Source organism: Pseudomonas sp. NPDC087817, assembly GCF_044742875.1.
GTDB lineage: Bacteria > Pseudomonadota > Gammaproteobacteria > Pseudomonadales > Pseudomonadaceae > Aquipseudomonas.
On sequence record NZ_JBIUVJ010000001.1, the window covers coordinates 335,155 to 392,825 of the forward strand.

Here is a 57,671-nt window from a genome sequence, read left to right on the forward strand (position 1 = left end):
ATCATTTCGTTATTTCGCGTAATTAGAAAACATAAGGAATCCCCGCCATGAGCAGCAAAACGATCTTCGTCCAACCCGGTGGTGGCTATGAAAACGTTGTGGTTGGCAGCAGCGAAGTCCGAGCCGCAGCGCGTGGCGAAATCACCGTACGCCTCCACGCCAACTCGCTCAACTACCACGACTTCGCGGTGGTCAGCGGTATGTGGGGCCCTAGCGAAAAACGCATCCCCATGGCCGATGGTGCCGGTGAAATCATTGCTATCGGCCCAGATGTCACTGAATTCAAGGTGGGCGACTCGGTCGTCAGCACCTTCTTCCCGGAGTGGATCGACGGTGTGCCATTGGTTGAAGGCTTTGTTAGCGTGCCAGGTGATGGCATTGACGGCTACGCTCGTGAGCAAGTGACAGCCAAAGCCACATCGTTCACTCTCGCGCCTACTGGCTACAGCCATGCTGAAGCGTCGACACTGACCACCGCCGGCCTTACAGCATGGCGCGCCCTGATGGCCGATGACTCACTCAAGCCGGGCGACACCGTGCTCGTCCAAGGCACTGGTGGCGTTTCAATTTTCGCCCTGCAGTTCGCTAAAATGGCCGGCGCTAACGTCATTGCTACCTCTTCAAGCGACGAAAAGCTTGAACGTCTGAAAGCTCTAGGCGCTGATCATGTAATCAATTACCGCAAAGACCTTAACTGGGGCGAAACTGCACGCGCTCTAACGGGTGGCCGTGGTGTTGACCACATCATCGAAGTCGGCGGCCCTGCGACGCTTGAGCAATCGATGATTGCAATTCGGGTTGCTGGTCACATCTCAGTCATCGGGATATTGAGTGGCGTAAGCGGTGCAATGAATTTTGTACCGGCACTGATCAAGCAAGTGCGTCTGCAGGGTGTATTGGTGGGAAGCCGCAGCCAGCAGCAAGACATGATCCGAGCCATCAATGCTAATGGCATGCGCCCGATTATTGATCGTCATTTCCCTTTGAGCGAGATTGTCGAAGCGTTCAAGTATCAGGAAACCAACCAACATTTCGGCAAAATTTGCCTGGATATCTAAGCCCACATGAATGGGCATGATCCATATGCCTATCTCAAAGATATGCTGACATGGCTGCCGACGCAGCGGACGAGATTGATTGGCCCATTGCTGCCTGTCGCACCGGCAGCGATGAGTCATTTTCCGCCGGTCATGGCCATGCAATGCCAAAGTAAAGGCGCAGCTTTCTCGTTCGCCCCCTATTCCTCGCCAACAATTAAGGGCCCTATCAGGCCCTTTTGTACTCAAACCAAACTCACTTGGTCAGCCAGGACTCTACGGCGTCGGAGCCGTGTTCTGCCATTCAACTCTTTCAGAGTTTTTTGATTGCCGCCTTTTGTTTCGACGACTTCGCCGGTAAGAGGATGTTTTTAAACCTTCAGATGGGGAGGCTTACGACTGCGGACTTTCGACTCGACGGCTGGAGCGCGACGCCCTGCTTGTGGATGCATCAGATTGATCGCGTCTATAAGGCTGTAGCCGTATTCTGAGAGCAAATCGCGCAGCTTGGTTTCCAATTCGATTTTTTCTTCAGGGCGGCGTCACCCTTCAAGGCTTCTAGAGCTTGAGCCTGCTCGGCGAGGTGTTTGTCGAGTCAACGGAATTCGGGAAGTTTAGACAGCAAATCCTCATTGATTTGATATGCACGACCTAAACTTGAATCCTTCAACTTCTAAAATACCTCGCAATCTTCTGTCCGTAGGAATTAAATTTTTGGGCTGCATCACCATAATGAAAGGTAAAAAAGCAGCACCTGGTGCGATATTTGAGAAATGTAGATTTTACCACCTTGTCTGATGTGAGAGAGGTTAAGCTGCGTACTCAAAGCAAAATTCAACCAAGGAGACACGAACAATGAGACCTAGATTTGTCCTTGTTCCAGCGGTTCAAGTCGAACGGAGATCCCATGGTTCAGGATTTCATGTTCAATCTAAGTCCCACCTAGGTCGTTTTGACATTTACGACAATCAGGAGAAAGTAAGGCTAGCGCATGGGTTTCAGGACAAGACTGTTGCACAGGCCGCGTGTACCAAAATGAACTTGGAGGCGAATGATACGAATTTTCGGCAGGGTGAAAAACCCATGAAAAACTAATCGAAAGGCACTAACGCCATTTGTGTATGGCGGTCAGCAGCGTACCTGCAATTTGCATTCACGTTACCAATCCTTGTCCGGAAGCTAATTAAATGTAAACCCCGAAAGCCCCACTGCATCCTACTGCATTAACAAGGCAGATGCCCCATACCACGCCTAAAGGCAATCGCCAGCATCTTGCGATTAATGACAAAGATTTGACCTTCAGCTTTACATGCCCTCCTAGCTATGCGGCCCTCTGCGTGGTTCTATCAAGCGCCAATGCGCTAAAGCTTCCTGCAGCGTCGTCACGCGCAAGCACAAGTCTTCCTGTCTTGGGAGTCAAATTTAACTATAGATCGGCAGAGCCGCGTTCAAGAAATACCAAGTTAAGAAAAGGGTTTGACGCTGGTTGTCAGACAGGAGTTTAGAGAATACCCTGTAAAAAACCTATACAGGTTACACTGCGATGTACAAGAATCAGAGTTGGCCTCTCACACTCTATTTTGATGTAGAGTGTCCACTATGTGCCCGTGAAATCAGGCTCCTTGGAGGCAAGGCAAGCTCTCAACGCCTTCTTTTTGTTGACATTAGCCACGAAGCTTTTGACCCCAAATCCGTCGGGTTCAGCCTCGAGGAAATGAAGTCATCGCTGCATGCCAGGTTCGACGATGGAACATGGGTAAAGGGCTTGGACGCTACCCTTTGGAGTTGGCGAGCAGCAGAACTCGAATTTTTCGTTGCACCGTTGTCTTGGCGTGCACTTAGGCCAATCCTCAACATTGCTTATCGCGTTTTTTGCCGCTGGCGGCCATATATGGCTTGGCTACCCCACCCCGATGGCAGTCGTCGCTGCTGTGACGACAGCTGTGCAATTACTAAAGACATTCCTTCCTCCAAGAACCGGATAGCCTCTAGTAGAAAGCAAACCTAGGACATCTACCAACATCACTGTAATTAGCAAGCACTTATGCGACTGGGTGAGTGGCAACTAAAACTTCGCTTGAGCATGAATCGAAGATCAATAAAGCAGTTGCGTACTACGCACTACTCAGAATCCGCATGAAAGGACTTAACCACGCCCAAGAGCGCTAAAACTGCTTATTGCTGGGACGCTGCGATTATTTAAGAAATGCCGGTGTGAGAGGCAAAATTTTGAATACTCGATTGATTCATACCGCCCATAAACCCCACCTTCCGATCAATTTAAGATTACAACTGGCAACGTCGCTGTATCAGGCCGAGCAAAATAATAGCCTTGCATCAACTCTACCCCCAAATCTATTAAAGTATCACGCTCATCGCAAGTCTCGATACCTTCTGCAACGATAGTTATACCCAGACGTTTGGCGACCAACACCACGCCCTCAATTATTGCAGCCCTGACTGGATCAGTATCTATATCTCTCGTTAGCGCCATATCAATTTTTAGAACATGGGGCTGGAACATTGCTAACAAATTTAGGCCAGAATAACCTGATCCGAAATCGTCGATAGATGTAGTGAAACCTTGACGAGCGTACTCTTCAAAAATCCTTTTCAGGTGCATTGGATCATCTACACGCTCCCCCTCCGTCACCTCGAACATTAGCCTTCCTGGCGGGAAGCCAAATACCGTAGCTGCTTTCAACGTAGCCCTAATACAAGTCTCGGCTTGATACACTGCATTCGGAAGAAAATTGATGCTGAGCTTGCAATCAGGAATGCTAAGTAGACCTAACTCAGTCGCTCTCTCAATAGCCTTGACACGACATGCCTGGTCGAAACTGTATCGATTATCATCATTAATTTGACTCAGAATGCTTGCAGCTGACTCGCCGTTCATCCCTCGTACAAGCGCTTCATAGGCAAAGGTCGTACGCGCTTTTACGTTAACGATAGGTTGAAAGGCCATGGTGAAATCGAAACCTAAGCCCTCGATACTTGGGCAATCTACGCAGCCAACCGAGACGAATTTGGAGGGAGCGATATTGTGGGGCATAGCTTTCCTGACGATATTTTTTTGGGTAATTTCTATGTCGGCACTGATGCGCTGTCCCTGAAGGGCAGCACAATCACAAAAGCTCTTTAAAATTTTCTCAGAGCATCAGAGATTAGTGACACGATCTGCGGACGTTTTAGCCGAGTCCTCAGGGCACCAGCGACTTCATCCTAAAAGATCTGAGAACCCGCGTCCTTGAGCCCTCGTTTGGGAGAATGGATCTAAAACAGCGCCATTCACAACTCAGGGTTGGTTTCACGCACCATAAAATGATGACTGGACGTTTCGAAAAAATTTAGCTTTGCTACCTTTTGATAGTATGGATTTAAACCCTCAAAGGATCTGAAGATGATCAATGCAGGCCTGCTACAACTGGTGCTTGATGCGTCGAATGATGGCATCGTGATTGCAGAGAAGGAAGGCGATGAGAACATCCTGATTTACGCTAACCCCGCCTTTCAGCGCCTCACAGGTTACAGCGATGACGAAATTCTCTACCAAGATTGCCGCTTCCTGCAAGGGGATGATAGAGATCAGGTCAGCCTTTCCGCTATCCGCGAAGCGATCATTAATAATAAGCCTTGTAGGCAAATAGTTCGAAACTACCGTAAAGACGGTACTGCGTTCTGGAATGAGCTGTCGATTACCCCTGTATTCAACGAAGCGGATCAACTCACCTATTACATCGGTATTCAGAAGGACGTTAGTGCGCAAGTTGAGGCTAGTGAACGCGTCCTCCAGCTAGAGGCTGAAATCGTGAAGCTGAAAACTAAGTTGCGTGAATCAAAAAACACATCCTCACAGCGCCAGGAACAAAAGCTTTAGCTGCCAGGATATATTCGTTTGCACCAGCTAATTAACTTTTAGAAGTTTGCCCCTAATGCCTACGATCAATACTCGGCCCCTAAAAATCATCACTTTTTTTTTTGCAAAGCGAAAACTTACTCTCCATGACGCAGCTAGCAGCGCTAGCGTCATGGAGAATTTTTCCCGGGTCGAACGTCCATACGCGCGCATGGCGAGGGGTTGGCAGGAGAACGTTTTTACAAAAGGCCCCAGATTTCCTGCAAGGGGCTTTCCATAACAAATCATTCGAATAGCGGCTTAAGGATCACTTTCGATTGCTAACTCAACGATTCCAATTCATCAATATTCTTCTAGCGCCTCTGTGAACTGTCGTACCGCCTCAACGACCTGTCGCGCACCAGACTGAATTTCTTCTATCACGTCACCTGCTTGGTTGACCAGATTGACGCCTTGATCGACCTTTAGGCGGCTAGATTGCATGCTTTCGACGGCATCCTGCGCTAGCTCATGGTTACGCTTTACTACTTCAACAATCTCCACCGTTGCCTGTGATGTGCGTGCTGCCAAGTTCCGCACTTCGTCGGCAACCACAGCAAAACCACGACCTTGCTCTCCGGCCCTGGCAGCCTCGATAGCGGCATTCAGAGCCAGCAAATTAGTTTGCTCAGCAATGCCCCGAATGGTTTTTACAATACTACTGATCATCTCCGACTGCTGATTTACCGCAGTTATACCTTCAGCGGATTTTGATAGTTCGTCAGCAATTCCTCTAACCACCTCAACTGTTTCGCTAATTACCTTAGCGCCGTGGCGGGCACTTTCATCTGTCTGCTGAGAGATGTCATAGGCAAGCTTTGCCGCATCAGACTCAGCATGTTGCTGCTGCACCTGGGAAGTAATATCACGTGCAAATTTTACTATCTTGTAAAGCTTGCCACTGGCATCAAATACTGGGTTATAGGTCGCACTCAGCCAGACTGTATTTCCATGTCGATTAAGACGTTGAAAGCGGCCAGAAAAGAACTCACCTCGGTTGAGTCGCTCCCAAAAATCGCGGTATTCCGGAGAGTCAACTTCGCTTCGAGTACAGAACATGCGGTGATGTTTCCCTCGAATTTCGTCAAGACGATAGCCCATGGCGTGTTCAAAGTTTTCATTCGCCTCAAGCACCTCCCCTTTCAAATTGAAGGTGATAGTTGCCATGGAGCGGCTGATAGCCTGCACCATGCTGTTCTGTTCTTGCTCTAGAGCCACCTGTTTGGTGATGTCGGTTGCAAGTTTGAGCACGCTCTCGATACGGCCATCAGCACCGCGAATAGGGTTGTAGCTTGCTTCCAGCCAAACTTCTTGTCCCTGCTTGTTACGCCTGAGGAATCGTTCGCGTATGTACTCACCACCACCTAGGCGCTGCCAAAATGTGCGGTAACCCGAATTGGCCTGGTATTCTGGGAAACAGAAGATGCGATGGTGTTGGCCGACGATCTCTTCCAGTCGATAGCCCATAGTGGACAGAAAGTTTTCGTTGGCGGTGATGATGGTGCCGTCCGGGCTGAACTCAATCATGGCTGTGGAGCGATCAACCGCCGCTTTTCTCGCAGCAGCAGACTGCAGTTTTTGTAAAGCATCACTAAGCTTCCGCTTGAGCGCCGTGTTAAACATGGTGGTTCCTGAGGTGAGAATATTTGCGGTTATCAATATGTCGGGGAAATGCGGCGAAACTTTACATCCAAATTAACAACTCACTAGGATTTTTACCCTATCACTGCAATAGACATCCTTTATTACTGAGGAGGCAAGCACCGATAGAGTTTATGACAGATACAAGCACGAACGCCATAAAAATGGCGACTAGAAAACCGCCTAGCGACATAACAAACTAACAACTCCTAGTTAAAATCAAGTCGCTTTTAAACAGTATTCATGCAGTGAATGGGTGATTATAACTATCAACAACATATATTAGATATATTGCTGGCATGTTCCGCAGCAAGCTCAGTCGCCAACTGAAAAACCTCCTGAACAATAAATTTTTCACTGCTACAGTTCTGAGCAATTTTTCGAGTTGAAACTATTTTGCCGATCCTTCATTTCACTGCTGAGCTCTGCTATCAAACTGGCAACGGCGCTGCTTGTAGTAAGGGACGCTGTCGACACACCGGTAACCAAAAGCTCAACACTCCCTGACGAAGGCTCCGTGATCTTGATAGTTAGGGAGCCATCGGGATTCTGAGTGCATAAGCAGGAGAGTGGCAGGAATCCACACTCAATCATCTTCCTGAGCCCTAGATTCCTCATCATTGCACTCATTCTGAATGACGGATAATTTCAATTATTGCCTATAGAAAAAAAATTCAAGGCCCCATCAAAATTTATTTTTATCAATTCTTAGTTCATAATTTCAAATCACAACCACCTGTTCATCATAAAAACTAAGCTTAAGGATAGAAAATTAAGCAGCCAACTTCACTGACTACGAGATCGGCATATACGATTCACACAAAAATAAAGACTATAATTGTATACAGTCTTTATTTCCTGCCCGCAGAGACATGACAGCGAGCTGTGTATAGTTGAATTTTCAATCTATAGAAGAGTCCTTGCATGGAACGCTTTTAAGAGCTGAGACAACACGCCCCCGCCCACTCTCCTTAGCTTCATAAAGTCGCTTGTCCGCTTCGTTTATTAGCTCGTTCAATTCAAGACCTCCCTTGGGCGTAACTGTTGCCACGCCTAGTGAAATAGTTACTACACAGTCTACATCTGAGGCGGCATGGTCGATGCGCAGGGCACGCACGCGCGCCTGCATCCTCTCTGCTATCTCAAATGCACCCAAATGATCGGTCTTTGGCAAAACACAGGCAAACTCTTCACCACCATATCGAGCGACCAGATCATAAGGACGCTTAACGCACTCAGATAAAGCCTGGGCAATTGATATAAGGCAACTATCGCCGGCTTGATGACCGTAATGATCGTTATAGCGTTTAAAAAAATCTACATCCACTAATATAAGCGACAGCGGTTTTTGCTCTCGAAAGCACTGCCGCCAATCTGCTGAAATATCTTGATCAAACTTACGCCGATTCGCGACGCCTGTTAGTCCATCCATGAGCGCCATTGACCTCAACAAATCGTTCTGAAGCTTCAACGTGAGATGTGTTCTGACACGCGCCTTAACAATCGTTGGATTAACTGGTTTGCTAATGAAATCTACAGCACCAAGCTCAAAACCCTGAATTTCGTCAGCCTCTTGCTGATTACCAGTGATAAAAATTATAGGAATATTCTGTGTTTCAGGATTAGCTTTTAGACGTCGACAGACTTCATGACCGTCTATGCCATCCATAACTACATCTAGCAAAATCAAATCTGGAGCTTGGTCTTGACACATCTCAATTGCTTGCTGGCCGCTAGTAGCCATAAAAACATCACAATTCTCACGAAACAACTCATGAAGTATCCGTATATTAGTCGCCTGATCGTCAACCAAAAGTAGCTTTGGTCGGGCGAATGAATGAGGCAGCCAGGTTTCCATTAACTCACCCATTTAAAAAGACTCCAACAAATCTTGGCCCATTGGTATTGCAGCACGAAAATCTAGAGATTCTACTTTTAGGCAGAAATCATTGAATCTTTCACGTAGTAAATCTGGAGTTTTTGGAGCTAAGTCGGCTACTAAGTCCAGAGCATCAAGATTCCCGGTTTGCAACAAGATCAAAATCTCTTCCAGACAACCTTTCCACTGCATCAATTCAATTTTCTCAATGTTGCTAGTGGTACTTGAAGGATAGGCAAAGCCAAAGTCCAGATTCATTTGTTGAATACTTTTGGTCAGCAGCACTTCAAGTTCTGAAATCCATGTTATATCCGAAAGCAAGCTTGCCTTGGCTATTTCGTCTCCATGTTTTATTTGTTGCTCTAGACTGCCTGCATACGCAGACAGTGATGTCGCCCCCATACTGCCGCTGCTTCCTTTGATGGTATGAAGTACGAGCGCCGCATTTAGAGTGTCATGGCGTAGAATATCATGCCGCAATCGCACAAGCTGCTTTTCCAATTCAGGGCCAAAACTACTCAGTACCTTTTGGATCAAATCAAGATTGCCTCCAAATCGATTTATAATTGTATTTTTGTTTTCAACAACGTCTCGAACTTCACCTATCTTATTAGGGCTCTGAAGAATTGGCTTGACTCTACCACTTACTTGAAACAGCAATGTAGCGACGAGATGTTCCAAATCGATAGGTTTGCCCACATGCTCATTCATGCCCGCTGCCATACATGCTTCTCGATCACTAACTGAGGCATTCGCGGTCATTGCTACAATCGGAAGTTCTAGAAACTCCTCATGAGATCGAATACGACGTGTTGCTTCCAGCCCATCAATATCAGGCATCTGAATATCCATTAATACTATATCGAACGAAACTCGCTCATCCACAACCTTTTTCACTCCCTCCAATCCACCCTCAGCAAGCGTCACGTGAGCTCCCTCACTTGTGAGTAACTCATCTGCGACCTGTCGATTGAACGCATTATCCTCGACTACCAAGAGCCTCAAGCCACTGAGACGTTTAGGCCTATCAAGATTAGTGGTTGTATAAGCGGTGGGAAAACTATTTCCCCCACTGAAGGCTTGATTTACAGCATCTGCCAATTGCTTAGGAGTAATGGGCTTCGTTAAAAAACCAACAAAAGGAGCATCCCCATCTTTATTTGCATCGGCTAATACTTCACGGCCATATGCAGTGATCATAATTATCATGGGCGGAGGCAGACCATTAGACGACTGCTGGATCATTTGTGCGGCACTCAACCCATCCATGACGGGCATACGCCAGTCCATCAATACCACGTTGTAAGGTTCGCCTAAAGCTTGGGCACCTAAAACACTTTCCACCGCTTGAGCGCCACTACTCACTTCATCTGCTTTCCAGCCCAACGCACGTACAGTTCTGACTAACAACTCGCTAGCCGTTGCATTATCGTCGACCACTAGCACCCGTATATGCTCATCGACTCTAGGACAAAAAGATCTCAGGAGAGACTTGTCGGCAATATCTAATGTGATATCAAACCAGAAGCGACTTCCAATACCCTCCTGGCTCTCGACTTGAAGGTCACCTCCCATAAGGCTGACCAACCGCTTACATATCACAAGCCCCAGGCCCGTACCACCAAAGCGCCGAGAAGTTGAAGCTTCTGCTTGTGTGAATCCCTCAAAAATCTTCAATAGCTGCTGCGAATTAATACCGATACCAGTATCAGATACTGCAACGCGGACAGTTACATTTGCGTCCGCATGTAGGATCTGGTGAATGCTAACTACAACCTGACCTTCCGAAGTAAATTTTAGTGCATTACCTGCTAAATTAATAAGCACTTGTTGTAGCCGTAGACTATCGCCGACCAGATCATTTGGGAGATTAGAGTCTATATCGAATATGACCTCAACCTCTTTCTGCCCTTGGTTACCGGCCAACACTACCGCAAGATCACACATTAAAGTTTCAAGCTGGAACGGATGCGGATCCAGTTGGAGTTTACCCACCTCAATCTTTGAGTAATCTAGAATATCATTAAGCAAGCTAAGAAGCGATTTTGCTGCGGTTTGGGCCTTAGTGACGTAATCAAGCTGGCGGCCATTCAGCTCCGTGTTCTGTACTAGCTGTAACATACCCAACACGGCGTTCATTGGTGTCCGTATTTCATGACTCATGTTGGCCAGGAATGCTGACTTAGCTGCACTCGCTAAATCTGCTTGCTCTTTTGCATAAAGTAAACGCGACTCCAGCTCTCGCTGTGAAGTTATGTCCTTATTGATGCCGGTAACACATAACGCTACACCTGAAGAATCGCGCTCAATCTGCGCGCCTGCATGAATGAAGCGGATCTGGCCATCAGGACGGACGACACGAAAAACTGTATCGTATATACCTGTCCCATCGACAGCAGCGTTAAGCCTTGCAGCAGCATCTACGACATCATCGGGATGAACGCGCGAATACCAGTGGGTGTAATTCAAACCGCTACTACGCAATGACATAGGTTGACCATAAAGCTCGAACATCCTGTCGTTCCACTGCAAAGCATTACCCGCTAATGTCCAAGACCAGATACCAAGCTCTGCTACGCCAGCGGCCAACACCAATTGCTCATGCATCCTCATTATTTCGCTTCGCTGCCTTTCGGTCGTTTCCAGGCTAGCAGCCAGCTCTTTTTCTGCAGCTTTACGCTCAGTGATATCCACCGCGATACCCAAGTAACCGCTTAGTTCACCATCGTCATCACGCATTGATGTTACGACCAGTGTGACGGGAAAACTCGAACCGTCTTTGCGAACATATGTCCACTCCCGCGTTTCTGCTCCTTCATTATTAGGCTTTTGAGTAAATACGTAGAACCCTTCCACGGTTTGAGAATACTCTTGACTCAGTTCAATGCCGCGCGCATCGACTTCATCCGTGTCGTGGAAAATTATAGGGGTGCATTTATCTATCAACTCGCCGGCTGTATAGCCAAGCATCTGCTCAGCACCATCATTGAATACGCGAATAACACCATCCATGTCTGTCGCAATAATTGAAACCTCAGTAGCAGAACGCAGAACGCTTCCGAGCAAAACATTGAGACTTCGTAATTCGTGAGTTCGCAGCGCCACTTGCTCTTCCAAGCTCGAGTTAAGCTCAAGGATACGTGCCTCTGCCTGCTTTTTCGCAGAAATATCCCTTACGGCCTTAGAGGCGCCAATGACGCGACCATCATCGCCATAAATAGGTGAAACACTTATGGAAACATCAACAAGGCGCCGATTTTTATCGAAACGTTTGGTATCAAAACTTTCTACTCGCTCACCGCGCCTTATACGGGAAAGTAGATCAATCTCCTCCGCCTTTAGCTCTGGCGGGACAATCATATTTGCCAATGATTGGCCTATGGCCTCTTCGGACGTATAAATAAATAAACGTTCTGCCGCCTTATTCCAAGTTGTCACCACACCTTCGAGCGTTTTTCCGATAATAGCCTCAGCCGAGCTTTCAAGAATCGTTGCCAGCCTCGCTTGCTCTGATATCACTTGCCTACGACGATCACGACTGACACTCATGACACCTATCAAAGTCGCCACAAGAAATGTAAGTAAAAAACCCAACAACAAAACAAAAGCCGGTGAAACTTGATTTAACCGATCTAGATACAAAGAGTTTACAGCTAGCTCGATTTTCCATTGCCTGCCGAACACCTCGCGGTCAACTTGATGGGACATAAGCGATGCGTCGCTAGCAGAGCTCGTGCTTTCATAGAAAAGTTGTTCTTGGCCTGGTACAGTCACATCTCGCAACCTTAGATGTACCCCACTATTTTCTATGCCAAGACTGTTAAGTACCTGTTCGGTCTGTAGCACAGCATAGCTCCATCCGAAAGCCGCTTTTTCTCTTTCGGCCTGAGTCACAGGAGTAATACCATCGCGATAAATCGGCATCATTAGCAAGAACGATTGCTGCGGTTTACCAATGGCCTGTACAAGCGTAATGGGCCCGGTGAGTCGCGCCATGCCGCTTTGCATAGATGATTCAGCAGCCTCCCTCCTTGCTGATTCAGACGCTATATCCAAGCCAATTGCCGCACGATTTTCTTCAAGCGGTTCAACATACTGTATTATGTAGCGCTCACCGGTATGAGCCGCGAGCTGTCGTATTGAAAAATCAGCAGCGCCATCGGCCCGAGCAGATTTTAGAAATTCACTTTCATCATGCTGTGGCACACGTCTAATGAAGCCCATGGCTCTCGCCCCGGGAAACTCCGAAGCGAGGTCGCGGGTATTTTGATACCTTTTAAAAAGCTCACGACTGATACCATGCTCGCCAGCAGTAATTACGGCGCCGCGAGCTCCTCTCAAACCATATTGGTAAAGTTTAAGTCGCTCTAAAACCAGACCTGCCACCTGTTCAGTTGTTGCTACAACCGAATCTTCAGCCTCTCGCTCATTGACGCTATAGACGATCAAGCTCGAAACAAAGCTCGCACCTACACCGAGAAACAGGGTGAGAACAACTCCCCAGCTCAATGTTGCTTTTTTTGTTTTAATCAATCGCGAGCCCTCAGCATTAAATTTATAATAGGCCAAACCACAATATGAAAATACCCATTTTAACTGACATATTTACTTGCACCCTCGCCATCAAAAACTATACCGCTGGCTAAATACTTTAACAATTTATCGTATGGTATAGGATGACAGTATAGATAGCCTTGCATGATCCGGCAGCCTTTTTGAAAAAGCGCTTCCTCCTGCGCTTGGGACTCTACTCCCTCAGCAACCAATTCGAGATTTAGTGCTATACCGAGTTGAATGATCGCTTCAATAATTGCCGAGTCGCTTTTATCCGCAAGCATGCACCTAACAAAGCTTTGATCAATCTTTAAAATATCAATTGGAAAGCGCTTTAGATAAGCAAGGCTTGAATAGCCAGTACCGAAGTCATCAATAGAAATACGCACCCCTAATGCTTTGATTTTAAAAAGTGTCTTTCTGATTCCATTAGCATCCTGCGCTAGCACACCTTCGGTTAATTCCAATTCCAAATACTTTCCTCCGAGTCCGGACTCAAGTAAAGCCAGTTCGACCATCGAAAAGAATGACTCTTCAAGAAATTGCACCAAAGAAATATTCACACTTACAGAAATATCATAACCTTGTGCACGCAGCCTCTCCACATCTTTGCAAGCCTGTAACAAAACATACTTCCCTATTGGGATTATCAGCCCTGTCTCCTCAGCCAAAGGAATGAACTCATTTGGCGAAATAAGCGCTCCATCACTATTGCGCCATCGTATTAGCGCTTCCAATCCGACTATTCGCTTTTCCTGTATATTTATTTTTGGTTGGTAATAAATTTCAAAAACTCGCTTCTCCAAAGCATCTCGAATATGACGCTCAAGTAAATGTTTGGCGCGGATATCGCTCTGACTACGCGATGAGTAATAACAATACCGATTACGACCTGCCAGTTTTGCTTGATATTTTGCTGAATCAGCGTGCTGATAAAGGGATTCAGCATCCGTGCTGTCATCAGGATAAATACTTATTCCTATGCTTACAGATAGATCATGGCGTAGGCCTTTTATTGAAAGAGGATTCGAAATATGTTGGATCAACTTTTCTGCGTACGAACCCACTTCTTCAACAGTCAATACTTCCGGTAGCAAAAGTACGAACTCGTCGCCTCCCACTCTGCTCAGGGTATCCTGCATCGGCATAGCTTGACTTAGGCGTGATGCGACAACTTGCAAAACCAAGTCACCAGCAGAGTACCCAAACGCGTCGTTTATAAATTTAAAATTATCAAGATTAAGTAGGAGCAATGCAACTCGCGAACACTTCAGATTCGCACTTTCCAAAGCCTGATCAATACGCCGCATCAAAAAATTTCTGTTGCCTAACCCTGTCAATGCGTCGTGACTAGATATTCTTTTAGCTTCATTACGCAATCCTATGTGCGCTTTAATACGCGCCCTAGCTATAGGAATATTTATCGGCTTCTCAATAAAGTCTACACCGCCGCACTCTAACGCAAGTAACTCTTCATCTTTTTGTGTGTGAGCGCTTACAAAGATAACGGCTATATCAGACAAATCTGGATCGGCCTTTAAAACTTTGCAGACATCAAAACCATTCATCCCTGGCATTTCTATGTCAAGCAACACTAAATCAGGCTTGCACTGCCGTGCAATTTCTAGAGCATCTTCTCCTCTTTGAGCGATATATATCTCAGCTAAACCTCCTACTGCTGCACTTAGCGTGCGCAGATCAAAGACCTGATCATCTACAATCAAAACTACTGATTTTGACATGGGCGTTAAACTCTGCATTCCGTCGCTCCGTATAAGCCCTGAATTACCTAAATTAAACCAGCCAATCTTTTAAGTCTTTGAATGCTCGCCTCGGATTCGCCATTGCCGATAGCGTCAGCTAGGCGCATGACCACCTGTTCGCGACGTACTTGCATGGCTGGCAAGGCATAGGTAGCACCAATCAACTCGCGCAAACTCTTTGGAATTCCCAGTCGAGCTTTCAAATAATTTGCAAACGGTGCAGAGAAATCACGTATCGCGTGAGACAGCGTTTCTTCACTTGTAGCGTTCCCCATGCTCTCCCACTTTTGTATTTGGTAAATCACACAGAGCTCTCCCATACGGTGCAAAAGAGCCGCAGTGCATAAAGGGGCTGGATCCAGGCCGCATTGCTCAGCAATCAGCAAGACTCTTTGCGCTAATTTTTCGGCAGCATCAAGATGGGCTTGTAATAACGATGTAAGCATTCCCTCAGGCTGAACCTCCTTCTGCTGTAAGGCTTGGCTAGACACCAAATTCAAGCTTGTAAGGGAGCCTAAGTGAGCTAACGATGAGTTCAGAGTGGTACATATCTGACCTTTTCCAAGATAAGCGGGGCTATTAGCCGCTGCTATCAAATAGGCCGTGATGGCAGGGTCATTCTGCCAATTTTCCACGAGCTCGCTTAGATTCGGTAGGCACTCATAGCTACCTAATTTAAGCGTCTCATCTACGGACGTGAACAAAGGTAAATCCAACTCAGCTGGCGACAACCGATTGAGATAGTGAATCAGATCTTCAGCAATGATAACGGGCTCTCGTACCCTCTCATCCGGCGGGAGAAGCGACTCCAAGCATTGCACAAGTCGAGGAATTTGAAATGGCTTGGTAAAAAATGCGCTGATTCCTAGCGGCTTTGCAACCAGTACGCTGTCCCTGTCTGCGCGTGCGGTGATAATTATCAGAGGCGTGTGTTGGTCTTTTTGACGAATAATCCTGAGCATTTCCACGCCGGGAGCATCGGGGAGGTTCCAGTCGGCCATAACTAAATGATAGTCATTCTGGTGCCAAGCAGCTAAAGCGCTAGAAACATCAGAAAAGCACTCGACCTGCGCAACGGGGCGAACACTTAGCACCACCTGTTTTAAAAGGTCAGCTATCCAAGGGTCATCATCCAAAATCATCACACGCATACGGTGTCCCTCACCGGACAGTCAGACAGACAGCTTAAAAACTAAGGGCAGATTATCAGTTACCGACTTAAATTGTAGTCGCCGATGCATAGCTTATTAATTTTAGAGTCAAATACCTTAAAACTATCAAACATAAAAACCCAATAATAAAAATCTATTTAAAGCGCAGCTCACTAATTTGCAATTACTTATTATTAAGAAATAGGTGCTTCCAGAGGATACGCTGGAGCAGCCAACCTAGTAGAATTCGTCGAGCTGATTACCGCCCCCTTTGAGATGCTATATGAACTCTGATTTAACTGAAGAAGAAATGCGTCGTGCTCTATTCGGTACGCCTCAGCCCGAAGAACAGGTGCCTGCTCCTCTAGTAAAGGAGCCTGTGGAAGAAGTTGTGCTCGCGAAATCGGTCGTCGCCCCAACAGCCAATAAGAAAGCGGCGAAAGCATTTACGCCCAGGCTGAGGGTCACGTTACGCGTTGGGAACGAATTTGAAGGAAAAATGATCGAGTTTGTTCACGAGGCCGATACGTTGAGCTCGTTGCTTGCTGAGCAGGAGGCTGTGAAGACTGCCAGGAAGAAGTACAAGTACGTGGACGTGGTATCGGTTAAATCGATGTAAACGACGCAACTGAGATCATCAGGGAAAAAGTCGTGCGCTTAGGAAGTTATCTTATCTCTCACGAGCAAGCTCCTATTCGCTCTGCTCTCTATCTGCATCAACTCGGTGGCGTTGTCGACGAACAGCCCGTCACTTGTGGGTAAGTCTGGCAAACCAGCATAATTTTTTTTTTGGGCTCAAAGCCATGATCAATCATGCAGCGTTGCACTTCCGCAGTGCGCCCGATGCTGGCGACGTCCAGATTCGACCCAAGTGGTTTCGCATAGCCGCACGCATACATCACTGGCAGAGCTTCACTATCATTGGCTACCTTGAATTCGAAATGGCGTGATGCTCCCGCTTTACGCCATGAGACCTGCATACGTTCATCCCGACCAGAATTAGGCTTGATTGGGTGAAATGCTTCATCTTCTACAAACGGCAACGCTTCGAGCTGCGACAAACTAAGCGGACGACCCTGCCTTTTTTCGACGCAGGCTGGCATATTCTCCATTATTTCACAGTATTCAAAGCCGTCCTTACGGGTAAAACCGAGGCGCTGCATACATTGAAAGTGAATTATCTGTTCGTTTATTGGGAAATGGTTTTGTGGCCCTGCCACAGGGTCGCCGCATTCCGCCATTGCAGCTCTTACACCATCTACAGAGGTCGAAGTACGCTCCCAACGGGTGAATTCCGGTGATGGGGGGCAGCCTGTGAGTAAAAGTACCGATGAGATCAAGACTGGGATGGTAATGATCTGAGATTTGCTGAGCATATTTTGTCCTTAATTTATGTCAGGCCACACTAATGGTGTCCAACTCTTTGGGGCGAATAATCCCACCACATGACCCATACAGTAATAGCCGTTACCAAGGCGGGCTCAGGTATATCGGGTGTCAAAACTGGTGTTGATCAAAGCGATGTCCGTTCTTAATGAAATCTGATATGCGCTACTCATGGAACGGCTGAGCAACGCTGCAGCTGCCCTCCATCAACGTTACGGTACGCACTCATTCATCGCCGTCTGACGCCCCTGCGAGCGCCTCGACCAATTCTGGGCCCTGATTACGAACACTACCCACAGCCTTGCTTACCTTGTACCAATGAAAATCGGTAGTAGGCCGGCAGTGTTCCATCGCAATTTCCCGCGCACGTTCAGGGGAAGTATCTGAGGCGATCCATTCGCGGGCGTGCTCAGGGGCCAAAACCTGCGGTTTCCGATCATGGATATCTACCATCCCTTGATCACTGGCGGCGGTGATGATGACGAAGCCGTCGCGAGGATCTGGCTCCAGGCCCTGGTGAACCTCAGCTAAACCAGCGAAGAACATCGGAGCCTGCTCTTTCAGGGTTATGAAGTAAGGCTGCTTCTTCTTTGGATCAGCCGGATCTTTGACCCACTCAAACCACCCGTTTGCCGGTGCAAGGGCGCGACCGTTTGGCCAGAGCTGACTGAAGAATTTCCCGCTCATGACTGTTTCAACCCTGGCGTTTATCGGATCAGGGCGCTTTCCTTTCGCCCAAAATGGCGACCATCCCCATTTCACCTTATCAATGCTCAGCTTTTCGTCTACGGGCCGAATAACTTCCACGCGGGTCGAGGGTGCGACGTTGTAACCGGCAGAACCTGCTATACGGCAGGTTCAAATGGGCCTCTTCGCACAACCGCCGCTCTGAGCGAATGCCGTAGCAATAGCCCACGATCAGCATGCGAATCATTAGTTCAGGATCAATCGACGGAAGCCCAATCGGCTATAAAAATCGGCGAGGTAATGGCGCAGGTCGCTCAGATCGAGACACCTATCTATGCTGCGCAGACGGTGATTGGCTGGAGTGTGATCTTCAAGGTTGAACGAGTAAAACAGCCGACCCTGCCCACTCGATATCTGTCCCATCATGCTGCGTGCTTCCCTACTGGCCAATGCAGATATTTTGCCGCAGGCCAGATAGGGGAGCTGCTTTTTCAACAGAACCAACCCGAAGCAGCCGGTCATGGCCGATAGAAACGTGCCAAGTTCAGCTACTCGGATGTGTCTACGAAACTAGGTGCGATTCAATATGCGGTCTTCTAGATACTCACTGGAGATAGGGAGTGATAGACACAGGTTATTCTTTGCGCAACAAACAAGATGTCAACCGCGCCTTTCAACAAAACGCGAAAATTTGACAGTTCCAAGCACAAGCCAATGCTGAAAACATGGTGTCCTGCGTACCTACACTGTTTCGGGCCTCCGCGTTTCCGATTGGCAAAGCGATGGCCCTATCTAGGCTGGTTGATGACTTGTCACACAGTGAATCCCGCCACCACCGGCGGCGATGGCGTCGATGTTTAGCTGTACCACTTCGCGATCCGGGTAGAGCTTTTGCAACAGGTCGAAGGCCTTCTTGTCGGCGTCCTGGTCGCCGAACTCCGGTGCGATCACAGCGCCGTTGATCACGAAGTAGTTGATATAGCCAGCCGCGAAGTCGTCGTTGTACTTGTTGAATTTGGTCTTGCGCGGTTTCAGCGGTGGCGACACGGTGTGGATCTGCAACGATCGACCGTCGGCGTCGGTGGCCTTTTTCAGGATTTCCAGGTGCGCCAGCGTGACCGCGTTGTCGTAGGAACCCAGGTCGGTGTCGAGGTTAGCGATGACCACACCGGGTTTGACGAAGCGTGCGTAGAAATCAACGTGGGCATCGGTGATGTCCTTGCCCTTGATGCCCGGCAACCAGATGATCTTGCGCAAGCCGAGGCGCTCCTTCAGTTCCGCTTCCACGTCGGCCTTGCTCCAGCCGGGGTTGCGGTTTTCGTTAACCCAGCAGCTTTCAGTCATGATCGCGGTGCCGTGACCGTCGACTTCGATGCCTCCGCCCTCGCCCACGAGCTCGCTGCGTTGATAAGTCGCCTGCGCATCGGCTGCCACGCGTTTGGCGATTTTCGCGTCTTTCGAGTGCTGTTGCTTGTTGCCCCAACCGCTGAAATTGAAATCCACGGCGCTCAGGCCGTTCTTGGCGTCAATGACGAAGTTGGCGCTGATGTCGCGCATCCAGATGTCGTCGAGGTTGGCGATCTGGTAGGTGACGTTGGATGTGCCGCAAATCTCTTCGGCCAGGCTGCGTTCGCCGCTGCGGCAGTAAATGGTCAGCGGTTCATAGCGAGCGATGGCACGGGCGATCCGGCCTAGGGCTTCCTGAACGTCTTCAGTGAAGTCTTCCCAAATTGCATCCTGCGCGCCGAAGGCCATGTAGGAGCGTTCGTGCTTGTCGCCCTCGTCGGGCATGAACCAACGACCTTCGCTGGCAAGTACCCGCGTCGGAGACAGGCCGAGCCCCATGACGGCAGCGCCTACGCTGGCGGCGACTGAAACCTGTTTGATGAATTCCCGACGAGTTGGCATGTGTACATTCCTGATGGTGTAGAGGGCTGCTAGAGCAGCCCGAAAAAATCACTTTGCAGTGGCAGTCTTGAACTTAGTCCAGGTGCGCATCCGGGCGCGCATGTCGGCCTGGGGGATATCCTTGCCCGGTATCAAACGAGCATAGGTCGCTTCGTCGAGATAGATATCCGGGTTGTTGCGCATGGCCTCGTCCACTGTTGGACGGGCTTTGGCGTTGGAGGTCGGGTAACCGGTGAAATTGCTGATCGCGGCCATGCTCTCCGGACGCATCACGAAATTGATGAAGGCGTAGGCGTACTCAGGATGTTTGGCATCGACCGGAATGGCCATGGTGTCCATCCACACCGTGGTGCCTTCGCGCGGCACGCGGTACTGGAAGCGGGTCTGTTTGCCGGCGCTGTCCGAGGTGCGCTGGGCCTGGGTCATATCGCCGCTGTAGCCGAGGGACAGGCACAGGTTGCCGTTAACTAGATCAGTCACCGGTTGCGACTGAAACTTGCGGATGTAAGCCTGCTGCGCCGAGCGCCAAACCTTAAACTCAATATCGTCTTCCATCTGCTCTCTCCAGTTGATCTGCGGACTGACTCGCACGAAGTTGTCCGACACGGGTATTTTTTAAAAAAATGACTCGTTGTTTGAAATCAAACTGGATAGCAGCGGCTTACGCCGCTAAGTGCCGACTTTGCTATGCCCACAGGGCAGTCACACATCAGCGTCAGCAGGATAAATGGCAAGAAAAGGCAAAAAGCAGAAGCACTGAATAAGCAAAAAAACCAGACCGTTTCCTCAGCAGGATCGCCGGTAGGAGGGGCGCTGAGATCGCTGCTTTTTTGTTGTCCTCAAATATAAAGATCCGTTGCTCGAAAAAATTTTCAAGGGGCCCTCTAAAAATATATTTTTCTTGACTCGACCTCACGCAGTCACGACGGCCTCCACACTCGTTTTGTTTGGAGATTGCGCAATGCGCGCGTTCAGATCAACACATCTAACAGCGTACAATTACTCCCCCTGTTGAAGCGTCGCAGGTCGTCCAGGAAGGATGTTGCAACAGTTGAAGTCAAACCTGCCGATGACGCTGTGCAGAACGTGGATGTATTAAGGAAAACTTGATGGCGATTGATTTGAAAAGTCTGTGGCAGCGAGAGCGTGCAAGGCGGGCCGCTTTGTGGGGGCTGGAGGACTTGCGACCAGGGGATGATCACGCAAAACCTCACCTAAGCATTCTCGATGAAATTGATCGACAAGACCTCGAACAACCTCATGGGGCTGCTGCGCTTATGACAATCGAGGAGTTGAGGGACTTTGTGCCGGAAACGCCGTACGAAAGCAGCGACGGGCACCACTTTGTAATCGTTTTAGACCAGCACATACCGGAAGTTTGGCGAACCAGATTCGAAGCAGCCAATGCAATTGCTGAGCGTTTTCCGGAAGGAAGCTATGCCCATGACTGGCGTCGTTTTCTGAGAACCTGGGTTCGAGACATGGAGCGTTTAGAGGCTCACCGGTTCCGCTAATTTCCGTTGGCTTTCTGGAGTGACCATCCACTCCTCTCCGCCAGCCTGTCGCACACAAAAAATGAGTCCTTGAGCCGACATGACTTGGCAGTGCAAGGCTGCTTTACCTGAGCCTCCAGATGCGAGCTGAAGTAAATGCCATGCATGAACAAATTTGGATCGAAGGTGCGGCTACGCGTCAGCAAGCGGCTCAGCTACAGATCTAAATCTCTGAACAATTGATCCTCCTTCATGTCGTCGGTGGCCATCTCATTGTCCACCAGATGCCGTTGCAAGTGCTGAGAAAGATGGTTCGTCAGGCGGGATCCGATCTCGATGTAGTTATCTGAGACGCTTGCATATAAATCTCGACCGCTCACAACGCTTTGCAATATCTGGGCGCATGGTAACCCGAGTTCGGATACGTCAACTCGGATCGGCCAATCATAGATGGGTACACGGCTGTAGGTGGCGACCGCCTCTTCAACCAAACGCACAAATTCATTGGCACCGCATGTCTCATACACTGAGCACCAAATGGCTAAATCACGTTCCCTATACATCACATTCCTTTCTTCATTGATACACAACATCTCGGCAAGAGATTGAAATGAGGGAGAAGGCATACTGCGCCGAACGATGCCGTGAAGTTCAATGCTTGGCGAAGGCGAATTCACAGTGCCCAAAGGTCTGTTTTCATGGATTCAACAAGGAGCTTTCCGAGAGTTCATGCGCAGTCGCTTGGCGGTAACCAATTGACGTGATCAAGGCACCGTACGCGGAGCCAGTCCTCCCCTCCTAACTTCCCAGTCCCGCCACAGACCTCGCAGATAGCCAACGACCTTTCTTCTGCACGAGCGATCAACTCACGGCACGTCGCATCACCACCCGAGTAATAAAACCGCAATCCCCCGAACTTCGCCTTCACCTGACGCGCCCGCACTTGAGGCACCTCGGGGTGAGCTTTCAGGTAGGTTGTCAGCGCGCCACACAGCTCATCTAGCAAATCCAGCCAGCCTGGCAGACATCCGATCTCGCGCAGGGGTACGTGGGAGAAAAACTCCGGATACCGATCGCGCAGGATCGGCAATAGATGTTCAAACATAGGTTTTCTCTGCTCGCATTATGTCAGCGGCCAATGCCTCGACAGTGGGCAAACTCACATGCTTGCGCGCGCCTCGGCCGGCCAAGATGAAGATCCTGTGTTTGCTTTCAAAAATGAAGCCATCAAATTCACATTGGAAATCACTGAGAATGCTGTCGCCAGGCAGGTAAGTGTTTTCGCTGTCGAACTCAGCTGATTGGGCGTACAAACGCGTTGCATCAAGCCCCTGAGTTTTGATTTGTCGCTCCTGAAATTCTGGGAGCATCACATCCAAAACCATCCATCGTCTGACGATGCAAAATGGCTTTCCTGTGAAGCTATCAGCGGCTAGTTCGATCAACTCATCGTTGCTCAGCTTTGATCCACTAAGAGGCTGCGCAGGCCCAAAAAGTAGATCGCCTAGCAGGTCTATATCCGTAACGCTTGTATTCATAATTTCGCTTTAACCTGCTCTTCCCATGAGTACCAGACAGGGATTTTTTTCCCTATTCCCGTTGCCATCTGGAGAGCCCGAGAGTCTTTTAGATCCGCGTATCCGTACCCGCAGTTCGCTCAGTGATAGATGCGATTCATATAGAGATTGCCGCCGCCAAACGCCCAACTGACGATCACGTATCTGCTACCTGCCACGGTTTGGAATAATGCATAACCGTCAATGAAGGTGACACCCGTTATGCGAGAAGTTCGCATACTCGCACCCTCTCGGAAACGGCCCGTGGTATCGCCATAAATCGTTCCCATGATGACGGGTGGACTGTCGACGGCTGCGAAGAGGAACGCCGTGATGCTCACACCAAAATCCTTTTCCATCGCCGCCGCGACCTCTGCCGGAAGAGACGATGCGAGCTGTTGCTTAGTCATCAAGTAGCTCACTTGAACTGCCAGCCAGGGATCGTGTTTTGTTCTCTACTCCACACATCTTTCAGTCCTCCTAAACGATCAACATAGCTGCGCCAGAAGCCATACCCCCCAGAGGGGTGAGCGCTTTCAGGGAAGATCAATCACAAAGCCGTGATTAAAGCCCGTCCGCTCACCTGGATAACCTCTAGGGTTCGAGACCAAACGACAGCTACCCATCGCTATATCGACTGCGCGGTGTGTATGCCCAAATATCCATAGATCCGCTTTATCCAGAAGTGCGTGCCAACGGTTTGAGTAGGCAGCACTCAAATGTCCTTCGTGTTTATCACCCATGACTTCGGGTATAGGTGCGTGATGCGTCACTACGACAGTGTTGCCATCGAATGGCTCATCGAGCTCCTTGGATAGCCAAGCGAAGGAATCGTGATTCCTGCTGATGAGGTCGGACGGGCGCAGCCGGCGATAGTTTTCTCCAGTGCGAATGACACGAAAATCATTCATCCAATCCCATGCTGTTTGGGTAGCCGCAGCTACGTTTTCAGTCGAGGAAAAATCAGTCCAGCCAGTGGCGCAAAGGAACCGTGTTTGATTCCAAATAAAGGTCGCGTTTTCCAGGACGTGAACGTGCGGTAAGGCGGCGTCCTTCATCTTGTGCAGGGTGTGATCGATGTGTCCTTTATAAAACTCATGATTGCCACACACGTAAATCACAGGGCGATCAAACGTCTCATTCGCCCACTCCACTCCCCGTCCTTTCAAGTCGATATCACCGGCCAAAATCACCAGGTCATAGCCATGGGATACGGGCTGATAGGACGAAAATTCGTTGTGCAAATCTGACAGCACGTGAAGTTTGATCAATGGCCTGATCTCGATTTACAGCTAAATTGATAAGGTCAGTATCAGCGTATGGACATGCGTGCCAGCGAAGTAGTCGCAGATGCTGTTGCTTTGTTTCTACAGCTTGGTAGACCTACCGGAAAATCCGGCAGGAGGACTATATACCGTCGCGCCGGACTGAGCAACATGGCTACATCCTCGTTTTTCGAGAGACTCTGATGTCCTTAAGCAAAGGGTTTGCGGCCGTACTACGGACTGCTCGGGCGTTACGAGGCTTATCTCAGCAGGATCTGGGAGATGTCAGTGATCGCAAACACTTCTGGCAAATCGAAAATGCAAGATCATCACCAACGCTGAACAAGTTCGAAAAGCTTTCGAAGGCGCTTCAATTTGATCCCGTTACGTTGCTTGCCCTGTGTGTAGCAACACGCGATAACGTCTCGCCATCCGACGTCCTTCAGCGGGTTCAGAAAGAACTCGCTGAATTCGAAAGTATGGGCGGCACGAAGAAATTGGCCGAGAGTATGGAAAGCGGCGTACTCAAATCACGCGCCAGTGAACAGCTACGCAAGATGGCCGCCGTCCAAGAGTGCAAGCGAGCAGGCCTCACGCAAAAAGCGACGATGGAGAAGCTGGGGCTTCCAAAATCCACGGTTCATGACCTTTGGAAAATGACGGATCAGGACGGGAAGTCTAAAATTTGAATGGAGCAGACATACGAGCCTCTTCATAGGGGCCCTGATCCTGAGCATACGCAAGGGACTCGATCTTTCAGCTCCATGTTGTAACTCACTCCCCCCAAGAATCAGGTGGACTCGTAAGCCGTTCAGTCTGGGAATGGCTGTGCGGTTCTTCAAGTCGACCACCTGAGTGGCGCTGCCGCGATTGGCCATGATCCCCTTTTGCATTGCGCTCGAAACGAAGTTCGATAATCCGGCTCAATGTTTGTTCCTTACCATGACTGGATTCGAGGGCGTGAAGAGAATGCATAAATAAGCATTTTCATGCCCTTCATCTTTCAGTTTTTATTCGCTCCTGCGTAACTCTGAAATCGCAACGCGACATCATTTTGGCCAGCTACACTCCAAAACCATGCGGAGCAGGCTGTGAACGCGCGTGGCGAAGCCCTCTTCCCGCACCCCGCTAGTCGCGCACATCGAAAAATAGGTGGCGCCTTCTAACTGGATGCACTGGCACGAGAAGGAGGCTCCATGACTGTTCTTCAGGAAGTATTGATGTGGTCAAAAGGCTTGCCTGCCTGGCAAGGGGATTGTGTGAGACGCTTGCTGGGACAGGAGACTGTAACGCAACAGGATTTTGAGGATGTACTCGCCCTTCTCAAGTCGGCTTATGGAATCACTGATCCGGAGGGACGTATAGCCTCGCCCCTGAGTGAGGATCAGATTCCTGCGGAGATAAAGCCCACTACTCACATCGAACTGCATGCCGTAAAAAACCTGGTGAACGTCAACGCAATCGCATCAGAACACAGCCTGACATTCGCGCCTCAGGGACTGACAGTGATCTACGGGGGGAATGGCTCAGGTAAGTCAGGGTACTCCCGCGTACTGAAACGAGCATGTCGAGCACGGGATCAGACAGAAACCATCTACCCGAACGCAAATAAACCACTTCCAGCGGATGCTAATGCTCGTGCCACCTTTAGCATTAGCATAAATGGTGTCAGTAGCGATGTGATGTGGATTGATAACCACCCTGCTCCGCCAGAACTATCCAGTCTTTCAATTTTTGACTCTCGCTGTGCAAACGCATACCTGGTTAACGAAGCTGACTACTCCTATGTCCCTCATGGCCTGGATGTTTTCGAACGTCTCGCCGCGCTGCAGCAACAGTTGAAAACTGCGATTGAGCAGGAGCAAAAACAGTACTCCGTTGACCTCTCCGCTTACTCACCGATGCAAGGCCAGACGGAAGTCGGAAGGATGATCGCTACCCTTTCTGCGAAGACCAATCCAAGCGCTGTTCAAACGCTCGGCACCGTTTCAGATGACGAGCTCACCCAGCACACAACCATTGGAAAAAGTCTTCAGGAAAATAATCCCAAAGAAAAAGCCAACCAGATCAGGCGACTGGCGCAACGTATATCTGGGGTTGCCGGCACTGCCTTGAACAAATCGCTACAGGTTGACCAGGATTTTGAACAAGGCCTCAAGCAATCGGTTGAGCGCTATCTCCTAGCTAAGTCGGCGGCCGAACTCGCCGCCAAAAAATTCAAAGAACAGCAAAACCTACTACCAGGCACTGGTGGTGATGCGTGGCGGGAGCTTTTCGACGCAGCTCGTAGGTTCGCTCTCGAATCCCACCCAGGACAGGACTTCGTATCGCTCGATCCGAACAGCCCATGTCCACTCTGCCAACAAACCCTCAATGATGGCGCCGCGCGACTGGCTCGCTTTGAGGAGTTCATCCAACAAGAGGCTGAAAAAACGTCGCGCGCCCGCCGTAAAGCAATGGTTGAGAAATACACACCGCTTACGACACTGGATGTAACGATTGGACTCGATGAGGCCACGCATGCGGAAATCCACTTACTGGCTCCAAAGGTCGCGGCGGACTGTCGGGAATATGAGCGTGCATTAGGGGAGCGTCGTGACCAATTGGTTGATGCTGTGAAATCCAACAACTGGGCAGGTATCACGCCTCCACCGTCAAATCCCTCACCTGGATTACAGGCACTGGTAAACCAACTCAATCAACAAGCTCTCAACCTTGAGCAGGCGTCCGACGAGGTGGCAAGAATTCAACTTCAGCAGACGTACGCAGAACTGGAAGCGCGCGTGCTGCTGAGCAAGCTGAAAGATACCGTCGTAAATTCCATCGCCCGGATGAGCCATGTGGCCATTTTGGCAAAGTGCATCACTGCGCTTAGGACAAATTCTATCTCGACCAAAGCCACCCAGATTGGTGAGACCGTAATATCCACGTCACTCCAGGACGCTCTCAATGCCGAGTTCAAAGAGCTAGGTGTGGGAGGTCTCCAGGTTGCCCTGCAAAGTCGATCAGGGCGTGGAAAAATGCTGCATAAGCTCAAGCTGGAACTGCCGCAGAGTCGGAATCCGAAAGACCTGCTAAGTGAAGGTGAACAGCGAGCCATTGCGTTAGCGTCGTTTTTAGCTGAGGTAGGTCTGAGTGAAAGCACAGGAGGCATCATCTTGGATGACCCAGTTTCCTCTCTGGATCACCAGCGTCGAGAGCGTGTTGCTGCTAGGTTAGTAAGAGAAGCAGCGCACAGACAGGTAGTGGTTTTCACGCACGACATCTACTTTCTTTGCATTCTGGCGGAACAAGCAGATTCGGCCGGCGTAACCGCGCTGACGCAAAGCATCGCTCAGCGTGCAGAAGGTTATGGTGTCGCAACTCCGGAGCTGCCCTTTGAGGGCAAAAATACGACTGGGCGCATCGGATCGCTCAAGGCTCGCCACCAACACATAGCGAAGCTGTTCAGACAGGGTGAAGAGGAGGAGCACCGCAAGCATACCGTCGAGGCATACGTCTTCCTTCGAATGGCATGGGAGCGTGCCGTCGAGGAAGTGCTTTTACGACGCGTTGTTCTACGATTCCGCAAAGGCATAGAAACCCAGCGTCTGTCTGAAGTCACCGTGGATGACAATGATTATGTGCAGGTATCTGCCGGGATGAGCAAGTGCTCCAACTATGCTCATGACAAGGCAATGGTTGGTGGCGTAGCGGTACCGGATCCAGATGAACTGTTGTCTGATATTCAGGCCTTGGACACATGGCGCACCCAAATCGAAACTCGCAGTACTGCGACGAGTCGCGCCAGGAAATGGGGTGCCCCCTCTTGCCCGTGAATCTCTACTTGGCGCTTCTGGTGCCGGACATCAGAGAGAAGCTCGCTGAGGGCATAGAATGGTATTGCTGATGCAATGAAGTAACCGCCTGGATTTTCAGCCAGCGGATGACTTTGCAATTGCTTCAGACGTAGATTGCGAGCCCCACCCTATTTTCAAGCAATTCATACAACCCGAGATCGAGCAGTTATGAACGAGCACGACATGGACGTTGTGATTGCGCCTACCTGGGGAACAGGGCTTACCAAGTGATTCCGAGGGTATTAAGTGGCATCGGGGCTGGCATCACAGACACGATGATTGTCGATTTATCTCTCGCGCAAACTCGCCACAGCTCCGTCCTTCGAAAAGTATTCACCAGAGCACCGCTTTCCCCGTAGCTGCAGATGTCCAGCAATCGCATATTCCCTGAGCCGCTGAAGGGCATCCCGAAATCCAGCAACGCGTGATTCATCCCTACGCATATCACTCTTGGCGTTGATCATCTGCTCGTTCGCTCCGTGATGGATTGGTTTCATGTTGAAGTTGCTTCAGCTCATGTCGCAACTGTTCGACCTCGCTCTGAGTCGTTTCCAGCAGCGCCTGCGTATTCTTAGCTCGTGCATCGGCCTGGCTGGCGGATTCGCGAAGAGAGGCGGATTCTTCGCGGGATTGGGCAAGCTGATCGATAAGCTGCTCTTTGGCCCCCTCTTCTCTAGCTGACGCGATGGCCAACGCATTGAGATCACTGGTCAGTCGCGCGATGGTGTTGTCTTGGGTGGCCATTACCTTGGCCTGTTGGCGGGAGTCGCTAAGCAGGCGCTCGTTGTCACGATTCAGGCGGCTGAGGTCGTCCTGTTTCACCGACAGAGTCTGTTGCAACTGACGATGCTCAACCTGGATTTGCTGGAGCTGGCCTTCATGCCGGCGCTGTTCTTGTTCGCGCTGATCCTTCACGGCTGTGCGGTAGTGCTCAAGTGCGTCACGGGCATGCAGGTGCTTTTCTTCCAGCGAGCGAATCTGCTCATCCTTCTCATGTACCCGTATTTCGAGATCAGCACAGCTCTGGCTCAGACGAGCGTTGCGCGTGAGCTCAGACTGCAAGCTGCTTTGGCTCGTGCTCAATTCACTTGCTTGGACGCCGAGGGTGGCCTGAAGGCTATCGTGCCGGCGCTGCAAATCCGCCATGGCAGCTTGTGCCTGCGCCAGCTGCTCATCGACTGATGCTCGGTGTTTATCGAGCTCAGCTCGCGCCTCGGCCACCTCTTCGGCACCCTCTTCCAGCAATCGATCCACCAATTGGCCGACTAGCCCGGTGAGCTCGTCGCTCAAGCGTTCGCGGCACTCCTTTGGGCGCGACTCCCATTTTCCGAGCTCACCTAGATACCGGGCAATAGTTGTCATCGAGCCAGTATTTCCAAGCTCGACGCGCACAGCGTTGATGCTGGGATTTACACCCCGCGCGATCAGCGCGTCTCGCGCTATCTGGACGACTGCCTTGTTAATACCGCCGCGTGCCATGCCGCCTCCTACGATATCGTAGTGTAAAACGTTTTATGTAATTACATATTACAACTATTAAAGAAACAGTCACAAAATTTCCATTTCTATGATCAAATAATGGAGGCTTATCACATCATAACGCCGTTTTTTGCCATTTCCGTCGCTGGAAAAAGTACGTTTTGCGTAGAAGGGTCGAGATGAACAAGGCAGATCGCTACCTGCAGGCCGGCACCCGGGAAAACACCCGGCGCAGCTACCGCGCAGCGATAGAACACTTCGAAGTGACCTGGGGCGGTTTTCTGCCGGCGACTGGCGACGGCATCGTGCGTTACCTCGCCGAATACGCGGACAAGCACACCATCAACACACTGAAGCAACGCCTGGCTGCACTGGCTCAGTGGCACATCACGCAGGGTTTCCCTGATCCCACGAAGACACCCACGGTTAAGCAGATGATCAAGGGCATTCGGACATTGCATCCTGCCCAAGAGAAACAGGCGGCCCCTCTCCTTCTACTTCACCTGGAGCAAGCGGTGAGCTGGCTTGAGCGCGAAGCGGGTCTTGCGGCTGAACGTGGCGACTATAAAAACGTGATGAGGCATCGACGCGACATCGCCCTAGTGCTGATTGGATTCTGGCGTGGCTTTCGGGGTGACGAGCTAGCGCGACTACAGGTGGAACACACCCAAGCAGAATCAGGGGTAGGCATCACCTTCTATCTGCCGCACACGAAAGGCGATCGCCAGCATCTGGGTGCTTCATTCCACACCCCTGCCCTCAAGAAGCTTTGCCCTGTGCAGGCTTATATCAACTGGATCACCGTAGCTGGTATTGCGCGCGGGCCGGTGTTTAGGAAAGTCGATCGCTGGGGAAACCTTGCTGAGGACGGCATCAACTCCGGTAGCCTGATCCCCCTGCTTCGCCGCATCTTCAAGCAAGCAGGTCTCTCGGCTGACCTCTATAGCAGCCACTCGATGCGTCGAGGCTTTGCGACCTGGGCTTCAGCGAATGGTTGGGACATCAAAGCGCTAATGACCTACGTCGGGTGGAAGGACATGAAGTCGGCGCTAGGGTACATGGACGCGAGTGTATCCTTTGCTGGGCTAGCGGTGGGAGCGCGGGGATCTGACACGCGAACCTGGATCGAGCACCAGTGTGTTAAATGAGAGAGTTGCATGAGATTTAACGCTTTGGTCGATTTGGACGAGGGGAGCGCAATATAGCTCCATCGAACCCTTCCAAAAAACTCGACATCGTGGTGGATGATACCGCCTCCAGCCTGGCCAGTTTCTCTTGAAGGAACAGCACTTCCCCTGCGCTTAGATCCAGAGTAACCATGCGTGCCAATTGCTGTGGTGAGGGAGGTACAGTTCTGCGGACGCAATGGTCATGGCGCCCCAAGTAGGCTATTTCAGCCGGTGACACCTTACCGCTCAACCATCCGATCAAAAGCAAAGCCCCCATGCGCTGGTATGGATCACTGTCATTCAGTCCGAACTCAATGCGCTCATGCAGATCCAAGTTGACTCTGCACAGAAACTGTTGAGTGCGAGAAAACCCTGCCGAGGCTATCCCACCGGGTGCAAATGCCGTCCGCTTCGCAAGCAGCAGTCCATACAGAGTTTCCACTCCTTCTGTGAGTCCCTGCCCTGGTACCAAAGATTCAAACCATTGCTGCACGCGTATTGTGATTCCCGCAATCCGGCGGTCAAGCAAGGAGTCCTTCACTGACCGCTCACCCGTTGAATGGAGGTAGGAATTCCAGATCCGCCTACCAGGGGTAAACGTCTCTCTAGGCCTCATCAGCGCGCGTCGGTGATCAACGCAAAATGCGCTGGTCGTGTAGCACCAAGATTGACGCCAGATGGGAAATCCAGTTCTCACCATACTTTCGAATAGACAGGAAGAGCAGTATGAGTGCCTGAAATGGATGTGAAGCAACCTAGACTGACGGGAGGCAAATTGCTTCTGTAGCAAAACCCTATCGGTACCATAGGTGGCACACATCACTTTAAAAAGCTCAGAATCACAATCAAATTCAATGTCCTCGAATGCGGGAAAAGGCCACGACTCCACGACGCCGGGAACCGCGCGTTTGGGGACAGAAAGGCCTCGGTCAATTGCCGCCCGAAATAGATGAGGGTTTTGGAGCTTATTGTGGGCGAGCCCTCGCATGACCCAGGAAAGTAATGTTTCTCCCAGAACGAAACGAGGCGCTGCCCCTGATGAGAACTCGTCAAACAAATTAGAATTTCCACAGGTTACGCAGACACTCAACAGGCAAAGAAGGACAATCCCTGTAGCTCGAATTTCGCGCTAGTGCCTGGAGAGATTTAATGATGGCTCCACTGGCACCATGAGATCTTTCCAGAAGACCTCTCATGAAATCATCATTAGTGAATTGAGAACGCTTGAAGCCACATACCTCTCCAACCTGGGTGATGAAGGTGCGGTACTGCTGGTCATACTGCCACACACCGATATCGACGTAGCGTGCCTTCTTAGCAACGACCTCTTTCAGTGCTCCATCTAAAATCTTGGGCTTGGACACAAGCAGTATTTTCAAGTTTGGAAATCGTCGGATCAGGGTTCGCACTAAATCAATAGTAGCGTTCCGCTGCTCCGCACCGCCTCCAAAGTGAACGCTTGCATCGTCAAAAATCAGCCGAAACTCTCGACCACCAATCATATCCTCAAGCGGGCGTTCGACATTTCGAAAGGACATGAAATCACTGGTCACGGGTAGCCCCAAGGCTGACGCGAATGCCAGGCCGACGTTGCCATATGCTTTAGTAAAGTTTCCAGGCACATAAGTAGTATACACGTGTGCCCGATCAGCATTTTTAAGTAGTCTCTTGGCAACTGTGGTTTTTCCCGTTTGAGCATCCCCGCCGAGAATCGTAAATTCGTTATCAGAAAAACTATCCACCACGCTCCGTTCAGCTTGATACTGTTTTGGACACAATAAGTACTTCACTCGACAACACCTGACCGCCGTACACGGGTATTCCATTTTGACTGAGTAGCGGCCTGCAGGCTCTCAAGAGTAATTTTTTCGTCTCCCCATGTGACCGCCAAACATCCAGCAGCTCGAAGTAGTGAGCAGATATTGCCAATTACACCGGACGTTTGATTATAGATATAGTCCGCAATTGACTTGGAGGAAAGATGAGATCTCTTGGCAAGAGGTACGATTTCCTCCCAAGTATCCAAAAAATTAAGATACTCCGCATCTGCCCTAGCCCAAGGTGCAAGTTCGTAAAGTTCGAACCGACGCACATACTGGGCATCGATCGCGAGAGCGTTGTAGGCCTCATCAATACCAAAAACAAAAAAGCTCAGGTAAGCGGGTGCTCCGCACAAACCTCGCAGCAAGGAGAGAAAAGTATCCTGCTCTCCCTTGGAAAGACCCTTAATAGAATCATGGAACTCATCCATAAACAAACCGCGAATATCGTTGGCAATACAGTATTCGGCTACCATACTAATGGGAATACCCGCTTTCCCAGGCTCCATGCCCAAAGCCGTCAAGAGCTTCACCATAGGCTTTGTCTTCTGAGTGTCTTTGGCGAAGGTCACATACCTGATTTTATGGCGCCAGGATTCATCCATACCCCTAACCGCATTGCAGATGGTTGTTTTCCCGTGATTAGAACCGGCGGACACTAGTAGACACGGAGCCTCCGTACTACCACGCCTGATGCTAAGCATGTTATGAACAATGTTCGAAACGGTGAGGAGATGCTCCGTATCGATCTTGATGTCTTGCCGGATAATCTGGCAACGCTCCTCATCAGACAAGGCCAATGCATAACGCCGACTCTCATGCAAATGTTCCCCATCCATCATCACTCTCCCCACTTCAGTTTTTTGCGTGTTTGATCAGTACTAGGTTCTTTGGTCGTCCCCTGAAGCAAATTCCCTTCCCCGCCGTAGGAAAGGAAAGACATGGTTTCAGCGGCCGCAACTTTTTTGGCGACATTCTGCCGGAGCCGCTTCGTCGCAGCCTTGGAACTTTCCACTAGTTCATAATTCTCCAAACGAATCTGGTGTAACTCTACGTCCACCAGTGTGCCTGGGCGACGCTCGCGCGGTCGCGCAAACGCCCAATACTCGCTGTAGGAGATAGGTGTTTTCGTAAGATCGGAATAGGGAACTTCATGATACCGCCCATCTTGGCGCAACCATATCTTTGATAGGTTCAATGGATTGTATTTAAACGACAATCTTTGACCAACAAACCTTCTCAATATTGCAGAAGAGTAGAAAGAACGACTAAATTCGACACCCTTTGGTTGAATTGTTCGAATCACGCTTGGGAAAAAGTCAAGAGCAAAGGTTTTGTAGTTCCCCGGCATAGGCTGAACATAATTCGGGCCCTTCTTGGCCATCTCTGCATCCCAAACCTCGAAAGGCGCAAGCCTGTTCAGCCCCTCATGAGCACGCCCATGATAAATAGCTACTTCATTCGCGAACCACTCACAAAATGCTGAAAAAGTCATGGCTGAATGTTTGGCGGAGTCGTAGTCCGCTTTTTTCAGCACATTTGAATAAGTAGTACCTGGCAGAAGATGCACCTTCCCCATCAGCGTGCCGATGATCCGCTCAACGTGCCCTCCATAATGCTTTTTACCAATAGGCCGTAGCATGGGGATGATTTTGTAATACTGTAGGGTGGCTTCAAGCTCCGGGCTAGTGAATTCGGCGGCGTTATCCATACCCACTGTGCCAGGTACGCCCCAGAACCTGTGGCGAGTATTCTGACCGCCACCAAGAGCGATCGGAAAGTCTTGCTTTGGAAAACAAGCTGAAAGCATCGCCATGGCAACGCTGACTGAACTAGGCGGATGCAGCGCAAGATAGTAACCAAGAATGACGCGACTTTTGAGATCGATAACTACCGTCAGCCAAGGTCGCATAAGGGGGCGACCATGTTCATCGCAGATAATGACATCTACCCGCGTATGGTCGATTTGCACCATGGTAAGTATGGTATCTACATCGATCATCCCAGGCTTCAGATCAAACTTTTGAAGCATCGCCTCCCTGCCGTTCTCAAGGGAGTAAATGGCTTTCTGCCCGAATGACTCAAGCCTTCGCTTCAGGGCATTCAGACTCGGGGTTTTAACCCCCATGGTATGGCTAAGAGAGTCGACATATTCCCAGAGAGAAGAAAACGCCTCTAACTTTTTCGTCTTATCCTTAAGGCGTTTTGAAATTGCTTTCTCCATAATCTTCTCTTGAATATCAGAAAGCAATCGAGAGTTTTTCTTTCGCCCTCTGATACTTCTAACAAGAGAAACTGCTCCAAGCTCCGGATCATATCTTTTCAATAGGCGTCGAGCCGTTGTTTCCGAGGAGTCAAGCTTTTTAAGAAGATCCGCCCTGGATATTTTACCTTCTAAGTAGTCATGAATATTTTTGGCTCGCTCCGAAGCAATAGCCAACTCTTTTGGATTAGCTTCCGTTTGTTCCATCCAAATCAATCGGCGATCGTTGTGTAGCTGATACTTTTCTTCATCTACTTCAGCCAGAGTCACCTGAGTGAAGAGCACATCAAAGGAGTGCTCACTTTCTTGGCTTTTCAGGGTGATAGTGCCATCAGCTCCACAAGCTATTACTCGATATGTCTTATCCTCAAAGCTAACTAAGCTTCCTTCAATTATGGGTTGCAGCATAAGGACTCAGCACCTAGTGATTGAAAAGCTAATTGCGAAAGCATAGCCCCACGACCACTAAGCTTGTCAACGGTCATATAATTGGCGCTATATTTAAACTAATATTGAATTAACTTAGATCAGCTCTAACGAATATCACACTAATTGATTATTTTAGTTGAAGCAACAAACGAGCCATGACCTCTAAACGCTGTATTCATGAGGCCTTGAATATTTTTTAATATTATTTTTCGATCACTGCATGGAAAATCAATTATCGGTCAAATACAATTAAATTCAAAATAGCTCATGTTCTGATTCGGGAATTTGAACTCCGCTCAAGTTGGCGGAAGAAGTTTTTCGCCAGCCCGCCGCATTTACTGCCTTGATCGGATTTCCTTGATTCGCCGATTGGAAATGACTGCCAAAAAAATGACACAGCTTCATCATCCGCTGTCTCAGGCCCCGCATCTGTCCCCTTGAAAGGCTATTGCTTGGGAGCAAACGCTACTTTTACTTATATATTGACGGTGAAAGAGATGAGCCTATCAGGCACCTGTAATCTCCGCTTCGTGAGCCGCATTCGACATCCAATGGCATAGCAAGGAGGACAGTTGCCCCCTCCCAGCGCTCATAGCCAGCCAGGGTTGAATTTCAATGACTGTGAGGTTCACTGACGGATTGCGGGGGGTCTCCACGCGCTGAGCAGCGTTCACAGGGTGGGTATCCAGCCTTGCGAGGTTGTGGCTGAGAATAGTGAATAGTCCCTACCTGATTTCGAGACCTCCTCCCGATCCTCCATGCTAGCAAACACCCTTTTGAGCAACGACCTGATAGGGGGATCAGGAAGCGATCTTTCTGGCTTTTAAAACTGGCCGAATCTTCTAGGCCTTGCGGGCTTCAACTTTTAAAAAAAGTCACTACAAATCAGCATGTTGGCAAGATCATCAATACCAGGATGCAAAGGGAACCTCAGCCACGCCCTGTGTTTACGGGCTAAGATTGCTCTCCTTTAGAAATGGCCAAATCCGCTAATACGCCCGAGCTTTCAACCATTTCTAAAAGTCAGAGTCGCTGGAAGCCACGGATTGCAAGGGCTTGAGCGTTTGACCACTTTTAAAGGAGGGCCACATATGCGCATCAGCTTTCATACCGGGATCGGAAATCCTTAAAGTTCTCAGAAGTAAATGTGTGAAAAAACGGGAAGTAATCGCGTGAATCCAGCCTTTCGCCTCACGTTCATGGTTTTACTCGCCATCAATGAGCATCCTAGCGCTACAGGCTCTGGCACGGCCTTTACCGACGCTGCAATGCCTGATTTTACGTCATGCACAGCGAATCCAAAAACATTACCACCCTTTGGCGTGATCGCACACCGCTTGCGAAATTGCCTATTCATTTGATTTAAGGAGTCTTTTTAGGCAGCGCTTGTGCGTTTACGGCATTACTGACACCAGGAATCCACCCGGGAACGCGTCGCTGTGTGAAATCTGCGGCGTTCAGCATGGAGTTGGTGCGCAGATTTCAAAGGTTGCCACACGTGGAAACCACAAACGCAGGTTGATTTACTTGCAGATGCTGCAGGCTTAGCGGTACATGCCTTGCGCTTGAAGCCTGTGGGGCTTTCCAGCCACTAAATACCTGGGTGGCTCGCCAAAATCTGTTTGGCCGAAAACTCAGTACAATGCTCGTCCGATATGGTTGTTAACCACAATTTTGACTTGTTAATGACCGTAGTTAACAAGTCAAATAACTAGTTTACAGAGTAATACTGAACCTGCGTGTTAGCCCTTGATTCTCCCAGTGAACCTAGGAATTTAAAGCTCCGCTGTGCTGTTCGAACTCCGGGATTTTTCAGTCGAAATCCATACCCCTATTATCAATTGCGCTTGACGGTCAACAGCGACAGTAATCATGGGGCTCGATAGGAGTTTTTCCGACTTATCTACCAATATAACGTCAAGCTCAAAGGGAAAAATTTCAACAGGCTTATCCATAGCTTGGCACCCTTTTAGGTGGGGTTGGGGCTCATCAGAACGTCATGTCTGACGAGTGATTTGTGCTATTGAGGATAGTCTATGTATTACCGGCCACCTGAGGCACCTCAAAATTTTTATATGGGGAATATAAATCAACTCAACTAAACGAGCATTTAGTGTAGTTAAATATTTGCCTCCTGCAGTTATAACTTAAACTTGAGAAAAAGGTGCCCGCAAAAGTGCATTATAAAAAACATGAAGCTTGCACTTTTGCAGGAGCGCTTATACTAATAAAACTTAACAGTTATGAGATCTCAAGTTGGTCGTGCTGAACTTCTACAACGCCCTCCTCCAGCCATTTCTCGAACTTGAACAGGGCGACCCCTTGCTCCATTGGCGCGTAGTACACAAGGCGCAGATGCCGTTCGACATCGATTGTCAGCGTGGTGTGTTCCAGAGTGACGTCGCCAAATGAATCGATCGTCAGGTGCCGAATACCCTGACAGGGACCATGAATATCCTGCCGAGACCACCAGCCTTTGAATTCCGCACTGACACTCTCAAGTTCACGCACCAGTGAAGCAACATCACTTTCGTTTGAGGCGTGAACATAATCCCGGCGAAAACTGGAGAGCATCTGGATTGCCTGGTCGTCCCAAGGCTGGAAAAGAGATTTCGTGCGCTCGTCGGTAAACAACATCGATAAAAAGTTGCGTTGCTCAGGTGTTTTCTCGGAGAACTTGAAAATCTTGTCAGCTGCGGGGTTCCAGGCCAGGACATCCCAGCGAAGGTTCAGCACATAAGCGGGTCGCAACGGCAGATCCGCCATCAGGCGATGAACGATCTGGGGAACGACGCACCAGGTTTTGCCCTCCTCGGCCGGCGGTCGCTGGTGTGAAAGCAGATAGAGATGGCGACGCTCGACCGCATCGAGCTTGAGGACCCGGCACAGATTGTCCAGGAAGGCAGGTGACACACCAATATCGCGTCCCTGTTCGAGCCATGTGTACCAAGACAATCCGACACCCGCCAGTGCCGCTACTTCTTCTCGACGCAGCCCGGGTGTACGGCGTCTGCCAGTCGGGGGTAACCCTGCCTCTGCAAGAGATATGCGCTCTCGGCGGCTGCGTAAAAACTCAGCCAGGTCCTGTCGAGTGCGCTCAAGATTCCTTTCCATTATCCAGTTACTCCTAGTAACACTATAAACAGTAGCCATTGTACTAACTATTAGGTTGCTAAAGAATCCGCTCGGCCCGGAAACAAGCGGCCAATTGCATCCGCGAAGGATTATCGCGGGATTTGATGCCAAGGAGTAGAAAGAATGTATCAAGCACTGCTGCAGGATAAGCTCGAGGCCTTGCATACCTCTGGCCAATACCGGCAATTTACAACGCTTAACAGGATTTGCGGCCGTTATCCTCTGGCTCATCTCACTGACAATAATGACAGCGAAGTTGTAGTTTGGTGCAGCAACGATTATCTCGGCATGTCCCAGCATCAGGATGTCAGAGCGGCGATGCATCATGCCGTTGACAGCTACGGTGCCGGTGCCGGTGGATCGCGAAATATCGGTGGTACGCATAATCTTTTCAGCCGTCTTGAAGCGAGCATTGCCGACTGGCATGGCAAAGAGGCTGCGCTGGTTTTCCCGACCGGTTTTGGCTCAAACGATGCCACGCTTCAATGCCTGCTCCGGCAACTCCCTGACTGCGTGGTGTTCAGTGATGAACTGAATCACGCGTCCATCGTCAACGGAATTCGCGCAGTCACCGCAGAACGTCAGGTGTTTCGTCACAACGACGTCGCTCATCTGGAAGAGCTGCTTTCGCGGTATCCGCTCGATCGTCCGAAAATCGTCGTGTTCGAATCGATCTACTCAATGGACGGCGACCGTGCGCCCATTGCCGAAATCGCAGCCGTTGCGAAAAAGCACAATGCACTGACCTACCTGGATGAAGTACATGCGGTCGGCATGTATGGCCCTCGAGGCGCAGGATTGGCGGCTGAACTGGGTGTCGAAGACCAGTTGGATATTATTCAGGGCACCATGGCCAAAGCCATCGGCATCATCGGTGGCTACGTAGCGTCAAGCCGGACGATGATCGATGCCATTCGCTCGCTCTGTACCGGTTTCATATTCACCACGGCCCTGCCACCCGCCGTGGTCGCGGGTTGCATTGCGAGCGTCGAACACCTCAAGGCCAGCAACACCGAGCGAGAGGCACTGCACGCCAAAACCCGCTACCTGCGCGACCAATTGCAGATGCGCGGTATCCCGGTCATGCCCTGCTCGACCACGCACGTACTGCCAGTGCTGATCGGTCAAGGCGCGTTGTGCAAGGCGGCTGCCGAACGTCTGCTGTATTCGCACTCCGTGTATTTGCAGCCGATCAATTCGCCTTCCGTGCCGATCGGTACAGAACGCTTTCGAGTGAACGTGACGCCGAATCACTCTGAGGCGCAGATCGAACATTTGGCTGCCGCGCTGCAAGAGACATTCCTGCATTTCAATATTCCGCTGGCGCCCGGCTTCGAACTCAGAGGTGTCGCGTGAGCCGTAGCGAGCCAATTGTCGTTCGCCAAGCAACGAGCGAACATTTCGACGCGGTCATTGAGCTCAGAGCGCTGTTGCTTGAAGGCTCGGAGGCCAGCTATGCCTGCACCTCCGTCGAAGAAAAGAAACTCTGGCGAGCGACCTATAAAGCCTGGCTGCACGACGTGCTCGGCAGTTCGCCGTCAACCCGTCTGCTGGTCGCGCTCAACGGTGACCAGGTGGTCGGCTGCGTCACCGGTTTTGTTGATCGTCGAGCGCCCGGGCCTGACTGCATCAATGGTTTGTGCGGCTGGGTGCAATCGATGGTCGTGCTGCCGGCGTTCCGTTCTCAGGGACTTTCGCGGATGTTGATGGCGTCACTCATGAACTGGTTCGACTCGATGCAAGTCGGCAAGGTCGTGCTGCAGGCGACCCCGGCAGCGGAACCCCTTTACCAGCGAATGGGTTATCGCCGCAGCTCGGAATACGTCTGGGCCTGGCAGGCACGGGAGCAATGCGCATGAACATCCTGATTATCGGATTGGGCTATGCGGGCAAACGCTTTCAGCGGGCATTTGAGCGATTGAGCCAAGACTACGAAGTCAAGCTCTCCTATTGCTCGCGGCGAGAAAAGAACAGCCGTCTGCCCTACTACGCCAATCTTCAAGATGCACTGCGTGAACTGCAGCCGGAGATCGTCGTGGTCAGTGCCAACGACATCAACCATGCCGAAGTCTTGACCGATCTGGCCGGCTACACCGGTTTCATCATCTGTGAAAAGCCGATGCTGACCTCCCGGGACGACCTCTTGACCATCAGCAAAGGCTTGCGTCACGTCAGTGGTTTTGCGCTGGACCTGGTTGAGCGCTATTCAGAAGCGACTGCGCGCCTCAAGCAACTGGCTGAAAGTAATGACTGGCAGTTGTTGCGCTCAAGTTTTCATTGGGGCAAAGACCGCATCAACGACTACCGCCCGACCTGCGGTGTGGTCAGTGAGGTCATCCATGCGCTGGATCTCGTCAGCTGGATCTGCCCTTCGCCCTCCCCGCTCAAACTGCAACATGCCATAGGTGTCAGGTCGGACTTCTCGATTTCCGGCAACGATGTACTCGACACGGTGATGTTCACCGCCGACCTCGGCGGTGCAGCAGTGGCAGGCTACGCGAGCTTTGTGAACATTCACCGGCAACGCACGGTGGATTTCACATTCGCCGATCCAGCCGGGCAGATCATCCACTCAAGGCTTGAGTTCGACGAACCGGATTGGGACAGCGACCACCTGCGCATCTGGACGCGAGATGAGCGCGGGGCAATTGTCGAGATCGAGCAACGCAGCTATCAGAGCGCATCCGACCCATCGACCGCGACGATCCTCAAACTCAGCCGTCTGTGCCGGGATGTCTTGCGTTTTGTCGCCGACAGCGAGCAACCCCTGCAACCCTTCGCGGGCCTGGGGACGACGATAGAACTGCAAACGCTGCTCAATGAAATCGACACCCAGTCATTGACCGCCAGCGCGGTCCAGTATGTCCAGTCGGGCATGCGCACCCTCATACCAGAAGACGCTGACCTAGAAAGTCTCGGCTAAAGAATTGAACAAGGAGTTTTAATATGTGTGGTATTGCCGGATGGCTTTCTTTTGGCCAGGACCTGATTCACCAACAACCGACGCTCGAACGCATGACCATGACCATGGCCAACCGTGGGCCGGACGCGGGTGGCATCTGGATCGATGGCCCTGTGGGCCTGGGCCATCGTCGCCTGTCTATCATCGACCTGGAAGGCGGTCGCCAACCGATGCTTGCGCGTAACGCCGGCACGGTTGCAGCGGCCATCACTTACAGCGGTGAGGTGTACAACTTCCGCGAATTGCGTAACGAACTGCTCAGCCGTGGGCATCAGTTCGAAACCCAGAGCGACACCGAAGTCGTGTTGCGAGCATACGTTGAATGGGGCGTGGCGTTTACCGAACACCTTAACGGCATGTACGCCTTTGCAATCTGGGATATGCACACGCAAACCCTGCATCTGATCCGTGACCGGATGGGTGTCAAACCGCTGTATTACTTCGAGACCGCAGACGGGGTGATTTTCGGCTCCGAGCCCAAGGCGCTGCTCGCCAATCCGCTGGTGCCGCGCAATGTCGGTGCAGACGGCCTGCGCGAAATTTTCGAAATGGTCAAAACCCCCGGCCAAGCGATCTTTGAAGGCATGCGAGAAGTGCTGCCCGGTGAGTTTGTTTCCATCAATCGCAAGGGCCTTAAACGTCATTGCTACTGGAAACTGGAGGCGAAAGAACACACCGACAGCCTCGAACAAACCATCAAGCACACCCGCGATTTGCTCGAAGACATCGTCGACCGCCAGATCGTCGCGGACGTGCCTTTGTGCAGCCTGCTGTCGGGTGGCCTCGACTCCTCCATCATCACCGCACTGGCCTCGAAAAAGCTGCTGGCGGCCGGCAAGGAAAACATTCGCTCGTTCTCGCTTGATTTCATCGATCACGGCGGCGGTTTCACCAGCGATGCGGTGCGCGGCACACCGGATGCGCCTTTCGTCAAAGACCTGGTGCAGAAGATCCGCTCCACTCACGGTGAGATCCTCCTCGACAGCCGCGACATGGCCGACCCGGAGCTTCGTACCAAGATCATTCAGGCACTCGACTTGCCGCCGGCGTTCTGGGGCGACATGTGGCCTTCGCTCTATCGCCTCTTCGAAGAAGTCCGTCGGCACTCGACCGTTGCGCTGTCCGGCGAGTCCGCCGACGAAGTCTTCGGTGGCTATCGCTGGTTCCATGATCCGGATGCGATCCAAGCAGACACCTTCCCTTGGCTGACGTCGGTAACCGGCAAGTATTTCGACGGCAAACCGCTGTTCGCCAAAGGGCTGATGGAAAAACTGTCGATGAACGAGTTCGTCGCAGACTCCTATCAGCAAGCGCTGCGTGACGTACCGGTGCTGCCGGGTGAAAGCGCGACGGATCGGCGGATGCGCGAGATGACGTACGTGAACCTGACACGTTTCGTGCAAACCCTGCTGGACCGCAAGGATCGCATGAGCATGGCCGTCGGCCTCGAAGTCCGCGTGCCGTTCTGTGATCACCGCCTGGTCGAGTACGCCTTCAACATTCCTTGGGAAATCAAGGCGTTCGACGGCCGCGAGAAAAGCATTTTGCGCGCAGCGACCCGCGACCTGCTCCCGGCCTCGATTTCTGATCGGGTGAAAAGTCCATACCCGTCGACCCAGGATCCAGCCTATGAAGCCGTGTTGCGCGCAGACCTCGCCGCCATCATGGCTGATCCGAATGCGCCGGTTCGAGCCCTGCTCGACAACGAGCAAGTCGGCGCTACCCTCGCCCGTCATCTGGGCGACAACTCGCCTATGTACGATCGCATGGGCATGGAGTTGGCGGTTGGACTCAACGCCTGGCTCACCGAGTACGACGTCAATCTGGTGATCTGATCACACCCGGGGGCTGCGGAGTCAGCCCCCTGCCTTGCACAAGGAGTAACTTATGTCCAAAACAATACCGGCCCCCGTTTACCTCATCGCGATCGGCGCTTTTGCGCTGGGGATGGCGTCTTACGTCACTGCAGGCCTGATCCCGATGATCGAACAGGCCTTTGATGTACAGGTCGCCGTCGCAGCACAACTGGTCACGGCGTTCACCCTTGCTTACGGCATTGGTTCGCCAGTCTTCGTGGCGATGTTGCCTGCACAGCGCCAACGATTTGGTTTGTTGGTCGCATTGGCGTTGTTCGTTGCAGCCAACGTCGCCAGTGCCCTGGTCGACGATTTTGTCGCCCTGTTGGTGTGTCGAGCCGTTGCAGGCATAGGCGCCGGCGTCTATCTGGCCACCGGCATCGCCGCATCGGCGGCGGTTTCAGCTCCGGAACTGAGAGGCAAGGCGATTGCCGTGATCATGGGCGGCATGGCCAGCGGCACGGTACTTGGGGTGCCTGTCAGTCTGCTGCTCGCCGAGCAATTCGGTTGGCAGATGGCCCTGTGGCTGGTGGCTTTCCTCGGCCTGATTTCCTGGCTGGGCCTGCTGATCAAACTGCCGGCGATCTCTGCCGGACCGGCGATGCCGATCAGCCGCAAACTGGCCCTGCTGGGCGACCGTAACGTGATGACCATTCTCCTGGTTTCGCTGCTGGCGGCGGTCGCGAGTCTCGGCATGTACACCTTCATGGTGCCGTTGATGGCGGACCCGGCCTATGGCGGTGTCAACAACATCACGCCGTATCTGTGGGTCTGGGGGCTGGGTGGTGTGGCGGGCAGTTTCCTCGTCGGGCCGCTGGTGGATCGCATCAAGGGACCGATGCTCACGTTCCTGATTCTGGTCATCCTCAGCGTCTCGTTGCTTGCGCTGCCGGCTGCCGCAGCCGTGACACCGTGGCTGGCGATGATTCCGATCGCCGTCTGGGGCGCCGTCGGCTGGGCGCTGCAAGTGCCGCAAAACAACGAGTTGATCGCCGCGCGTGATCATAAAGGCGACGGCAATCTGGCCGTGGCGCTCAACGAGTCGGCGCTGTATCTGGGCAGCGCCATGGGCGCCGCCGCCGGTGGCTTCATATTGCTGCTGCAAATGCCGGGCTGGACATTGGCAATCAGTGCAGGTGCGGTATCCGTTGTCGCCGCGCTGTTGCAACTGGTGCATCTGCGCAACAGAAGAACCCACGCGGTCAACGGTGCGCCAAGGGTTTCTGCGCAATAACCCTTTTGCATGACTTGTGTGCGAAGTCAGGTGCCGAGCCCTCGGCACCTGATGCCGTGGTCGCGAAGAATAATTTCAACACGCCGCCACTGTCGTCTCTATCTGCCTAACTAAAACACAACAACTAACACAACACTCAATCGCGGTGGTGAATTCATGGAAGCGTCATGTAGGGATGCCCACGTCTTTCGGCTGACGTCTGCCGAACACGAGGCAATACGTAATGCATTCGTCGATATATGTTATGAGCCTACGGGTGGACGCAATTACATACAGACGATCCGCACAACAGCGTATCGAGTGTTCTCCGAGCGTTTACTGGAAAAACTCGAGTCATTGAAAAGCGATGACGCCTCTTTTTGTGTATTTGAAAACTTGCCGGTCGATGAAACATTCGGTAGTCCGCAACATGATGCGGACAGCCTGGGGTTCAAAAACGGTTATGTGTCGGAAAACGTTCTGGTGGCGTTCGGCAGTTTGATTGCGGAGCCTTATTCCATTGGTCACGAAGGGCCAAAACTGGTCAACGACCTGGTGCCCCACCCTGAAGCGGCCACGGAATACACCGGTAACGGCTCGGAAGTCGAGTTGGACTTGCACACCGAAAACGCCTTTCAGACCTATGATTCGCGGGGTGACACCTCGCCCTTGGCGCTGTTGCTGCTGGGCGTGCGGTCCGATCCGCACACGGAAGGTCCGAAAACCTGGGTCGCTGATGCCCGCGAAGCACTGAAGGCGCTGACTGACAGTGAAATAAAGCTGCTATATGGCAAGCACTTCATCATTCGCCAGCCTTACCGCTGGAGAAATACCGACGAACAATCCAGTGAAACCCGGCTGTTTCCCATACTGTCCGGGCCGATAACGCTTCCTCGTGTCACCGCAGCGTTTTATCCGGACATGGTTATTCCTGTGGATGACGCAGCGAAAAAAGCCTATGCGAAGTTTTATGACGCTCTTAAACAAGTTGCCCACGGCACAGACATACAGCCGGGACGTCTCGTTTACGTCAACAATCGTTTCACACTTCATTCCCGCGACAAGTTCACTCCCGGTTTCGATGCCAATGGATATGCTTGGCGCTGGGTTCAACGGCTGTTTCTGACCAATAACCTGTGGAACTTCCGTTCATTCAAAAAAGACGGCGCACGCATCTTTTCGCCCGTTGCCTGATGACTTCAAAAGGTAAATCAAATGTTGGCCGCAAACAGTTACACCTCGATTATCCATAACATTGGCACTTTCCTGACCGGCGACCTCGAACGCCCCCTTATAGATGCCGACACCCTTGTCAGCGTTGACGGCGTCATCACTTTCATCGGTCGCGCCGCAGACGTCGATTTCTCGGAAGCAGACCTGCTGATCGACGCGAAGCGGACCACGGTCATGCCGGGGCTGATCGACAACCACACGCACCCGACGCTCGGTGAATACAGCCCGCGCTCCGGCAACCACAACTGGATCTGGCATTCGTTGCAGGGCGGCGTCACGACGATGATTTCCGCCGGCGAGGTGCATGTTCCGGGCTTGCCGACGGACAGAGTCGGCATGATGGCAATGGCGATTGCCGCACAACGTTCGTTCTCCAGCGCGCGTCCTTCCGGAATAAAAATGGAGGCCGGCGCGCCCCTGCTCAATGATGAGTTTTCCGATCAGGACTTCGCTGAAATGGCCGCCCAAGGCATCAACCAACTGGGTGAAGTCGGCATTGGCCCGGTCAAATCCGTCAGTCGCGCCGCCGAGCTGGTGAAGATGGCGCGCAAACACGGCATGACCTCGATTACCCATACCGGCGGCCCGTCGATTTCCGCCTCGCAGAGCATGGGCGCCGAGGAGATCCTGGAAATTGCCCCCGACATCATTGGCCACATCAACGGCGGTTACACCGCACTCGCTCCCCGGCAGATCCGGTGCCTGTGTGAGGGCTGTCTCGGCGCTTTGGAAATCGTCCACAACGGCAATGAATTCGCTGCGGTGACCACCCTCAACTATGCGCGTGAACTGAACCAGCTCGATCGCATCGTGATCGGCACCGATTCGCCCGCCGGCTGCGGTGTCCCTGCGCTTGGCATGCTCCGCGCCATTGCCCTGCTCAGCAGTTTTGGCGACGTGCCGCCGGAAAAGGCTGTGTGCTTTGCCACCGGTAATACCGCCAAGGTCAGGAAGCTCAACCGCGGCGTTCTCAGCGTCGGCAGAGAGGCCGACATTCTGGTTGCCTGCGGCCCCCTCGGCGGCGCCGAACCCAGCGTACTGGGCAGTTTCAGCAGCGGCGACCTGCCGAGCATCACCGCGATTCTGATTGATGGGCGCCTGGTCGTGCAGCAGTCGAAAAACTCGCCACCACCGTCCGTGTCACCGGTCATTACCCACAACGCCTAAGAGAAGCGTCCCCTCACGGGACGCATTCTTGAGACCCCCTGCATGCATCGAATCCTTGCCGAAATTACCCGCAGAGGCCCCACGGTCCTTGCTTCCGGGTGCGCAATCGGATTGGCAATCCCTTATCTGGCAGATCTGGCGAGACCGCTACTGCCGGTCATGGTGTTTATCTTTGTGTTGGGTACGCTGCTGCGCATCAACAACGCTGAAGTGATCAAAGCAGCAAAAAACCTGAAGATATCGCTGATATTTCCAGCGCTGATGGTAGTGGCGTGTCCGTACGTGTTCGGCATGGCGGCGCTGTATCTCAGTGGCAATCAGGAACTGTCGCTGGCCATTGCCATTGCCGTTGCCGCACCGCCGGCCAGCGGCAATGCCGCCGTCGCCAGAATGCTCGGGCTGGATCCGTCGATGTCGCTGGTCACTGCGCTGTGCTCGATGGCCATTATTCCGATCACCGCCCCGCTCATCCTCCACCTGTTCGCAGACGGCCTGTCCCTGTCCATCGATCCTGCTGATCTGGCGATCAGGCTGGCCATATTGATCGGCGGGGCCGAGGGCGTGGCGATCCTGATACGACGGTTTTCCCACGGTTTCGTCGCTCACCATGGCCTGGCGATCGACGGCGTCGTGGTGATGGCGCTGTTTCTGTTTGCGATCGGAACAATGGCCGGCATGCAGCAGATCATCTTGAATGAACCGTCACTGGCCCTTTCGATGATCGCGCTGGCCTACGGCGTGAATTTCGCCATGCAACTGCTCTTGGGCAGCTTGTACCCCGGAACGCTGATCGCGAAATTCACCATGGGATTGAACGGTGGCAACAGAAATGTCGGGCTCTTGTGGTCGGCGCTTGGCGTCAGCCTGTCCCCGACCATGGCGTTGTATTTCGCCTGCTGCCAATTGCCTATTCACACCATGCCGAAAATACTGCAATTTGCATTGCCAAGAATCGCAAGCTTTTTGAAAAAGCCCGCTGTCACCCCAAGCTGAACCCGAGCGCTAACCGTCTGGAACCTGATGACAATGACACTCACACCGGAAAACCTTCAGCAGCTCGCCGTGCACTCATCCACGGAAACCAAAACCTGTTCGTGTATCCGGGGGCTGTCGCGGGGCTGGGAGAGTTTGCCCGCCGCACTGGCGTCGGGCACGTTGTTGCGGCTCATTGGCCATGTGACGGACGATCCGGAAGACGAGCAGACGCTCGATGAATACCACCCGCACGGAACGCACTTCTGGTCTGAAGATGCGCCCATCTGCTTCAAGTTTTTCCCCTACAACATTGCCAGCGTCTGGGGCTGCACCCAGTGCTCGCGCGCATTTCTGCGGTTCAACGACGCGGGCGCGTATCACTCGGAACCGCGCATTCGCTTGCTTGACGCGGCGCTGATCAAACCTGACCCGCGCCGTGACGCGGGCGTTATCGATGGGTATAGCTGATCGCGTTCGCTATTGCGCCGACACGGCTTTGAGGCCCGCGAGCGCGTAAGTCATCATGTGTTCGATCAGCACGGCGGGTTCCATTTTCAGACCCGGCAGCACGTTCTCGCTCAACGCTTCGTGGGCCAATAGCAGGAAAAGACAAGGCGCAAATACGCCCAGCGCACAGTGCAGCGTGGTCGGGTGATCGTCCGGCATGCCCAGGATCTGCCCCAGAATGCCGCGAAAGACCTTCGCTTTCGGATAGGCCTGCTGCTCCAGCACCGAGGGCAGCAGACTCGAAGGCGACAGCAATTCCCGGCTCAACACCTTGAGCGCCCAGGCATCTCGATGATTGCGCACACGCTCGATCAGGACGGTGATGATCAAACGCAATTTGTCCTCAGGAGAGGCAGGGCTCTGGCTCAAGCTGAACAATATATCGATGCTGAGCAGGCGTTCATGGGCTTCGAGCAGCACGGCACGGTACAGGCCCTCCTTGTTCTCGAAGTGATAATTGACCGACGCCACGTTCGAGTTGGAGTTCTCGCAGACCTGTTTGCTGGTGGTGTTGGCATACCCCAGATCGGCAAACAACTGCCCTGCTGTCTCCAGAATATGCTGGCGGGTTACCCGGCCATCTTGTCGCTGAGCACGTAGAGAGGCTGCCTGATTCGGACCGTACACGAGCATGAACTCCTATTAACTCAAATTCAAATTTGACTTTTATTTTTATGAAGCTTAGCTTCAAATCACCTACATACCTCGATAGGCATGGATATTGGCGACGAATGTTGTCAGGTCCAAGGCCATTTAGCCAAAGGAAAACATCGCAATGGATGCGCGCGTAATGACCCCGTTCACCTACTTCTCTCTGCCGATGCAGAAGCAATTCCTGCGCAATCGCGAGGCGATCAAGGACAAACCCTACGCCAAGTATTTCTCTGCGCAGATGAATGTCCCCCTTTCCGCCGTGTGCAAGATCCAGCAAGGACCACTGCCGCTGGAACAGGCCCTGACGCCGAGCATCGAGGACATCAATCGGTTGCTGGAGGCAGACTTCGTCAGCGAGGAATCGGGATACGCCCTGCTGCCCGGGCCAATGGCGTATGTCCAGAGCCGCAAGTTTTTCCCGCGCTCGACCGCAGCGATGCTGAAATGGTGGTTCATGTGGCACCCGCTGGAAGCCGAACGCTATACCCTGTGGTTTCCTTATGCCCATGTCAGCAATCCCTGCGTCAACCACGAACGCCTCAAGCAGACGTCCCTGAGTTTCGAACAGCGCTTGTACGGCAACACCTTCTGCGCATCGGAATATGTCGGCGATCGACTGATGCACCTGCATATCCACTTCCAGGACCCGGAAAAACTGGGCTTGCGTGCCGATCTGTACCGCGAAGCGAAAATCGACGGAAGCGTCAGCGCGTTGATGAGCCTGGCGGAACAACCCGAGGTGCCGGTGTCGCTGATGGTGCACCTATTCAAAGAAACTCCGGAAGGCCTCTATCTCACCAGCCGCTACTGGGTCGGCAGTCATCCGTCGATGTCGCGTTTTCCTGGTGCCGAAAAGGCTGCCGCACTGATGGAGGCTAACGGTTTCGGCGAAGCGGAACTGGAAACCCTCGCCTATGAATTCGCCGTTCATGACCTGTGCGAATTCAACCATCTGGCCAGTTTTCTGCCAGAACTGTATCGAGAGTTCGGCGCTGCCTGACCCCGCAAAAAAAATGTTCCCCCCAGCGACAAGGCTAAGGGGAACATCTCGAAAACCAGAATTATCCCTTCGAACTGATACCGTTCAGTAAAAGAGTCGTAAATTCCTCGATATCTTTCTCCATCTCCAACTGCTCGGTCAGCAACCGGTACCAGCAAAATCCAAAGATCATATCCAGCAAAAGTTCTCGATTGGTGTCCTTCGGTAACTCACCACGGCTGATGGCATTTTCCACCAATTTCTTCGGCATTTCCCTTCTGCGCTCCATGAATTGGTTCTTCAACTGAACCAATGTCACAGGGTCCAACTGAGCCTCGGCGATGACGCAGCGAAATGCTTCTCCGCAAATCGTTTCACGCCAGACTTTCCAGAGATTGTGTAGCAAAAAGTCGAGATCCGCTTTTAATGAGCCGAGATCAGGATGCTTTCTGACCTGCTCACTTTCGTTCTCGTAGACTTCTGCGATCAATGCAGCCTTGTTGCTCCACCAACGATAAATCGTCGGTTTACTCGCTCCCGCCCGTCGGGCAACCGACTCAATACTGAGTCCCGAATAACCGCATTCCTTGAGGATCTCAATCGTCGAACTGATGATCGCCTTGTGCGTGTGGGGATTCCGTAGGGATCCGATGGAGCTGCGAGAGGGTGTACGAGCCACAGTAAATTCTCCAGGCAGGGTGCTTGACAAATACAATGCAAGGTATAGGATTTCCGAAAATCGCAACGAAACGGTCCGTTTCGTTTCGAGTGGAGTAAACAAGCTGAACATTGACTCCAATCAGTTCGCTTCGGGCTTTTTTGGTTACTTTAGGGGTTTCCGACTCCTTGAGCATGATGTGTGAGCAAGTAAGCGTCCTCTTGCGCTATCGAGTCTGCAGATTTAATTCTGAAACGATACGTACCGTATCATAGCAGCGAGAGAGGCAAAGTGGCAGTATCAGCGCCCTTTTTTGAGTAACCGTCCGGAAACTCCAAGCGGCTGATTTTGCTGGCTAAACGACAAAACTCCGATATCGGGGGCTTTAAAGATAGTTTTCCGTATGTTTCACGATATACGGCGACGCGACACCCTTGTTTTCTGACAGCGAATGGAATCAAAAGGAAAATGAACGTGAAAAAAGCAGGAATAGTGAGCTATGGCACTGGCGTTCCCGTTTGTCGCTTGAAAGTCGAAGAAGTGATCAACGTCTGGAAGAACACCGATCTGCATCTCGTGCAAAACCAGTTGGGGGTGGTCGAAAGAGCCGTTCTTCAACCTGATGAAGATGTGATCACTCTCGGTGTATTGGCCGCCCAGCGTGCACTGGATATGGCCCCCGGCAGTAGCGTCGAGGCTTTGTATCTGGGCACTTGCACCAACCCCTATGACTCCCGCGCCTCGGCCTCTGTCATCCTCGAAATGCTCGGTTCCGGCTATGACGCCTATTGCGCCGACGTCCAGTTCGCGGGCAAATCCGGCACGTCTGCGCTGCAGATTTGCCAGGCACTGGTCGCTTCCGGCATGACCGGCAGCGCCCTTGCAATCGGCGCCGACACTATCAATCGCAACACCGCCCCAGGTGATCTGACCGAATCCTATGCGGGTGCCGGTGCGGCAGCATTATTGGTGGGCACGGAGAATGTCATCGCAGAATTCGATGGCAATTTCTCTTGTGCAGCTGATGTCGCCGACAACATTCGCCCGCAAGGCGATCGTTATATTCGCTCCGGGATGGGGCTTGGCTCGGACAAAAACAGCATCGGTCTGGAAGACCAGACTCGCCGGGCGGCGGAAGGCTTAATGGCCAAATTGCGCACCTGCCCGCAGGACTACGATTACGTCGTGTTCCAGCAGAATCTGGTGTCCACGCCCTACTCCCTCGCCAAGCATCTGGGATTCAATCCTAAACAGGTTGAGCCCGGCATCTATGCGAGCAGCGTTGGTGACACCGGTGCTGCCAGCCCGCTCCTCGGTTTGATTAACGTGCTCGACCAGGCGCGTCCCGGTCAAAAAATCCTGCTGGTGTCTTACGGTTTCGGTGCCGGCAGCGACGCAATCGCTTTGACGGTCACCCCTGCCATCGAGGCCTACCAAAAGCGCAACAGTCCACTGCGCGAATCGCTCGAAAACAAGCTGTACGTAGATTACGGCACGTCCATCAAATACGAGTTCAAGTATTTGCGAGCTGACTACGCCCTCACCGCCTACCTCTGATTTCGCCTGTCTACGCAAGGAGCATGTACATGTGCGCACGTCGTGTTGCAATCGTTTCGGCCGCCTATACGCCGAAACCGGGAAGTTCCAGGGTCCGGCAGACGTTCAAGGAAATGATCGTCGAGTCGGCTTATAAAGCTATCAAAGACGCCAGGATGCATCCTCGGGAAATCCAGGGTGTGGCCTACGGTTATCACGGCGAGGGCATTTCGGAATATGGCGGTCTCGGCCCGACCATCTCCGACACTTTGGGCATAAGCCCGGCGCCGACGTTCATGAGCACCGCCAACTGCACCAGCAGTTCCGTGTCGTTCCAGATGGGCCATCAAATGATTGCCTCCGGGGAATACGATATTGTTCTGGTCGGCGGCTTCGAGAAGATGACCGACCACTTCAACTATGCCGAATACATCGGTTCCAGTACCGAATGTGAGTACGACTACTTCCTGGGTATTTCCCACACCGATGCTTTTGCCCTGGCGACGGCGGAATACTTTGAAAAGTTCGGTTATGCCGGGCGTGAAGCTGATGTGTTGGCGACCTTTGGCCGGCAGATGCGTATTTATGCGCACAACACCCCGAATGCCACGCGCTTCGGCCATCCGATTCCATCTATCGATACCCTGAAAAACAGCGAAGCCTTTGGCTCGATGCTGGCTTGGGGTGAAGCGAGCGGTTGCGCGATTCTGGTCGCCGAACACCTGGCTCACAAATACACGGACAAACCAGTATTCGTTCGCGGATGTGCCTATACGGGCGTTTCCCATTACTTCGGCACGCGTTTTCACAACCCGACCCTGCATCACCCGGGCCTGCCAAAAAATGTCGGCATGGCGGTGTCGGCCAACTCCATCGCTTGCGCTGAAATCGCCTATAAAAAGGCCGGAATCACCGCGAAGGATATCGATGTCGCGCAGGTCTACGACTTGCTCGGCGCGGGTCTGATCCAGATGGAATCCATGGGGGTCTGCAAGCAGGGTCAGGCCGGTGATTTTGTCCTGGAAGGCGGCATCGGCATTGACGGTCCGCTGCCATTGAACACCGACGGCGGCAACATCGGGCGCGGTCACGCGTCCGGTTGTGACGGCATTCTGCACATCACCGAACTGTTCCGTCAGTTGCGCGGTGAATCCGACAACCAGGTCAAGGGCGCGCGCATCGGCGTGTCGCAAAACCTGGGAGGTTATGCCGCCCACAACTCAGTGATCGTTCTTTCCAACGACTAAGGAGCCGGACCATGTCTATGTACCCCGAACAGATTCATCGGATGACCACTGCCAGCATGCTTCGCGAATGGCGAGAACACGGCGGCAAATATCGTCTGGAAGGTAGTCAATGCGAAGACTGCAAGGAAATCTTTTTCCCACGTCGTACTGTTTGCGGCGCCTGCAATTCGCTCAACGTAAAACCGTACCGCTGCGCCCGCAGCGGCAAGATCGAAGTCATGGCTCACGCCGAGAATCCGATCCTTGCCGCCATGGGCTACGGCGAAACAGTGCCTCGCTGCATGGCGATGGTTCGTCTGGACGATGGCTTGGTGATCGCTTCGGAAATCGTTGACGTCACTCATCCGGAACAACTGAAAACCGGCGCGCCGGTGCGCATGGTCGTACGCAAACATGTGCGCGAAAGCAATCTGGCCTGGCAATACGCCTACAAGTTTGTATTGGACGTATAAATAAAACCGTCGAGCGTTAGTTTCTGACGCTCGACCGTTTGAATATCAAAACAAGAATTGCGCTACTTATAAAAAGAACTTACTCGCCAAAAGCTTTTAATCCTTGTTCCTCCGGGAATAGCAAACTGCCGTTATTTTAAATCGGGAATTATCCCAAAACTATTTATTGGCTTTATATGGCCGAGGACTCATCATGTCGACTCTTTGTCTCCCGCACGTAATGTTCCCGAAAAACAAGATCACTCAACAACAGATGATTGAACATCTGGAGAGCCTGCACGCCGACCATCCGCGCATGGCCCTGGCCAAGCGTATGATCCAGAATACCGAAGTCAACGAGCGGCATTTGATCCTGCCGATCGACGAGCTGGCGGTGCACACCGGCTTCACTCACCGCAGCATCGTCTATGAGCGTGAAGCCCGCCTGATGTCTTCCGCCGCTGCCCGCCAAGCCATTGAAAACGCTGGCTTAACGACCAATGACATCCGTATGGTGGTGGTCACCTCGTGCACCGGCTTCATGATGCCATCGCTCACCGCACATCTGATCAACGATCTGGACCTGCCGACTTCCACCGTGCAGCTGCCGATCGCTCAGCTCGGTTGCGTCGCCGGTGCCGCAGCAATTAACCGGGCCAATGACTTCGCCAAACTGGATTCGCGTAATCATGTGTTGATTGTCTCGCTGGAGTTCTCGTCGCTGTGTTATCAGCCTGACGATACCAAGTTGCACGCGTTCATTTCCGCTGCACTTTTTGGCGATGCTGTTTCTGCCTGCGTATTGCGCGCTGATGATCAGGCGTCAGGGTTCAAAATCCGTTCCACCAACTCTTTCTTCCTGCCGAAGAGCGAGCACTACATCAAATACGATGTAAAGGACACCGGTTTCCACTTTACCCTGGACAAAGCCGTCATGAACTCTATTAAAGATGTCGCGCCGATTATGGAGAAACTCAACTACGACACTCTTGAACAGAACTGTGCGCAGAACGACTTCTTCATCTTCCACACTGGCGGCCGCAAGATTCTTGACGAATTGGTCCTGCAACTGGACCTTGCCTCGAACCGGGTTTCGCAGTCGCGCAACAGCCTCGCCGAAGCCGGCAACATTGCCAGCGTTGTGGTTTTCGACGTGCTCAAGCGACAGTTTGAGTCGGGTCTTAACTCCGGCGATGTCGGCATGCTGGCAGCTTTCGGCCCAGGCTTCACCGCCGAAATGGCCGTGGGTGAATGGGTAGCCTGATTCCCACGTTTTGCCGGGGCTACGTTTGAGTCTGCAAGAAACCTTGGCGGTCTGTAGGACGCCAAGGTTTCACGGCCTCTTTCGCAAACCCTTCATTGCACCTGATTAATGGTTTCACATGGAGGATGAACGATGATCAGAGACAATCTCGCTGCGCCGCCCAAGCGGCACTATGAACAACGGATGGTTTTGCTGCTGTCACTGAGTTTCGGCCTCGTCGGGCTTGATCGCTTTATCATTCTGCCGCTGTTTCCCGTGATCATGCGTGACTTGCAGCTGGATTATCAGGACCTCGGCATGCTGTCGGCAGCACTGGCCTTCGCCTGGGGCTTTTCAGCCCTGGGCGCGGGTTACGTGATTGATCGATTGGGTCGCAAGAACGCGCTGGTCCTGTCAATTGCAGTGCTGTCGCTGCTCTCGGGGATGTCGGCTCTGGCCGGGGGACTTTTCGGGCTGGTCGTTATCCGCGGGCTGATGGGGCTCTGCGAAGGCGCGTTCACACCGACCAGTATCATCGTCACCGATGAGGTTTCGCATCCGCAGCGCCGCGGACAGAATCTGGGTTTCCAACAGGCGTTATTCCCGATTCTCGGACTGTGCCTGGGGCCATTGCTGGCTGCCAGTCTGTTGGAACTATTCGACTCGTGGCGTATGGTTTTCGCGATTATCTCGTTGCCCGGTCTACTGCTGGCCGGCTATTTGTGGAAAATCTATAGACCCGCGCCCTTGCCGGCACATCAGCAACCCGCATCAGGCAGGGGTTGGGCGAACTGGTTGAGTGCCTTCAAAAGCGGCAATGTCAGCCTGAACATCCTGATCATGTTTTGCATTCTTACTTGCCAGTTCGTCCTGTGTGCCATGTTGCCCAGTTACCTCACGGACTACATGCACCTTGAAACGCTGTCGATGGCCGTCGTGATATCCGCCCTTGGTGTTGGCGGTTTTATCGGTCAGTTGATCATTCCGGCAATGTCGGACCGACTGGGACGCAAACCGGTGGTCATTGTTTCCTTCATGACCAGCGCAACGTTGGTGGGGCTGTTAATCATCAGCCCGGCCATTACCGGGTTGTTATTTCTGCTGCTGTTCCTTTTGTCTTTCTTCAACTTCAGCCTGATCTGCATGACCGTCGGGCCGTTGACCAGCGAGTCGGTGCCACCTGCACTGCTTCCCACTGCCACCGGCATTGTCGTCGGGTTCGGCGAGATCCTTGGCGGTGGCGTGTCACCCGCCGTCGCCGGTTACGCCGCGATGCATTTCGGCCTGCCATCGATTTTGTATGTCGCACTGGCCGGGAGCATCGGCGGCCTGCTGTTGTCGCTGGGTCTGCGCGACAATCTGCAACCCCTCCCTGCCCTGTCAGCCGCGAACGCGTTGCCGATCAGCCTACCCCTCAAGGATTAGAGATCATGGGATATTATTTGATGTTGCTCGACCTTTGCCAACATGAACGCCGAGGCATCGGTGTGTTCGACTTCCAGACAGGCCAGAGCCTGCGCATGTTTCCCGAACAGGGCGGGCTGTATGAAACATTGCAGTATTGCAGTCGCTGGCATCGCGGCTGGGCCGAGCATCTCAAGCGTCTGCCCGCCAGTGACAGCACCCAGGACATCGACCTGCAGCCACCACTCAAACCCGGCAATAATTTGCTCGCCCAGGTCAGTACGGTCAACCTGACGCTGTCGAAAAAGCAGGCGTGGAGTTACAAAGGCAACGGCAGTCTGCTCAAGACGCAGGGCGAGGCGCTCAACATCCCTTATCAGGCGCTGAGCATTGCCAGTGAACCGGGAATCGTCTGCATTTATATGGTCGACTCCTTCGGCAAACTGCACTTTGTCGGATTCACCATCGGTAACGAAGTGCACGATCCACTGCTCGGCAACCTCGACTCGCCGGACGCCAACCAGGCGTGTCTTCGCGAATGCGCACTGGCTCCGGCCATGATTCTTGGAGAGTTGCAGTGTCGATTGTCGATCAACGCTCGTATCGAGCGTCAGGACAGGCAAATCTCCTATCGCGAATACGATATCGATCTGAAGGAATGGCGCTCACTGCGCAAATACACCCAGGCATTCCTCGAACAGCACGAACAGTTCCTGCAGCCAGGCATGGTCCACTACGTGTTTCATGGCCTGGGCCATCCTGACAGCGAACCCCCACTGCAACACGGTGACTGGCTCGATCTCGATTGCCCGGAACTGGAGTTGGGCTTGAGCAATCGCATCGTCGAAGAAGAGTTGTTGCATCTGTGCCCGCTTGATAAACGCACGCTTGGAGCGGGTCTGCCCCCGCGGGCGACGCGACTGCAGCAGCGCTGCAACGACCCGAATGTACTCAAGCGCAAATAACGCTGACAGCGTTATTTGCGCACCAGCCCCCGTCAGTTCTTCTCAGGATTTCCCTGCACGCGCGCGAATCGAGAGGCTGTGCATCTGCGATGACACAAGCACAGCCAACGCTGACAGATCGCTATCGGGCGCCAGTTCACCGGCCTCGATCGCGGTTTGCAGGCGCGCCTCCAAGTTGAATCCAAAACCTAAGCACTTAGCTGCTTGATCCAGTCAAGACTCGCAACAGTAGATCCAGAAGGACGGTACTCACACCCGATCCATCCCGCGTAGCCGCGTTGCTCCAGCG

General features: G+C 52.0%; 45 protein-coding genes and 8 pseudogenes (1 of these 53 running past the window's edge). 25 read left to right on the forward strand and 28 right to left on the reverse strand.

Annotated elements, in window-relative coordinates; genetic code table 11:
• Positions 1-47: 47 nt before the first annotated feature.
• The gene (locus ACIONG_RS01480; protein ID WP_401230912.1) at positions 48-1,058 is read left to right on the forward strand and encodes an NAD(P)-dependent alcohol dehydrogenase; all 1,011 of its coding nucleotides are present in this window, start codon (positions 48-50) and stop codon (positions 1,056-1,058) included.
• Positions 1,059-1,154: pseudogene (locus ACIONG_RS01485) on the forward strand (transposase domain-containing protein); the annotation flags it as partial.
• 139 nt (positions 1,155-1,293) lie between these two features.
• On the opposite strand, the pseudogene ACIONG_RS01490 reads toward ACIONG_RS01485, so the two are convergent.
• A pseudogene (locus ACIONG_RS01490) lies at positions 1,294-1,659 on the reverse strand (histone-like nucleoid-structuring protein, MvaT/MvaU family).
• A 921-nt stretch (positions 1,660-2,580) separates the two neighbouring features.
• On the opposite strand from ACIONG_RS01490, the gene ACIONG_RS01495 reads away from it, so the two are divergent.
• Positions 2,581-3,045, forward strand: coding sequence for a thiol-disulfide oxidoreductase DCC family protein (locus tag ACIONG_RS01495; RefSeq protein ID WP_401296201.1), 465 nt, complete (start codon positions 2,581-2,583; stop codon positions 3,043-3,045).
• Between the two features lie 267 nt (positions 3,046-3,312).
• Here ACIONG_RS01495 and ACIONG_RS01500 read toward each other — a convergent pair whose 3' ends face one another.
• Positions 3,313-4,092 (reverse strand): EAL domain-containing protein, encoded by a 780-nt coding sequence (locus ACIONG_RS01500; protein ID WP_401296203.1) that lies wholly within the window; start codon positions 4,090-4,092, stop codon positions 3,313-3,315.
• Positions 4,093-4,440: 348 nt separating this feature from the next.
• Here ACIONG_RS01500 and ACIONG_RS01505 point away from each other — a divergent pair, with 348 nt between their 5' ends.
• Complete coding sequence (locus tag ACIONG_RS01505) at positions 4,441-4,917, forward strand: PAS domain-containing protein (RefSeq protein WP_401296205.1); 477 nt, start codon at positions 4,441-4,443, stop codon at positions 4,915-4,917.
• 321 nt (positions 4,918-5,238) lie between these two features.
• On the opposite strand, the gene ACIONG_RS01510 is transcribed toward ACIONG_RS01505, so the two are convergent.
• The 7 genes and pseudogenes from ACIONG_RS01510 to ACIONG_RS01540 all read right to left on the reverse strand — a co-directional run bounded on the left by ACIONG_RS01510 (position 5,239) and on the right by ACIONG_RS01540 (position 15,923).
• Positions 5,239-5,787, reverse strand: a complete 549-nt coding sequence (locus tag ACIONG_RS01510) for a methyl-accepting chemotaxis protein (protein WP_401296363.1) — start codon at positions 5,785-5,787, stop codon at positions 5,239-5,241.
• Positions 5,785-6,558: pseudogene (locus ACIONG_RS01515) on the reverse strand (PAS domain-containing protein); the annotation flags it as partial. The pseudogene ACIONG_RS01515 and the gene ACIONG_RS01510, both read right to left, overlap by 3 nt.
• 378 nt (positions 6,559-6,936) lie before the next feature.
• Positions 6,937-7,206, reverse strand: coding sequence for a DUF1652 domain-containing protein (locus ACIONG_RS01520; protein ID WP_401284635.1), 270 nt, complete (start codon positions 7,204-7,206; stop codon positions 6,937-6,939).
• 271 nt (positions 7,207-7,477) lie between these two features.
• Complete coding sequence (locus ACIONG_RS01525) at positions 7,478-8,446, reverse strand: diguanylate cyclase domain-containing protein (protein WP_401230897.1); 969 nt, start codon at positions 8,444-8,446, stop codon at positions 7,478-7,480.
• Complete coding sequence (locus tag ACIONG_RS01530; RefSeq protein WP_401296365.1) at positions 8,447-12,985, reverse strand: CHASE domain-containing protein; 4,539 nt, start codon at positions 12,983-12,985, stop codon at positions 8,447-8,449. It lies immediately after the preceding gene.
• Between the two features lie 62 nt (positions 12,986-13,047).
• Positions 13,048-14,769, reverse strand: coding sequence for a putative bifunctional diguanylate cyclase/phosphodiesterase (locus ACIONG_RS01535; RefSeq protein ID WP_401296207.1), 1,722 nt, complete (start codon positions 14,767-14,769; stop codon positions 13,048-13,050).
• A 29-nt stretch (positions 14,770-14,798) separates the two neighbouring features.
• Positions 14,799-15,923 carry a response regulator gene (locus ACIONG_RS01540; RefSeq protein ID WP_401296209.1) on the reverse strand — a complete coding sequence of 375 codons (1,125 nt, stop codon included), beginning with the start codon at positions 15,921-15,923 and terminating at the stop codon, positions 14,799-14,801.
• A 283-nt stretch (positions 15,924-16,206) separates the two neighbouring features.
• On the opposite strand from ACIONG_RS01540, the gene ACIONG_RS01545 reads away from it, so the two are divergent.
• Positions 16,207-16,542 (forward strand): hypothetical protein, encoded by a 336-nt coding sequence (locus ACIONG_RS01545; RefSeq protein ID WP_401296211.1) that lies wholly within the window; start codon positions 16,207-16,209, stop codon positions 16,540-16,542.
• Positions 16,543-16,639: 97 nt separating this feature from the next.
• On the opposite strand, the gene ACIONG_RS01550 is transcribed toward ACIONG_RS01545, so the two are convergent.
• The 5 genes and pseudogenes from ACIONG_RS01550 to ACIONG_RS01570 form a co-directional block, all read right to left on the reverse strand.
• The gene (locus ACIONG_RS01550) at positions 16,640-17,299 is read right to left on the reverse strand and encodes a hypothetical protein (RefSeq protein ID WP_401296213.1); all 660 of its coding nucleotides are present in this window, start codon (positions 17,297-17,299) and stop codon (positions 16,640-16,642) included.
• Between the two features lie 235 nt (positions 17,300-17,534).
• Positions 17,535-18,140: pseudogene (locus ACIONG_RS01555) on the reverse strand (SOS response-associated peptidase family protein); the annotation flags it as partial.
• A pseudogene (locus ACIONG_RS01560) lies at positions 18,091-18,422 on the reverse strand (transposase); the annotation flags it as partial. The pseudogenes ACIONG_RS01560 and ACIONG_RS01555, both read right to left, overlap by 50 nt.
• A gap of 366 nt (positions 18,423-18,788) precedes the next feature.
• The gene (locus ACIONG_RS01565; protein ID WP_401296215.1) at positions 18,789-19,904 is read right to left on the reverse strand and encodes an agmatine/peptidylarginine deiminase; all 1,116 of its coding nucleotides are present in this window, start codon (positions 19,902-19,904) and stop codon (positions 18,789-18,791) included.
• A gap of 48 nt (positions 19,905-19,952) precedes the next feature.
• Positions 19,953-20,411, reverse strand: a pseudogene (locus ACIONG_RS01570) (extracellular solute-binding protein); the annotation flags it as partial.
• Between the two features lie 602 nt (positions 20,412-21,013).
• Between ACIONG_RS01570 and ACIONG_RS01575 the strand changes: the two are divergent.
• A complete protein-coding gene (locus tag ACIONG_RS01575; RefSeq protein ID WP_401296217.1) occupies positions 21,014-21,418 on the forward strand; it encodes a hypothetical protein in 405 nt (134 codons plus the stop codon).
• A 194-nt stretch (positions 21,419-21,612) separates the two neighbouring features.
• On the opposite strand, the gene ACIONG_RS01580 is transcribed toward ACIONG_RS01575, so the two are convergent.
• From ACIONG_RS01580 to ACIONG_RS01595, 4 genes are all read right to left on the reverse strand, one after another.
• Positions 21,613-22,074, reverse strand: a complete 462-nt coding sequence (locus ACIONG_RS01580; RefSeq protein ID WP_401296219.1) for a hypothetical protein — start codon at positions 22,072-22,074, stop codon at positions 21,613-21,615.
• Positions 22,075-22,494: 420 nt separating this feature from the next.
• Positions 22,495-22,935 (reverse strand): DUF6957 family protein, encoded by a 441-nt coding sequence (locus ACIONG_RS01585; RefSeq protein ID WP_401296221.1) that lies wholly within the window; start codon positions 22,933-22,935, stop codon positions 22,495-22,497.
• A gap of 119 nt (positions 22,936-23,054) precedes the next feature.
• Positions 23,055-23,363 (reverse strand): hypothetical protein, encoded by a 309-nt coding sequence (locus tag ACIONG_RS01590; RefSeq protein ID WP_197890077.1) that lies wholly within the window; start codon positions 23,361-23,363, stop codon positions 23,055-23,057.
• 126 nt (positions 23,364-23,489) lie between these two features.
• Positions 23,490-24,221: a metallophosphoesterase family protein gene (locus ACIONG_RS01595; RefSeq protein WP_401296367.1), complete on the reverse strand. Its 732-nt coding sequence runs from the start codon at positions 24,219-24,221 to the stop codon at positions 23,490-23,492.
• A gap of 200 nt (positions 24,222-24,421) precedes the next feature.
• Here ACIONG_RS01595 and ACIONG_RS01600 point away from each other — a divergent pair, with 200 nt between their 5' ends.
• Positions 24,422-24,907 (forward strand): helix-turn-helix domain-containing protein, encoded by a 486-nt coding sequence (locus tag ACIONG_RS01600; protein WP_401296223.1) that lies wholly within the window; start codon positions 24,422-24,424, stop codon positions 24,905-24,907.
• Between the two features lie 65 nt (positions 24,908-24,972).
• On the opposite strand, the pseudogene ACIONG_RS01605 reads toward ACIONG_RS01600, so the two are convergent.
• Positions 24,973-25,096 (reverse strand): annotated as a pseudogene (locus ACIONG_RS01605) (hypothetical protein); the annotation flags it as partial.
• A 318-nt stretch (positions 25,097-25,414) separates the two neighbouring features.
• Here ACIONG_RS01605 and ACIONG_RS01610 point away from each other — a divergent pair.
• Entirely contained in the window at positions 25,415-28,036 is a 2,622-nt protein-coding gene (locus tag ACIONG_RS01610; protein ID WP_401296225.1) for an AAA family ATPase, read from the forward strand.
• A 465-nt stretch (positions 28,037-28,501) separates the two neighbouring features.
• Here the strand turns inward: ACIONG_RS01610 and ACIONG_RS01615 are convergent, their stop codons facing one another.
• Positions 28,502-29,536, reverse strand: a complete 1,035-nt coding sequence (locus ACIONG_RS01615) for a DNA-binding protein (protein ID WP_401296227.1) — start codon at positions 29,534-29,536, stop codon at positions 28,502-28,504.
• A gap of 179 nt (positions 29,537-29,715) precedes the next feature.
• On the opposite strand from ACIONG_RS01615, the gene ACIONG_RS01620 reads away from it, so the two are divergent.
• A complete protein-coding gene (locus ACIONG_RS01620) occupies positions 29,716-30,684 on the forward strand; it encodes a site-specific integrase (protein WP_401296229.1) in 969 nt (322 codons plus the stop codon).
• Positions 30,685-31,763: 1,079 nt separating this feature from the next.
• On the opposite strand, the gene ACIONG_RS01625 is transcribed toward ACIONG_RS01620, so the two are convergent.
• From ACIONG_RS01625 to ACIONG_RS01640, 4 genes are all read right to left on the reverse strand, one after another.
• Entirely contained in the window at positions 31,764-32,495 is a 732-nt protein-coding gene (locus tag ACIONG_RS01625; protein WP_401296231.1) for a hypothetical protein, read from the reverse strand.
• The gene (locus tag ACIONG_RS01630) at positions 32,492-33,367 is read right to left on the reverse strand and encodes a TniB family NTP-binding protein (RefSeq protein WP_401296233.1); all 876 of its coding nucleotides are present in this window, start codon (positions 33,365-33,367) and stop codon (positions 32,492-32,494) included. The genes ACIONG_RS01625 and ACIONG_RS01630 overlap by 4 nt, the downstream gene beginning before the upstream one ends.
• On the reverse strand, positions 33,367-35,196 hold the full coding sequence (locus tag ACIONG_RS01635) for a Mu transposase C-terminal domain-containing protein (protein ID WP_401296235.1): 1,830 nt from the start codon (positions 35,194-35,196) through the stop codon (positions 33,367-33,369). Before ACIONG_RS01635 ends, ACIONG_RS01630 begins: the two co-directional genes overlap by 1 nt.
• Before the next feature lie 2,262 nt (positions 35,197-37,458).
• On the reverse strand, positions 37,459-38,331 hold the full coding sequence (locus ACIONG_RS01640; protein WP_401296237.1) for a helix-turn-helix transcriptional regulator: 873 nt from the start codon (positions 38,329-38,331) through the stop codon (positions 37,459-37,461).
• Positions 38,332-38,475: 144 nt separating this feature from the next.
• On the opposite strand from ACIONG_RS01640, the gene hemA reads away from it, so the two are divergent.
• From hemA to ACIONG_RS01685, 9 genes are all read left to right on the forward strand, one after another.
• Positions 38,476-39,708, forward strand: coding sequence for a 5-aminolevulinate synthase (gene hemA / locus ACIONG_RS01645; protein ID WP_103301987.1), 1,233 nt, complete (start codon positions 38,476-38,478; stop codon positions 39,706-39,708).
• Positions 39,705-40,211, forward strand: coding sequence for a GNAT family N-acetyltransferase (locus tag ACIONG_RS01650; protein WP_249412143.1), 507 nt, complete (start codon positions 39,705-39,707; stop codon positions 40,209-40,211). The genes hemA and ACIONG_RS01650 overlap by 4 nt, the downstream gene beginning before the upstream one ends.
• A complete protein-coding gene (locus ACIONG_RS01655; RefSeq protein WP_213028697.1) occupies positions 40,208-41,275 on the forward strand; it encodes a Gfo/Idh/MocA family oxidoreductase in 1,068 nt (355 codons plus the stop codon). Before ACIONG_RS01650 ends, ACIONG_RS01655 begins: the two co-directional genes overlap by 4 nt.
• A 23-nt stretch (positions 41,276-41,298) precedes the next feature.
• Entirely contained in the window at positions 41,299-43,149 is a 1,851-nt protein-coding gene (gene asnB, locus ACIONG_RS01660; protein WP_401296240.1) for an asparagine synthase (glutamine-hydrolyzing), read from the forward strand.
• Positions 43,150-43,201: 52 nt separating this feature from the next.
• The gene (locus ACIONG_RS01665) at positions 43,202-44,404 is read left to right on the forward strand and encodes an MFS transporter (protein WP_213028699.1); all 1,203 of its coding nucleotides are present in this window, start codon (positions 43,202-43,204) and stop codon (positions 44,402-44,404) included.
• Between the two features lie 300 nt (positions 44,405-44,704).
• A complete protein-coding gene (locus ACIONG_RS01670; protein ID WP_401296242.1) occupies positions 44,705-45,577 on the forward strand; it encodes a TauD/TfdA family dioxygenase in 873 nt (290 codons plus the stop codon).
• Positions 45,578-45,598: 21 nt separating this feature from the next.
• Positions 45,599-46,783, forward strand: coding sequence for an amidohydrolase family protein (locus tag ACIONG_RS01675; protein WP_213028701.1), 1,185 nt, complete (start codon positions 45,599-45,601; stop codon positions 46,781-46,783).
• Positions 46,784-46,825: 42 nt separating this feature from the next.
• A complete protein-coding gene (locus ACIONG_RS01680; protein ID WP_213028702.1) occupies positions 46,826-47,776 on the forward strand; it encodes a hypothetical protein in 951 nt (316 codons plus the stop codon).
• Between the two features lie 27 nt (positions 47,777-47,803).
• Complete coding sequence (locus tag ACIONG_RS01685; RefSeq protein WP_401296245.1) at positions 47,804-48,226, forward strand: hypothetical protein; 423 nt, start codon at positions 47,804-47,806, stop codon at positions 48,224-48,226.
• A gap of 9 nt (positions 48,227-48,235) precedes the next feature.
• Here the strand turns inward: ACIONG_RS01685 and ACIONG_RS01690 are convergent, their stop codons facing one another.
• Complete coding sequence (locus tag ACIONG_RS01690; protein ID WP_401296247.1) at positions 48,236-48,892, reverse strand: TetR/AcrR family transcriptional regulator; 657 nt, start codon at positions 48,890-48,892, stop codon at positions 48,236-48,238.
• 148 nt (positions 48,893-49,040) lie between these two features.
• On the opposite strand from ACIONG_RS01690, the gene ACIONG_RS01695 reads away from it, so the two are divergent.
• Positions 49,041-49,919 (forward strand): DAPG hydrolase family protein, encoded by an 879-nt coding sequence (locus tag ACIONG_RS01695; RefSeq protein WP_401296249.1) that lies wholly within the window; start codon positions 49,041-49,043, stop codon positions 49,917-49,919.
• Between the two features lie 61 nt (positions 49,920-49,980).
• Here ACIONG_RS01695 and ACIONG_RS01700 read toward each other — a convergent pair whose 3' ends face one another.
• Complete coding sequence (locus tag ACIONG_RS01700; protein ID WP_103302446.1) at positions 49,981-50,577, reverse strand: TetR/AcrR family transcriptional regulator; 597 nt, start codon at positions 50,575-50,577, stop codon at positions 49,981-49,983.
• Positions 50,578-51,024: 447 nt separating this feature from the next.
• On the opposite strand from ACIONG_RS01700, the gene ACIONG_RS01705 reads away from it, so the two are divergent.
• The 6 genes from ACIONG_RS01705 to ACIONG_RS01730 all read left to right on the forward strand — a co-directional run bounded on the left by ACIONG_RS01705 (position 51,025) and on the right by ACIONG_RS01730 (position 57,382).
• Complete coding sequence (locus ACIONG_RS01705; RefSeq protein WP_103301997.1) at positions 51,025-52,113, forward strand: hydroxymethylglutaryl-CoA synthase; 1,089 nt, start codon at positions 51,025-51,027, stop codon at positions 52,111-52,113.
• Positions 52,114-52,142: 29 nt separating this feature from the next.
• Positions 52,143-53,339, forward strand: a complete 1,197-nt coding sequence (locus ACIONG_RS01710) for a thiolase family protein (RefSeq protein WP_213028704.1) — start codon at positions 52,143-52,145, stop codon at positions 53,337-53,339.
• Between the two features lie 11 nt (positions 53,340-53,350).
• The gene (locus ACIONG_RS01715; RefSeq protein WP_103301999.1) at positions 53,351-53,791 is read left to right on the forward strand and encodes a Zn-ribbon domain-containing OB-fold protein; all 441 of its coding nucleotides are present in this window, start codon (positions 53,351-53,353) and stop codon (positions 53,789-53,791) included.
• A gap of 193 nt (positions 53,792-53,984) precedes the next feature.
• Entirely contained in the window at positions 53,985-55,034 is a 1,050-nt protein-coding gene (locus ACIONG_RS01720; protein ID WP_103302000.1) for a type III polyketide synthase, read from the forward strand.
• 132 nt (positions 55,035-55,166) lie between these two features.
• Positions 55,167-56,438 carry an MFS transporter gene (locus ACIONG_RS01725; RefSeq protein WP_315445443.1) on the forward strand — a complete coding sequence of 424 codons (1,272 nt, stop codon included), beginning with the start codon at positions 55,167-55,169 and terminating at the stop codon, positions 56,436-56,438.
• Positions 56,439-56,443: 5 nt separating this feature from the next.
• Positions 56,444-57,382 (forward strand): fumarylacetoacetate hydrolase, encoded by a 939-nt coding sequence (locus tag ACIONG_RS01730; RefSeq protein WP_401296253.1) that lies wholly within the window; start codon positions 56,444-56,446, stop codon positions 57,380-57,382.
• A 42-nt stretch (positions 57,383-57,424) separates the two neighbouring features.
• Here the strand turns inward: ACIONG_RS01730 and ACIONG_RS01735 are convergent.
• Both ACIONG_RS01735 and ACIONG_RS01740 read right to left on the reverse strand, forming a co-directional pair.
• Positions 57,425-57,559, reverse strand: a pseudogene (locus ACIONG_RS01735) (TetR/AcrR family transcriptional regulator); the annotation flags it as partial.
• An 11-nt stretch (positions 57,560-57,570) separates the two neighbouring features.
• A protein-coding gene (locus ACIONG_RS01740) for a hydroxypyruvate isomerase family protein (protein ID WP_401296255.1) crosses the window boundary here: on the reverse strand, positions 57,571-57,671 show its 3' portion. It continues 649 nt past the right edge of the window; only the last 101 of its 750 coding nucleotides appear in the window; its start codon lies off the right edge, out of view — the gene reads right to left on this strand; its stop codon occupies positions 57,571-57,573.

What these genes read in the sequence shown, in the direction of transcription:
- ACIONG_RS01525 (WP_401230897.1), bottom strand. Translation starts at nt 8,446, where the DNA reads ATGGGTGAGTTAATGGAAACCTGGCTGCCTCATTCATTCGCCCGACCA.
- ACIONG_RS01505 (WP_401296205.1), top strand. Translation starts at nt 4,441, where the DNA reads ATGATCAATGCAGGCCTGCTACAACTGGTGCTTGATGCGTCGAATGAT.
- ACIONG_RS01720 (WP_103302000.1), top strand. Translation starts at nt 53,985, where the DNA reads ATGTCGACTCTTTGTCTCCCGCACGTAATGTTCCCGAAAAACAAGATC.
- ACIONG_RS01635 (WP_401296235.1), bottom strand. Translation starts at nt 35,196, where the DNA reads ATGCTGCAACCCATAATTGAAGGAAGCTTAGTTAGCTTTGAGGATAAG.
- ACIONG_RS01600 (WP_401296223.1), top strand. Translation starts at nt 24,422, where the DNA reads ATGTCCTTAAGCAAAGGGTTTGCGGCCGTACTACGGACTGCTCGGGCG.
- ACIONG_RS01610 (WP_401296225.1), top strand. Translation starts at nt 25,415, where the DNA reads ATGACTGTTCTTCAGGAAGTATTGATGTGGTCAAAAGGCTTGCCTGCC.
- ACIONG_RS01500 (WP_401296203.1), bottom strand. Translation starts at nt 4,092, where the DNA reads ATGCCCCACAATATCGCTCCCTCCAAATTCGTCTCGGTTGGCTGCGTA.
- ACIONG_RS01585 (WP_401296221.1), bottom strand. Translation starts at nt 22,935, where the DNA reads ATGAATACAAGCGTTACGGATATAGACCTGCTAGGCGATCTACTTTTT.
- ACIONG_RS01695 (WP_401296249.1), top strand. Translation starts at nt 49,041, where the DNA reads ATGGATGCGCGCGTAATGACCCCGTTCACCTACTTCTCTCTGCCGATG.
- ACIONG_RS01680 (WP_213028702.1), top strand. Translation starts at nt 46,826, where the DNA reads ATGCATCGAATCCTTGCCGAAATTACCCGCAGAGGCCCCACGGTCCTT.
- ACIONG_RS01640 (WP_401296237.1), bottom strand. Translation starts at nt 38,331, where the DNA reads ATGGAAAGGAATCTTGAGCGCACTCGACAGGACCTGGCTGAGTTTTTA.
- ACIONG_RS01675 (WP_213028701.1), top strand. Translation starts at nt 45,599, where the DNA reads ATGTTGGCCGCAAACAGTTACACCTCGATTATCCATAACATTGGCACT.
- ACIONG_RS01705 (WP_103301997.1), top strand. Translation starts at nt 51,025, where the DNA reads ATGAACGTGAAAAAAGCAGGAATAGTGAGCTATGGCACTGGCGTTCCC.
- ACIONG_RS01495 (WP_401296201.1), top strand. Translation starts at nt 2,581, where the DNA reads ATGTACAAGAATCAGAGTTGGCCTCTCACACTCTATTTTGATGTAGAG.
- ACIONG_RS01615 (WP_401296227.1), bottom strand. Translation starts at nt 29,536, where the DNA reads ATGGCACGCGGCGGTATTAACAAGGCAGTCGTCCAGATAGCGCGAGAC.
- asnB (WP_401296240.1), top strand. Translation starts at nt 41,299, where the DNA reads ATGTGTGGTATTGCCGGATGGCTTTCTTTTGGCCAGGACCTGATTCAC.
- ACIONG_RS01725 (WP_315445443.1), top strand. Translation starts at nt 55,167, where the DNA reads ATGATCAGAGACAATCTCGCTGCGCCGCCCAAGCGGCACTATGAACAA.
- ACIONG_RS01730 (WP_401296253.1), top strand. Translation starts at nt 56,444, where the DNA reads ATGGGATATTATTTGATGTTGCTCGACCTTTGCCAACATGAACGCCGA.
- ACIONG_RS01480 (WP_401230912.1), top strand. Translation starts at nt 48, where the DNA reads ATGAGCAGCAAAACGATCTTCGTCCAACCCGGTGGTGGCTATGAAAAC.
- ACIONG_RS01565 (WP_401296215.1), bottom strand. Translation starts at nt 19,904, where the DNA reads ATGCCAACTCGTCGGGAATTCATCAAACAGGTTTCAGTCGCCGCCAGC.
- ACIONG_RS01520 (WP_401284635.1), bottom strand. Translation starts at nt 7,206, where the DNA reads ATGAGTGCAATGATGAGGAATCTAGGGCTCAGGAAGATGATTGAGTGT.
- ACIONG_RS01550 (WP_401296213.1), bottom strand. Translation starts at nt 17,299, where the DNA reads ATGCTCAGCAAATCTCAGATCATTACCATCCCAGTCTTGATCTCATCG.
- ACIONG_RS01535 (WP_401296207.1), bottom strand. Translation starts at nt 14,769, where the DNA reads ATGCAGAGTTTAACGCCCATGTCAAAATCAGTAGTTTTGATTGTAGAT.
- ACIONG_RS01540 (WP_401296209.1), bottom strand. Translation starts at nt 15,923, where the DNA reads ATGCGTGTGATGATTTTGGATGATGACCCTTGGATAGCTGACCTTTTA.
- ACIONG_RS01590 (WP_197890077.1), bottom strand. Translation starts at nt 23,363, where the DNA reads ATGACTAAGCAACAGCTCGCATCGTCTCTTCCGGCAGAGGTCGCGGCG.
- ACIONG_RS01655 (WP_213028697.1), top strand. Translation starts at nt 40,208, where the DNA reads ATGAACATCCTGATTATCGGATTGGGCTATGCGGGCAAACGCTTTCAG.
- ACIONG_RS01620 (WP_401296229.1), top strand. Translation starts at nt 29,716, where the DNA reads ATGAACAAGGCAGATCGCTACCTGCAGGCCGGCACCCGGGAAAACACC.
- ACIONG_RS01630 (WP_401296233.1), bottom strand. Translation starts at nt 33,367, where the DNA reads ATGATGGATGGGGAACATTTGCATGAGAGTCGGCGTTATGCATTGGCC.
- ACIONG_RS01710 (WP_213028704.1), top strand. Translation starts at nt 52,143, where the DNA reads ATGTGCGCACGTCGTGTTGCAATCGTTTCGGCCGCCTATACGCCGAAA.
- hemA (WP_103301987.1), top strand. Translation starts at nt 38,476, where the DNA reads ATGTATCAAGCACTGCTGCAGGATAAGCTCGAGGCCTTGCATACCTCT.
- ACIONG_RS01665 (WP_213028699.1), top strand. Translation starts at nt 43,202, where the DNA reads ATGTCCAAAACAATACCGGCCCCCGTTTACCTCATCGCGATCGGCGCT.
- ACIONG_RS01715 (WP_103301999.1), top strand. Translation starts at nt 53,351, where the DNA reads ATGTCTATGTACCCCGAACAGATTCATCGGATGACCACTGCCAGCATG.
- ACIONG_RS01545 (WP_401296211.1), top strand. Translation starts at nt 16,207, where the DNA reads ATGAACTCTGATTTAACTGAAGAAGAAATGCGTCGTGCTCTATTCGGT.
- ACIONG_RS01575 (WP_401296217.1), top strand. Translation starts at nt 21,014, where the DNA reads ATGGCGATTGATTTGAAAAGTCTGTGGCAGCGAGAGCGTGCAAGGCGG.
- ACIONG_RS01685 (WP_401296245.1), top strand. Translation starts at nt 47,804, where the DNA reads ATGACAATGACACTCACACCGGAAAACCTTCAGCAGCTCGCCGTGCAC.